Origin of the sequence: Methylobacterium sp. E-041 (assembly GCF_022829665.1) — a bacterium.
Classification (GTDB): domain Bacteria; phylum Pseudomonadota; class Alphaproteobacteria; order Rhizobiales; family Beijerinckiaceae; genus Methylobacterium.
In genome coordinates this window covers 110,424-164,951 of sequence record NZ_JAKSYQ010000076.1, presented here as the reverse complement: position 1 = coordinate 164,951, position 54,528 = coordinate 110,424, and the positions used below count along the sequence as shown (strand labels likewise).

Annotated in this window: 58 protein-coding genes (2 of these 58 running past the window's edge); 35 read left to right on the top strand and 23 right to left on the bottom strand. The window is 68.7% G+C overall.

Going from position 1 to position 54,528, the window contains the following annotated elements; all coding sequences use genetic code 11:
* The 3 genes from MKK70_RS07735 to MKK70_RS07725 form a co-directional block, all read left to right on the top strand.
* Positions 1 to 432: the 3' portion of an AmpG family muropeptide MFS transporter gene (locus MKK70_RS07735; protein WP_243946684.1), read on the top strand. It extends 1,002 nt beyond the left edge of the window; 432 of the gene's 1,434 nt are visible here — the last part of the coding sequence; its start codon lies beyond the left edge, outside the window; its stop codon occupies positions 430 to 432.
* Positions 433 to 442: 10 nt separating this feature from the next.
* Positions 443 to 1,396: an EcsC family protein gene (locus tag MKK70_RS07730; RefSeq protein ID WP_243946681.1), complete on the top strand. Its 954-nt coding sequence runs from the start codon at positions 443 to 445 to the stop codon at positions 1,394 to 1,396.
* Between the two features lie 74 nt (positions 1,397 to 1,470).
* Positions 1,471 to 2,130 (top strand): MgtC/SapB family protein, encoded by a 660-nt coding sequence (locus MKK70_RS07725; protein ID WP_243946679.1) that lies wholly within the window; start codon positions 1,471 to 1,473, stop codon positions 2,128 to 2,130.
* 130 nt (positions 2,131 to 2,260) lie between these two features.
* Here MKK70_RS07725 and ilvA read toward each other — a convergent pair whose 3' ends face one another.
* The 4 genes from ilvA to MKK70_RS07705 all read right to left on the bottom strand — a co-directional run bounded on the left by ilvA (position 2,261) and on the right by MKK70_RS07705 (position 6,631).
* Entirely contained in the window at positions 2,261 to 3,868 is a 1,608-nt protein-coding gene (gene ilvA, locus MKK70_RS07720; protein WP_243938013.1) for a threonine ammonia-lyase, biosynthetic, read from the bottom strand.
* A gap of 283 nt (positions 3,869 to 4,151) precedes the next feature.
* Positions 4,152 to 4,496 carry a diacylglycerol kinase gene (locus MKK70_RS07715; RefSeq protein WP_147727848.1) on the bottom strand — a complete coding sequence of 115 codons (345 nt, stop codon included), beginning with the start codon at positions 4,494 to 4,496 and terminating at the stop codon, positions 4,152 to 4,154.
* 18 nt (positions 4,497 to 4,514) lie between these two features.
* Positions 4,515 to 5,573 carry an AbrB family transcriptional regulator gene (locus MKK70_RS07710; protein WP_147842089.1) on the bottom strand — a complete coding sequence of 353 codons (1,059 nt, stop codon included), beginning with the start codon at positions 5,571 to 5,573 and terminating at the stop codon, positions 4,515 to 4,517.
* Positions 5,574 to 5,692: 119 nt separating this feature from the next.
* On the bottom strand, positions 5,693 to 6,631 hold the full coding sequence (locus MKK70_RS07705) for a LysR substrate-binding domain-containing protein (protein ID WP_147842090.1): 939 nt from the start codon (positions 6,629 to 6,631) through the stop codon (positions 5,693 to 5,695).
* Between the two features lie 160 nt (positions 6,632 to 6,791).
* Here MKK70_RS07705 and MKK70_RS07700 point away from each other — a divergent pair, with 160 nt between their 5' ends.
* Both MKK70_RS07700 and thrS read left to right on the top strand, forming a co-directional pair.
* Positions 6,792 to 8,381: a catalase gene (locus tag MKK70_RS07700; protein WP_147726248.1), complete on the top strand. Its 1,590-nt coding sequence runs from the start codon at positions 6,792 to 6,794 to the stop codon at positions 8,379 to 8,381.
* Positions 8,382 to 8,599: 218 nt separating this feature from the next.
* Complete coding sequence (gene thrS, locus MKK70_RS07695) at positions 8,600 to 10,627, top strand: threonine--tRNA ligase (protein WP_243946677.1); 2,028 nt, start codon at positions 8,600 to 8,602, stop codon at positions 10,625 to 10,627.
* Between the two features lie 15 nt (positions 10,628 to 10,642).
* Here thrS and MKK70_RS07690 read toward each other — a convergent pair whose 3' ends face one another.
* Positions 10,643 to 11,560: a hypothetical protein gene (locus MKK70_RS07690; protein WP_243932170.1), complete on the bottom strand. Its 918-nt coding sequence runs from the start codon at positions 11,558 to 11,560 to the stop codon at positions 10,643 to 10,645.
* A gap of 201 nt (positions 11,561 to 11,761) precedes the next feature.
* Between MKK70_RS07690 and MKK70_RS07685 the strand changes: the two genes are divergently transcribed.
* The 3 genes from MKK70_RS07685 (at position 11,762) to MKK70_RS07675 (ending at position 13,615) form a co-directional block, all read left to right on the top strand.
* Positions 11,762 to 12,325: a nitroreductase gene (locus tag MKK70_RS07685; protein ID WP_147726245.1), complete on the top strand. Its 564-nt coding sequence runs from the start codon at positions 11,762 to 11,764 to the stop codon at positions 12,323 to 12,325.
* Between the two features lie 11 nt (positions 12,326 to 12,336).
* Positions 12,337 to 12,954 (top strand): flavin reductase family protein, encoded by a 618-nt coding sequence (locus tag MKK70_RS07680; protein WP_243946675.1) that lies wholly within the window; start codon positions 12,337 to 12,339, stop codon positions 12,952 to 12,954.
* Positions 12,955 to 13,300: 346 nt separating this feature from the next.
* Positions 13,301 to 13,615: a hypothetical protein gene (locus MKK70_RS07675; protein ID WP_147726243.1), complete on the top strand. Its 315-nt coding sequence runs from the start codon at positions 13,301 to 13,303 to the stop codon at positions 13,613 to 13,615.
* Between the two features lie 73 nt (positions 13,616 to 13,688).
* Here MKK70_RS07675 and queF read toward each other — a convergent pair whose 3' ends face one another.
* The gene (queF, locus tag MKK70_RS07670; protein ID WP_147726242.1) at positions 13,689 to 14,138 is read right to left on the bottom strand and encodes a preQ(1) synthase; all 450 of its coding nucleotides are present in this window, start codon (positions 14,136 to 14,138) and stop codon (positions 13,689 to 13,691) included.
* A gap of 252 nt (positions 14,139 to 14,390) precedes the next feature.
* On the opposite strand from queF, the gene eno reads away from it, so the two are divergent.
* On the top strand, positions 14,391 to 15,680 hold the full coding sequence (gene eno / locus MKK70_RS07665; protein WP_147726241.1) for a phosphopyruvate hydratase: 1,290 nt from the start codon (positions 14,391 to 14,393) through the stop codon (positions 15,678 to 15,680).
* A gap of 66 nt (positions 15,681 to 15,746) precedes the next feature.
* On the top strand, positions 15,747 to 16,064 hold the full coding sequence (locus tag MKK70_RS07660) for a hypothetical protein (protein ID WP_243946673.1): 318 nt from the start codon (positions 15,747 to 15,749) through the stop codon (positions 16,062 to 16,064).
* Here the strand turns inward: MKK70_RS07660 and MKK70_RS07655 are convergent.
* Positions 15,990 to 16,421, bottom strand: a complete 432-nt coding sequence (locus MKK70_RS07655) for a winged helix-turn-helix domain-containing protein (RefSeq protein WP_243932173.1) — start codon at positions 16,419 to 16,421, stop codon at positions 15,990 to 15,992. The genes MKK70_RS07660 and MKK70_RS07655 overlap by 75 nt on opposite strands.
* A 150-nt stretch (positions 16,422 to 16,571) precedes the next feature.
* Here MKK70_RS07655 and modA point away from each other — a divergent pair, with 150 nt between their 5' ends.
* Together modA and MKK70_RS07645 are read left to right on the top strand one after the other, a co-directional pair.
* Positions 16,572 to 17,378: a molybdate ABC transporter substrate-binding protein gene (gene modA / locus MKK70_RS07650; protein ID WP_243946671.1), complete on the top strand. Its 807-nt coding sequence runs from the start codon at positions 16,572 to 16,574 to the stop codon at positions 17,376 to 17,378.
* Between the two features lie 28 nt (positions 17,379 to 17,406).
* The gene (locus MKK70_RS07645; protein ID WP_147726238.1) at positions 17,407 to 17,616 is read left to right on the top strand and encodes a molybdopterin-binding protein; all 210 of its coding nucleotides are present in this window, start codon (positions 17,407 to 17,409) and stop codon (positions 17,614 to 17,616) included.
* A gap of 83 nt (positions 17,617 to 17,699) precedes the next feature.
* Here the strand turns inward: MKK70_RS07645 and MKK70_RS07640 are convergent, their stop codons facing one another.
* Genes MKK70_RS07640 through MKK70_RS07625 form a run of 4 tightly spaced genes read right to left on the bottom strand, consistent with a single transcriptional unit; the run spans position 17,700 to position 21,340 of the window.
* The gene (locus MKK70_RS07640) at positions 17,700 to 18,470 is read right to left on the bottom strand and encodes an ABC transporter ATP-binding protein (RefSeq protein WP_409568253.1); all 771 of its coding nucleotides are present in this window, start codon (positions 18,468 to 18,470) and stop codon (positions 17,700 to 17,702) included.
* On the bottom strand, positions 18,470 to 19,543 hold the full coding sequence (locus MKK70_RS07635) for a FecCD family ABC transporter permease (protein WP_243946670.1): 1,074 nt from the start codon (positions 19,541 to 19,543) through the stop codon (positions 18,470 to 18,472). Before MKK70_RS07635 ends, MKK70_RS07640 begins: the two co-directional genes overlap by 1 nt.
* A 14-nt stretch (positions 19,544 to 19,557) precedes the next feature.
* Complete coding sequence (locus tag MKK70_RS07630; RefSeq protein ID WP_243946668.1) at positions 19,558 to 20,604, bottom strand: iron ABC transporter substrate-binding protein; 1,047 nt, start codon at positions 20,602 to 20,604, stop codon at positions 19,558 to 19,560.
* Positions 20,605 to 20,632: 28 nt separating this feature from the next.
* Complete coding sequence (locus MKK70_RS07625) at positions 20,633 to 21,340, bottom strand: aldolase/citrate lyase family protein (protein ID WP_243932177.1); 708 nt, start codon at positions 21,338 to 21,340, stop codon at positions 20,633 to 20,635.
* Positions 21,341 to 21,445: 105 nt separating this feature from the next.
* On the opposite strand from MKK70_RS07625, the gene MKK70_RS07620 reads away from it, so the two are divergent.
* From MKK70_RS07620 to MKK70_RS07590, 7 genes are all read left to right on the top strand, one after another.
* Complete coding sequence (locus MKK70_RS07620) at positions 21,446 to 22,510, top strand: transglycosylase SLT domain-containing protein (protein WP_243946667.1); 1,065 nt, start codon at positions 21,446 to 21,448, stop codon at positions 22,508 to 22,510.
* Entirely contained in the window at positions 22,507 to 24,006 is a 1,500-nt protein-coding gene (locus tag MKK70_RS07615; RefSeq protein ID WP_243946665.1) for a DUF2336 domain-containing protein, read from the top strand. The genes MKK70_RS07620 and MKK70_RS07615 overlap by 4 nt, the downstream gene beginning before the upstream one ends.
* A 298-nt stretch (positions 24,007 to 24,304) precedes the next feature.
* Positions 24,305 to 25,702: a serine--tRNA ligase gene (serS, locus tag MKK70_RS07610; protein WP_243946663.1), complete on the top strand. Its 1,398-nt coding sequence runs from the start codon at positions 24,305 to 24,307 to the stop codon at positions 25,700 to 25,702.
* Positions 25,702 to 26,466 (top strand): 5'/3'-nucleotidase SurE, encoded by a 765-nt coding sequence (surE, locus tag MKK70_RS07605; RefSeq protein ID WP_147728726.1) that lies wholly within the window; start codon positions 25,702 to 25,704, stop codon positions 26,464 to 26,466. The genes serS and surE overlap by 1 nt, the downstream gene beginning before the upstream one ends.
* A 120-nt stretch (positions 26,467 to 26,586) precedes the next feature.
* The gene (locus MKK70_RS07600) at positions 26,587 to 27,279 is read left to right on the top strand and encodes an alpha/beta fold hydrolase (protein WP_243946661.1); all 693 of its coding nucleotides are present in this window, start codon (positions 26,587 to 26,589) and stop codon (positions 27,277 to 27,279) included.
* Positions 27,276 to 27,956 carry a protein-L-isoaspartate O-methyltransferase family protein gene (locus MKK70_RS07595; protein WP_243946659.1) on the top strand — a complete coding sequence of 227 codons (681 nt, stop codon included), beginning with the start codon at positions 27,276 to 27,278 and terminating at the stop codon, positions 27,954 to 27,956. Before MKK70_RS07600 ends, MKK70_RS07595 begins: the two co-directional genes overlap by 4 nt.
* A 191-nt stretch (positions 27,957 to 28,147) precedes the next feature.
* Positions 28,148 to 29,572, top strand: a complete 1,425-nt coding sequence (locus MKK70_RS07590; protein WP_243946657.1) for a peptidoglycan DD-metalloendopeptidase family protein — start codon at positions 28,148 to 28,150, stop codon at positions 29,570 to 29,572.
* A gap of 67 nt (positions 29,573 to 29,639) precedes the next feature.
* Here MKK70_RS07590 and MKK70_RS07585 read toward each other — a convergent pair whose 3' ends face one another.
* The 3 genes from MKK70_RS07585 to MKK70_RS07575 form a co-directional block, all read right to left on the bottom strand.
* A complete protein-coding gene (locus MKK70_RS07585; RefSeq protein WP_147727781.1) occupies positions 29,640 to 29,993 on the bottom strand; it encodes a YidB family protein in 354 nt (117 codons plus the stop codon).
* Between the two features lie 50 nt (positions 29,994 to 30,043).
* Positions 30,044 to 30,424 carry a YidB family protein gene (locus tag MKK70_RS07580; RefSeq protein WP_147727780.1) on the bottom strand — a complete coding sequence of 127 codons (381 nt, stop codon included), beginning with the start codon at positions 30,422 to 30,424 and terminating at the stop codon, positions 30,044 to 30,046.
* A gap of 156 nt (positions 30,425 to 30,580) precedes the next feature.
* A complete protein-coding gene (locus tag MKK70_RS07575) occupies positions 30,581 to 31,456 on the bottom strand; it encodes an ATP-binding protein (protein ID WP_243946655.1) in 876 nt (291 codons plus the stop codon).
* A 142-nt stretch (positions 31,457 to 31,598) separates the two neighbouring features.
* Between MKK70_RS07575 and MKK70_RS07570 the strand changes: the two genes are divergently transcribed.
* The 10 genes from MKK70_RS07570 (at position 31,599) to MKK70_RS07520 (ending at position 40,156) form a co-directional block, all read left to right on the top strand.
* Positions 31,599 to 31,997, top strand: a complete 399-nt coding sequence (locus MKK70_RS07570; protein ID WP_147727778.1) for an MAPEG family protein — start codon at positions 31,599 to 31,601, stop codon at positions 31,995 to 31,997.
* A gap of 123 nt (positions 31,998 to 32,120) precedes the next feature.
* A complete protein-coding gene (yajC, locus tag MKK70_RS07565; RefSeq protein WP_243946653.1) occupies positions 32,121 to 32,456 on the top strand; it encodes a preprotein translocase subunit YajC in 336 nt (111 codons plus the stop codon).
* Positions 32,457 to 32,620: 164 nt separating this feature from the next.
* Positions 32,621 to 34,228 carry a protein translocase subunit SecD gene (gene secD / locus MKK70_RS07560; protein WP_147727776.1) on the top strand — a complete coding sequence of 536 codons (1,608 nt, stop codon included), beginning with the start codon at positions 32,621 to 32,623 and terminating at the stop codon, positions 34,226 to 34,228.
* 49 nt (positions 34,229 to 34,277) lie between these two features.
* Complete coding sequence (gene secF, locus MKK70_RS07555; protein ID WP_147727775.1) at positions 34,278 to 35,219, top strand: protein translocase subunit SecF; 942 nt, start codon at positions 34,278 to 34,280, stop codon at positions 35,217 to 35,219.
* 27 nt (positions 35,220 to 35,246) lie between these two features.
* Positions 35,247 to 35,624, top strand: coding sequence for an Mth938-like domain-containing protein (locus MKK70_RS07550; protein ID WP_147727774.1), 378 nt, complete (start codon positions 35,247 to 35,249; stop codon positions 35,622 to 35,624).
* Positions 35,621 to 36,514, top strand: coding sequence for a phytoene/squalene synthase family protein (locus MKK70_RS07545; RefSeq protein ID WP_243946651.1), 894 nt, complete (start codon positions 35,621 to 35,623; stop codon positions 36,512 to 36,514). The genes MKK70_RS07550 and MKK70_RS07545 overlap by 4 nt, the downstream gene beginning before the upstream one ends.
* A gap of 140 nt (positions 36,515 to 36,654) precedes the next feature.
* A complete protein-coding gene (gene lpdA / locus MKK70_RS07540) occupies positions 36,655 to 38,094 on the top strand; it encodes a dihydrolipoyl dehydrogenase (RefSeq protein ID WP_147844476.1) in 1,440 nt (479 codons plus the stop codon).
* Between the two features lie 465 nt (positions 38,095 to 38,559).
* On the top strand, positions 38,560 to 38,742 hold the full coding sequence (locus MKK70_RS07535) for a hypothetical protein (protein WP_243946649.1): 183 nt from the start codon (positions 38,560 to 38,562) through the stop codon (positions 38,740 to 38,742).
* 488 nt (positions 38,743 to 39,230) lie between these two features.
* Positions 39,231 to 39,860, top strand: coding sequence for a recombinase family protein (locus MKK70_RS07525; protein WP_243946646.1), 630 nt, complete (start codon positions 39,231 to 39,233; stop codon positions 39,858 to 39,860).
* A gap of 83 nt (positions 39,861 to 39,943) precedes the next feature.
* Positions 39,944 to 40,156, top strand: coding sequence for a hypothetical protein (locus MKK70_RS07520; RefSeq protein ID WP_243946644.1), 213 nt, complete (start codon positions 39,944 to 39,946; stop codon positions 40,154 to 40,156).
* A 285-nt stretch (positions 40,157 to 40,441) separates the two neighbouring features.
* Here MKK70_RS07520 and MKK70_RS07515 read toward each other — a convergent pair whose 3' ends face one another.
* Positions 40,442 to 40,801 carry a hypothetical protein gene (locus MKK70_RS07515; RefSeq protein WP_243937970.1) on the bottom strand — a complete coding sequence of 120 codons (360 nt, stop codon included), beginning with the start codon at positions 40,799 to 40,801 and terminating at the stop codon, positions 40,442 to 40,444.
* A gap of 231 nt (positions 40,802 to 41,032) precedes the next feature.
* Here MKK70_RS07515 and MKK70_RS07510 point away from each other — a divergent pair, with 231 nt between their 5' ends.
* Positions 41,033 to 41,275: a DUF6894 family protein gene (locus MKK70_RS07510; protein ID WP_243946643.1), complete on the top strand. Its 243-nt coding sequence runs from the start codon at positions 41,033 to 41,035 to the stop codon at positions 41,273 to 41,275.
* A 48-nt stretch (positions 41,276 to 41,323) separates the two neighbouring features.
* Here the strand turns inward: MKK70_RS07510 and MKK70_RS07505 are convergent, their stop codons facing one another.
* Positions 41,324 to 41,932 (bottom strand): plasmid pRiA4b ORF-3 family protein, encoded by a 609-nt coding sequence (locus MKK70_RS07505; RefSeq protein ID WP_243946642.1) that lies wholly within the window; start codon positions 41,930 to 41,932, stop codon positions 41,324 to 41,326.
* A 161-nt stretch (positions 41,933 to 42,093) separates the two neighbouring features.
* Here MKK70_RS07505 and MKK70_RS07500 point away from each other — a divergent pair, with 161 nt between their 5' ends.
* Positions 42,094 to 43,266, top strand: a complete 1,173-nt coding sequence (locus MKK70_RS07500; protein ID WP_147726703.1) for a helix-turn-helix domain-containing protein — start codon at positions 42,094 to 42,096, stop codon at positions 43,264 to 43,266.
* A gap of 35 nt (positions 43,267 to 43,301) precedes the next feature.
* Here MKK70_RS07500 and MKK70_RS07495 read toward each other — a convergent pair whose 3' ends face one another.
* Together MKK70_RS07495 and MKK70_RS07490 are read right to left on the bottom strand one after the other, a co-directional pair.
* Positions 43,302 to 45,248 carry an ATP-dependent nuclease gene (locus MKK70_RS07495; RefSeq protein WP_243946641.1) on the bottom strand — a complete coding sequence of 649 codons (1,947 nt, stop codon included), beginning with the start codon at positions 45,246 to 45,248 and terminating at the stop codon, positions 43,302 to 43,304.
* 70 nt (positions 45,249 to 45,318) lie between these two features.
* Positions 45,319 to 45,459, bottom strand: coding sequence for a hypothetical protein (locus MKK70_RS07490; RefSeq protein WP_187276105.1), 141 nt, complete (start codon positions 45,457 to 45,459; stop codon positions 45,319 to 45,321).
* A 250-nt stretch (positions 45,460 to 45,709) separates the two neighbouring features.
* On the opposite strand from MKK70_RS07490, the gene MKK70_RS07485 reads away from it, so the two are divergent.
* The 3 genes from MKK70_RS07485 to MKK70_RS07475 all read left to right on the top strand — a co-directional run bounded on the left by MKK70_RS07485 (position 45,710) and on the right by MKK70_RS07475 (position 48,454).
* Positions 45,710 to 46,330, top strand: a complete 621-nt coding sequence (locus MKK70_RS07485) for a hypothetical protein (protein ID WP_243946640.1) — start codon at positions 45,710 to 45,712, stop codon at positions 46,328 to 46,330.
* 149 nt (positions 46,331 to 46,479) lie between these two features.
* Positions 46,480 to 47,091: a hypothetical protein gene (locus MKK70_RS07480; RefSeq protein ID WP_243937964.1), complete on the top strand. Its 612-nt coding sequence runs from the start codon at positions 46,480 to 46,482 to the stop codon at positions 47,089 to 47,091.
* A 208-nt stretch (positions 47,092 to 47,299) separates the two neighbouring features.
* Entirely contained in the window at positions 47,300 to 48,454 is a 1,155-nt protein-coding gene (locus MKK70_RS07475) for a hypothetical protein (RefSeq protein WP_243946639.1), read from the top strand.
* An 804-nt stretch (positions 48,455 to 49,258) separates the two neighbouring features.
* Here the strand turns inward: MKK70_RS07475 and MKK70_RS07470 are convergent.
* The gene (locus MKK70_RS07470) at positions 49,259 to 50,065 is read right to left on the bottom strand and encodes a hypothetical protein (RefSeq protein WP_243937962.1); all 807 of its coding nucleotides are present in this window, start codon (positions 50,063 to 50,065) and stop codon (positions 49,259 to 49,261) included.
* A gap of 287 nt (positions 50,066 to 50,352) precedes the next feature.
* Complete coding sequence (locus tag MKK70_RS07465; RefSeq protein WP_243946638.1) at positions 50,353 to 51,285, bottom strand: STM4504/CBY_0614 family protein; 933 nt, start codon at positions 51,283 to 51,285, stop codon at positions 50,353 to 50,355.
* Positions 51,286 to 51,941: 656 nt separating this feature from the next.
* Here MKK70_RS07465 and MKK70_RS07460 point away from each other — a divergent pair.
* The gene (locus MKK70_RS07460; protein ID WP_243937958.1) at positions 51,942 to 52,592 is read left to right on the top strand and encodes a hypothetical protein; all 651 of its coding nucleotides are present in this window, start codon (positions 51,942 to 51,944) and stop codon (positions 52,590 to 52,592) included.
* Between the two features lie 22 nt (positions 52,593 to 52,614).
* Here MKK70_RS07460 and MKK70_RS07455 read toward each other — a convergent pair whose 3' ends face one another.
* The 3 genes from MKK70_RS07455 to MKK70_RS07445 form a co-directional block, all read right to left on the bottom strand.
* On the bottom strand, positions 52,615 to 53,490 hold the full coding sequence (locus MKK70_RS07455) for a DUF4336 domain-containing protein (RefSeq protein ID WP_243946636.1): 876 nt from the start codon (positions 53,488 to 53,490) through the stop codon (positions 52,615 to 52,617).
* A 34-nt stretch (positions 53,491 to 53,524) separates the two neighbouring features.
* The gene (locus MKK70_RS07450; protein ID WP_243946634.1) at positions 53,525 to 54,289 is read right to left on the bottom strand and encodes a hemerythrin domain-containing protein; all 765 of its coding nucleotides are present in this window, start codon (positions 54,287 to 54,289) and stop codon (positions 53,525 to 53,527) included.
* Positions 54,290 to 54,461: 172 nt separating this feature from the next.
* Positions 54,462 to 54,528, bottom strand: partial view of a hypothetical protein gene (locus tag MKK70_RS07445; protein ID WP_187276161.1) — the final stretch only. 98 nt of this gene lie beyond the right edge of the window; 67 of the gene's 165 nt are visible here — the last part of the coding sequence; its start codon lies off the right edge, out of view — the gene reads right to left on this strand; its stop codon occupies positions 54,462 to 54,464.

Sequence of the window (54,528 nt, the reverse complement as noted above, 5' to 3'; positions counted from 1 at the left end):
TCCTTCGCCTGGCTGTCGACCGGCGGGCCGGAGGTCTGGCGGCTGACGGTGGCGATCTCGATCGAGAACTTCTGCGGCTCCTTCGCCGGCATCGCGCTGATCGCCTACATGTCGAGCCTGACCACCCCCGGCTACGCGGCGACGCAGTACGCCCTGTTCTCCTCGCTCTACGCGCTGCCGGGCAAGCTCGTCGCGGGCACCGCCGGCTACATCGTCGCCGCCTTCGGCTACCCGACCTTCTTCGTCCTGACCTCTGCGGTCGGCATCCCGGTGGTGCTGCTCTGCCTCGCCGTCGGCAGAACGCCGAGCCGCAGGCCCGTGCCGGCCTCGGGCGACGCGGGGATGGCCGCCGCGGGCGGGCACGGGAACCCTCCCGGGCCCGTCCCGCTTCCTACCGGTTCGCCGGGCGTGCCCCTGAGAACCCAGGCTTGAGGAGGAATGCATGAGCGATATCGCGCTGACCGGTGAGGTCCTTCCGGCCGCCACCGAGTCCATCGAGCGTCCCTTGAGCGAGGCGGACCTCGCGGCATTGCGCCGGTCCGTCCGCGCCCTGGAGCAGCCGGGCCTCGCCGCCCGGCTCTCGGCCGCCGCCGGCGCTCCCCTCGACATGATCGGCCGGTCCCTGCCGGCCCCGGTGACCGAGGTCGTCGGGCGCTCGACCGAGGCGGCGATGCGCGGGGCGCTGCGCGTTGCGCTCAAGACCCTGCCGAAGGTCGCGGTCGCGCCGGCCGCCGGCACCGAGATCGAGAGCGTCGCCGTCAAGCCGGAGGGACGCCTCGGCGCGCTGCTCGGCAGCCTGACCGGATCGAGCACCTTCAACCACAAGGCCATGGCCGCGCTGTCGGGGGCGTTCGGAGGCGCCTTCGGCCTCGCGACGCTGGCCGTCGAGCTGCCGGTCTCGACCACTCTGATGCTGCGCTCGATCGCCGAGATCGCGCGGGAGGAGGGCGAGGACCTCGACGACCCGGAGGGTGCGCTCGCCTGCGTCCAGGTCTTCGCGCTGGGCGGAAAGGGCGATGCGGCGGGCGCGGCCGAGGGCACCGGCCTGACCGAGAGCGGCTACTTCGCGGTGCGCGCAGCCCTCGCCAAGACGATGGCGGAGGCCGCCCGCTACGCCGGGAGCAAGACGCTGCTCGACCAGTCGGCGCCGGCGCTGATCCGCTTCACCGCGCAGATCGCGGCGCGCTTCGGCATCGTGGTCTCGCAGAAGGTCGCCGCGCAGGCGGTGCCGGTGCTGGGCGCGTTCGGCGGCGCGGCGGTCAACACCGCCTTCATGAGCCACTTCCAGTCGATGGCCCACGCCCACTTCACCGTCCGGCGCCTGGAGCGCACCTACGGGCAGGCGACCGTGCGTGCGGCCTACGAGGTGGAGAAGGCCGCGCTCGGCGTCGCATGACGGGCTGAACCGGCCTATCGTCCCCAGAGGATCGCGGGACAGAACGGAGACCGGCCCTGCTCGGCAACGGAGAGATGATCGGCCGGCTCGCGCTGGCGGCCCTGCTCGGCAGCGTGATCGGGCTCGAGCGCGAGCGCCTGCTCTGGGCGGCCGGCCTGCGCACGCACATGCTGGTCTGCGTCGGCTCGTGCCTGATCATGCTGGTCTCGACCTACGGCTTCGCCGACGCGCTGGGCGCCCGGAACGTCGTCCTCGACCCGTCGCGCGTCGCGGCGCAGGTGGTCTCCGGGATCGGCTTCCTCGGCGCGGGCACGATCCTGCTGCGCGGCGAGGTCGTGAAGGGGCTGACCACCGCCGCGAGCCTGTGGGCGGTGGCGGCGATCGGGCTCGCCATTGGCGGCGGGCTCTACGTCCCGGCGGTGGCGACCACGACCTTCGTCGTCGCGATCCTCGCGGGCGTCAAGCCGCTGGAGGAGCGCTGGCGCGACCGGATGCAGACGCGGACCCTCCGCCTCGTCGCCAGGCGCGGGACACTGTCGATCGACACCCTGCACGCGGCGACCGGCGAACGGGCCTCGCGGGTGCGCCAGTTCGTGGCGCGCACCGCCGAGGACCCCGCCCTCGACGAGATCGAGGTCGCGTTCGTGCGCCTGTCGGCGACCAGCGTCGAGGCGATCGCCGAGACCCTGCGGGCGAACCCCGACGTCGTCAGCGTCGAGACGGCGCAGCGCTAGAGCACCGTCTTCACGCGAGCCGGGGGCCACCTCCCTCGAAGATGCTCATCTTGTGAAGTCGCATTTTCTTCACGCGAGCCGGGAGCCGCCTCGCTCGAACATGCTCGGGGCGCGCCGGACCCGAGGTCGCTCAGGCCTTCCTGAGCCCGAACCAGCCGGCGATGCCGGTCTTGGCCGCCGCGGGCTCGCCGTCTAGGAACATCCGGTAGGCAGGGTTCTCGGTCTCGTCGAAGCACGGGAAGCCGAGAGCTTCGACAGCCCGGTCGAAACGGCCTTTGGCGTCGGGGGGCACGGCGATGCCGGCGAGCACCCGGCCGTAATCGGCACCGTGGTTGCGGTAGTGGAACAGGGTGATGTTGAAGTCCTCGCCGAGCGCGTCGAGGAACTTCAGCAGCGCGCCCGGCCGCTCCGGGAACTGGAAGCGGTAGAGCCGCTCGTGCGCCAGGCCCGAGACGCGGCCGCCGACCATGTAGCGGACATGGACCTTGGCCATCTCGTTGTCGCTCATGTCGTGGACGTCGTAGCCCCCGGCGACGAGGCCCGCGACGAGGTCGCGCTTCTCGGGCCGGCCGCCGGGCAGGTTGATGCCGACGAAGATCCTGGCCTGCGCGCCCGGCGCGTAGCGGTAGTTGAACTCGGTGATCGCGCGCGGTCCCAGGGCCCTTATGAAGGCCCGGTAGGCGCCGGGCTTCTCCGGGATGGTGACGCCGAGCAGGACCTCCCGCTCCTCGCCGAGCTCGGCCCGCTCTGCGATGTGGCGCAGGCGGTCGAAGTTGAGGTTCGCCCCGGAGGAGATCGCGACGAGCGTGCCGGCGCCGCCCTCGCGCTCGGCGTAGAGCTTGGCGCCGGCGAGCGCGAGCGCGCCGGACGGCTCGGACACCGCGCGGGTGTCGTCGAAGATGTCCTTCACCGCCGCGCACATCGCGTCGGTGTCGACGGTGATGACCTCGTCGAGGTGCTGGCGGCACAGCCGGAACGTCTCGGCCCCGGCCTGGCGGACGGCGACGCCGTCGGCGAACAGCCCGACGCTCGGCAGCAGCACGAGCTCGCCGGCCTTCAGGGCCTCGGCCATGCAGGCGGCGTCGTCCGGCTCCACGCCGATCACCTTGGTCTCCGGCCGCAGGTACTTGACGTAGGTCGCGATTCCCGCCGCGAGCCCGCCGCCGCCGACGGGCACGAAGATCGCCTCGATCGGGCCGGTATGCTGCTGCAGGATCTCCATGCCGATCGTGCCCTGGCCGGCGATCACGTCGGGATCGTCGAAGGGGTGGAGGAAGGTGAGGTCCTGCTCGGCCTCCAGGCGCCGCGCCTCGCTCAGCGCCTCGTCGAAGGCGTCGCCGTGCAGGATCACCTCGGCGCCTCGGGCGCGACAGGCGTCGACCTTGATCGCGGGCGTCGTGCGCGGCATCACGATGACCGCCCGCACCTGCAGGCGCGCGGCCGCCAAGGCCACGCCCTGCGCGTGGTTGCCGGCCGAGGCGCAGATCACGCCGCGGGCGAGCTGCTCGGGCGAGAGCCCCGACATCTTGTTGTAGGCGCCGCGCAGCTTGAACGAGAAGACTGGCTGCAGGTCCTCGCGCTTCAGAAGCACCGGCCGCCCGAGCCGGACGGTCAGGCGCGGCATCGGATCGAGCGGGCTCTCGATCGCCACGTCGTAGACCCGCGCGGTGAGGATCTTGCGGATGTAGTCGGGTGCCGGTTCGGCCGGAGGACTTGCGGGTTTCACGGTGTCGGACATGCGGCCGGCAATAGCCGCTTGCCGCGCAAGATGCGAGCGCGCGCCCCCGTTCGGCCCCGCATGCCTGCCCGGCCCCGGATGCCGGAGACCGCCGGACGTGCGGCAGGGACGATGGTCCGCACCGCCGCCCGGGCGGGACGTCGGAGCGCGAAGGGCGTCGTGACGATCGGGACGCCGGCACCGGCGTTCCGCGAGCGTCCGAGCGACGGCGTCACGGTGAAGGCCCGCTCGGAAGTCCGCACGGTCCCGGCTCCGGAGCGACGATGGCGCGAACGCCGCGGCGTCAGAGCCGGTCGATCAGCGCAGCGACCCAGACCAGGGCGGCGATCGCCTGCGCCGAGAACGTCCCGGCCGAGGCGAGGTCCTTCACCGTGCCGATCCGCGGGTGGCGGCCGGGATGGAGGTGATCGCACAGCTTCTCGATCGCGGTGTTGAGAAACTCCGCGGCGAGCATCAGCAGGAGCGTCGCCATCAGCGCCACGCGGACCCAGAGGCTCGCGCCGAGCACGAGGGCCGCCGGCACGCCGACGACGAGCAGCACCAGCTCGAGCCGCACGGCGCGCTCGGTGCGGGCGCCGTGGACGAGGCCGCGCCAGGAATTCAGGAAGGCGAGCCAGAGCGCGTGCATTCACGCCGCCTCGTCCATTCACGCCGATTCCTGCGGCACCGCGCGGGCGATCCACTTGGCCAGCACCGGGCCGGTGATCAGGACCACGAACAGCCGGAGCGTCTGCACCGCGAGCACGAACGACACGTCGACCTTCGAGCCGACCGCGATGATCGCCACCGAGTCGAGGCCGCCGGGGCTGGTCGCGAGGAAGGCGGTGAGGAAGTCGATCGCGAGCAGGTGCGTCAGCCCGAGCGCCCAGCCGGCGCAGAGCAGGATCACGGCGAGCGTCGCGACGAGGATGCCGGGCAGCGCGTGCAGCGTCGCGCGCAGGGTCTCGCGGGTGAAGCGCAGGCCGACGTACCAGCCGATCGTCGCGTAGGCGAGCTCGAGGATCGGCAGCGGCAGGGTGATGCTGGCGACGCCGGTCGCGTGAAGCGCCGCGCCGAGCAGCATCGGCCCGATCAGCGCGCCGGCGGGCAGGCGGAGCCACAGCGCGATGCCGGCGCCGGCGGCCGCGACCGCGAGCGTGACCAGCACCGGCAGCACGGTCGCCGCCTCGGCGACCGCCGGCGGCGGGCCGGCCGCCACGGAATCGGTCAGCAGCCGCGCCACCAGCGAGGCCGAGAGCACCACGGCGGCGACGCGCACGTACTGCATGAAGGCGACGAGGCGGGGATCGGAGCCGTATTCCTCGGCCATCGCCACCATCGCCGCCGCCCCGCCCGGCGAGGAGCCCCAGGCGGCGGTCGTGCCGGGCAGCACCCGCAGGCGCGTGAGCACCAGCCCGACGAGGGCGCCGGCGAGCACCGTGACGCCGACCACGAGCAGGATCAGCGGGCCGTCCGCGATCAGGGTCTTGGTGATCTCCGCGGTGATGGCGTGGGCCACCATGCAGCCGATCATCGCCTGCGAGGCCTGGAAGGCCGGCCGCGGCATCCGGAGCGGCGCCCCCCGCACCCCGAACGCGATCGCCGCGATCATCGGCCCGAGCAGGAACGCGGCCGGGAACTGCCCGAGCTTCAGGCCGAAGCCGAGCAGGCCCGAGGCGGCGATCAGCGCCGCCCAGAGGGCGATGGTCCGTGCGGGAAAAGGCAAGGCGACGCGCCAGGTTCGATCGATCGCATGGCGGTCCGCGATCCTGGCGCCGCGCTACACCCTGTCGCCCGGCCTGTCACGCGCACGGGCGCACAACCCAGCCCTGTGCGACCCGTTCGTCACCCGGCGGCGATCGTCGCCTCGCGGCAGGCGGCGGTGCCGGCCGGCGCCTGGGCGCGGAAGAAGGCGGCCAACGCGGCGAGGCCCGGCGCCCGCGGGTCGCTCGCCCGCCAGGCCAGCGCGATGGTCCGGCCCGGCCCGTCGGTGTCGAAGCCGCGGATCACGGTGAGCCCGCTCGGATCGGGGCCGGACGGGACGGCGAGGGCGGGAAGCAAGGTGTAGCCGGCCCCGGCCGCCACCATCGAGCGCAGGGTCTCCAGGCTGGTGGCATGTCGCCCGGCGGCGCTGCCCGCCCCGCAGGCGGCGATCGCCTGGTCGCGCAGGCAGTTGCCCTCGTCGAGAAGCAGCAGGTCCGGCCCGGCGATGTCGGCGGCGCGCAGGGCCCCGCCCTGCGCGAGCGCATGGTCGGCCGGGCAGGCGAGGCGGAACGGCTCGACGAAGAGCGGCGAGACGGTGAGCCCCGACGCGGGCAGGGGCAGCGACACCAGGGCGGCGTCGACCCGCCCGTCGCGCAGGGAGGCGAGGATGTCGGCGGTGCGGCCCTCGCTGAGGGCCAGCGCCAGCATCGGGAATTCCTGGCGCATCGTCCGCAGCACCAGGGGGAAGAAGTACGGCCCGAGCGTCTGGATCGCCGCGAGCACGAGCCTACCGGTGAGCGGTGCGCCGCGGCCCTCGCTGGCCAGCGCGAGCAGGCGCTGCGCCTCGGCCAGCACCGCGCGAGCCTGACGCACGATGATCTGGCCCGGCGCCGTCATCAGCACGCGCCGGTTGGAGCGCTCGAACAGCACGAGCCCGAGCGCGCCCTCGAGCTTGCGCACCTGGACGCTGAGCGTCGGCTGGCTGACGTTGCAGCGTTCGGCCGCCCGGCCGAAATGCCCCTCGTCGGCGATGGCGACCACGTATTCGAGGTCGCGGAGCGACAGGCCGGCAAGGTTCATAGTTTTTGTCTATCATACCCTTTGCGACGATGCATTGGCCAATGGGTTCGGAGTGGCGCATAAGGGGAGCCCGGAACGATTCCAGGAAACGGCGTCCCCTCGTTCGCGGGCGCAGGCGCCGATCCTCGAGCCTCGTCACCACCACGGAGAGATTCTTCGCATGAGCGATCAACGCCCGATCCTGACGACCCGCCAGGGCCACCCGGTCCGCGACAACCAGAGCACGCGCACGGTGGGCGAGCGGGGTCCCGCGACGCTCGAGAACTACCAGTTCATCGAGAAGATCACGCATTTCGACCGCGAGCGCATCCCCGAGCGCGTCGTGCATGCCCGCGGCGCCGGCGCCCACGGCTACTTCGAGGCCTACGGCAAGATCGGCAACGAGCCGGCGTCCAAGTACACCCGCGCCCGCGTCCTCAACGAGACCGGCGTGAAGACGCCGATGTTCGTGCGCTTCTCCACCGTGGCCGGCGCCAAGGAGAGCCCGGAGACCGAGCGCGACCCCCGCGGCTTCGCGGTCAAGTTCAAGACCGTCGACGGCAACTGGGACCTGGTGGGCAACAACCTCAAGGTCTTCTTCATCCGCGACGCGATCAAGTTCCCCGACATGATCCACGCGTTCAAGCCGGACCCGGTGACGAACCGCCAGGAGGCGTGGCGCTTCTTCGACTTCGTGGCGCAGCACCCCGAAGCGATCCACATGGTGACGCACCTGAAGTCGCCGTGGGGCATCCCCGCCAACTATCGTGAGATGGAAGGCTCGGGCGTCAACACCTACAAGCTGGTCAACGACCAGGGCGAGGCGGTGCTCTGCAAGTTCCATTGGGAGCCCAAGCAGGGCATCCGCAACCTGACCTCGGCCCAGGCGGCCGAGATCCAGGGCAAGGACGTCGGCCACGCCACGCGTGACCTCTACGACAACATCAAGGCCGGCAACTTCCCCGAGTGGGAGTTCTGCGTGCAGATCATGCCGGACGGCCCGAACGACCACCTGTCGTTCGATCCCCTCGACGACACCAAGCTGTGGCCGGTCGAGGACTTCCCGCTGCTGCCCGTGGGCCGCATGGTGCTCGACCGCGTGCCGGACAACTTCTTCGCCGAGGTCGAGCAGTCGGCCTTCGGCACGGGCGTGCTCGTGGACGGCATCGACTTCTCGGACGACAAGATGCTCCAGGGCCGGACGCTGTCCTACTCGGACACGCAGCGCTACCGCGTCGGCGCCAACTACCTGCAGCTGCCGATCAACGCGCCGCAGCCGGGCGTGAAGGTCTACTCGAACCAGCGCGATGGGCAGATGACCTACGGCGTCGACGGGACCGGCCCGAACAAGCACATCAACTACGAGCCCTCGACGCTGGCCGAGGGCCTGCGCGAGGCGCCGAAGCCCGCGAAGGACTACCACCAGCCGGTGCAGGGCAACCTCGGCCGCTACCAGACCTCGCGCACCGAGGACGACTACACCCAGGCCGGCGTGCGCTACCGCTCGTTCCAAGATTGGGAGCGCGACGACCTGATCGCCAACCTCGTCGGCGACATGAAGCAGTGCCCCGAGGCGATCCAGCTGCGGATGGTCTGGCACTTCTCGCATGCCGACGCCGATTACGGCCGCCGGGTCGCGGAAGGGGCCGGGATCGACCTCGCCAAGGCGCTGGCGCTGCCGCCGCTGCCGGGGCGCGCCGCGCCGGGCAAGCGCCTGACGCCCGAGACCTACACGGACGGCTCCCAGGCCCACCAGATCGCCGCCGAGTAGCCCGCTTCGCGCTTCGCGCGGACGACGACATCAGCCCCGCGCGGTCGAAGGACCGCGCGGGGTTCTTTCTTTGGCGCAAGCCCCGCCGCCGCGCGGCGCGGCGTTTCCTCCCGCCCGGAAACGGTCTAAACGGCCGCTCCCGCGCCCCGCGCGGGGACCGACCCTCGTTTGCGCTTACCTGCCGCGTACGCAGGAGTGAGCCCGGAGACACCGCGACGATGCCCATCCTGACATTCCCCGACGGCAACACCCGCGCCTACGACGAGGCCGTGACCGGACGGAGCGTGGTCGAAGGCATCGCGAAATCGCTGGCCAAGCGCACCGTCGCGATGGCGCTCGACGGCGTCGTCGCCGACCTGTCCGACACGATCGAGCGCGACGCCCGCATCGAGTTCCTCGACCGCACCGACCCGCGGGCGCTGGAGCTGATCCGCCACGACTGCGCCCACGTGCTGGCTGAGGCCGTTCAGGCGCTGTGGCCGGGCACGCAGGTGACGATCGGCCCGGTGATCGAGAACGGCTTCTACTACGACTTCGCGCGCGACACCCCGTTCACGCCGGACGACTTCCCGGCGATCGAGGCGAAGATGCGCGAGATCATGGCCCGCGATGCGGCCTTCACCAAGGAGGTCTGGAAGCGCGACGACATCCGCAAGGTGTTCGCCGACCGGGGCGAGGCCTACAAGGTCGAGCTGGTCGACGCGATCCCGCCGGGCGAGGACCTGAAGGTCTACCGCCAGGGCGACTGGTTCGACCTGTGCCGCGGCCCGCACATGACCTCGACCGGCAAGGTCGGGCCGGCCTTCAAGCTGATGAAGGTCGCCGGCGCCTACTGGCGGGGCGATTCGAGCAACCCGATGCTGACCCGCATCTACGGCACCGCCTGGGCCACGAAGGAGGAGCTCGACGCCTATCTCCACCGCCTGGAGGAGGCCGAGCGCCGCGACCACCGCCGGCTCGGCCGGGAGATGGACCTGTTCCACTTCCAGGAGGAGGGGCCGGGCGTCGTGTTCTGGCACGCCAAGGGCTGGACGATCTTCCAGGAGCTGATCGCCTACATGCGCCGCCGCCTGAAGGGCGACTACGCCGAGGTCAACGCGCCGCAGATCCTCGACAAGGCCCTGTGGGAGACCTCCGGCCATTGGGGCTGGTACCGCGAGAACATGTTCGCGGCCCAAAGCGCCGGCGACGAGGCCGAGGACAAGCGCTGGTTCGCCTTGAAGCCGATGAACTGCCCGGGCCACGTTCAGATCTTCAAGCACGGTCTGAAGAGCTACCGCGACCTGCCTCTGCGCATGGCGGAATTCGGCGTCGTGCATCGCTACGAGCCGTCGGGCGCGATGCATGGGCTGATGCGCGTGCGCGGCTTCACGCAGGACGACGCGCACATCTTCTGCACCGAGGACCAGCTCGCCGACGAGTGCCTCACGATCAACGACCTGATCCTCTCGACCTACGCCGATTTCGGCTTCGACCAGATCGTGGTGAAGCTCTCGACCCGGCCCGAGAAGCGGGTCGGCTCGGACGCCCTATGGGACCATGCCGAGGAGGTGATGACCCGCGTGCTGGCGCAGATCGAGGCGCAGTCGGGCGGCCGCATCCGCACCGAGGTGAACCCGGGCGAGGGCGCCTTCTACGGGCCGAAGTTCGAGTACGTGCTGCGCGACGCGATCGGGCGTGACTGGCAGTGCGGCACCACGCAGGTGGACTTCAACCTGCCGGAGCGGTTCGGTGCGTTCTACGTCGATGCCGAGAGCCAGAAGGTGCCGCCGGTGATGGTGCACCGGGCGATCTGCGGCTCGATGGAGCGGTTCACCGGCATCCTGATCGAGCACTTCGCCGGCCACTTCCCGCTCTGGCTCGCCCCCGTCCAGGTGGTGGTCGCGACCATCACCGGGGAGGCCGACGCCTATGCGGCGGAGGTCGTCCGGGCGCTGACGCGGGCCGGCCTGCGGGTCGAGGCGGACCTGCGCAACGAGAAGATCAACTACAAGGTCCGCGAGCACTCGCTGGCCAAGGTGCCAGTGATCCTGGCGCTCGGCCGGCGCGAGGCCGAGGAGCGCACGGTCTCGATCCGGCGGCTGGGCAGCCAGCAGACCCGGACGCTGCCGCTCGCGGAGGCGGTGGCGAGCTTCGTCGCCGAGGCGACCTCGCCCGACCTGCGCCGGGCCGAGGCCGTCGCCGAGAGCGTGCCGAGCACGGGCACGGTGCTCGACGGGCAGCATGGCGAGAGCCCGACGCCCTAAGGCGCCGGCGCCCGCTCACCCCGCCTTCGCCAGGACCTCGATGTCGCGGTCGAGCCCGCTCTCGACCTTGAACTCGCGGGTGTAGACCTGCCCGTCGTGGCGGGCGATCAGCACGTAGTCGCCCTCCGCCAGGGTGACCTGCGGGAACGCGCCGATCGCCTCGCGGATGGTGTCGCCGCCGGGCGTCAGCACCGAGAAGGCCGTTCCGGCGAAGGCCTCGGCGCCGGGGCTGGTGACGAGCTTCAGCGTCACCGTGGCGGCCCGGTGGTTGAGGGTGGCGTCGGTGACCTTGCCGTTCTCGACCTTCAGGTCGGCGCGCTGGATCGCGTTCGATTCCCCGTAGGTCGAGACCACGTGGTAGGTGCCCTCGGGCAGGCGCAGCAGCTCGCCGGCCTTGACGCCGCTGCGCACCAGCCGCCCCTCCGAGTTGGTGCCGATCGGCACGAAGACCGAGAAGGAGAGCTGCGCCGGAGCGATCCGGGTGTCGCCGATCGCGCCCGACAGCTTGAGCGCGCCGGCGGCCACCCGCAGGGTGTCGGTCGCCGGCTGGCCGGACATCGCGATCTTCTTCGTCGCGCTGGCGAAGCCGTAGGTCACGGAGGCGACGTAGGCGCCCGGCGCGAGCTTGAACGTCGGCGCCGGGTCGGTGGAGCGCGCGACGATCGCGGGCCGGACGCCGTCGGTGCGATCCTCGTAGATCCGCCAGACCAGGCCGGACCGCAGCGGCTGGCCGATCCCCGACAGCAGCGCGGAGAGCGACAGGGTCGCCTCGCCCTCGGGCTGGCTCGGGGGCAGGTCCGGCGTCGTGATCGAGGGCGAGGGAAGGCCGCCGCCGAGGCGGTTGCCGAAGGGGTCCGGCGACTGCGCCGCGGCTGCGAGCGGCGCGACCGCAGCCAGCAGCGCCAATCCGGGCCCGAGCCTTCGTCCGCGCATGTCGCAAGCCTTCTCCCCAAAGGCCGAACCGGCCGAACGTCACCGTCTCGCCCGTGTGATCCCGGACCGTGGCGAGCGCAAGGCCGCCGAGGGTCCTCGCGCTTCCCGCGCCAAGCTGCCCGACTTCCCAGCCGGTCCCACCCGTGCGAAATCCCGACGCGATCGCGGGACCGCCCCGCACCGGCCAGCCGAGACGCCCCGATGAACGCCACCCTCGACATGCTGCGCACCCGCCGCTCGGTGCCGCCCGTGCGGATGACGGACCCGGGACCGAGCCCAGAGCAGATCGACACGATCCTGACGCTGGCCTCGCGGGTGCCCGACCACGGCAAGCTCGCGCCGTGGCGCTTCATCGTGATCGCGGGCGCGGCGCGCGAGCGGATCGGGGCCGTGATCGCGAAGACCTACGCCGCCGACAACCCGGAGGCCGACGCCGCGCGGCTCGACCTCGAGGCCAAGCGCCTCGCGCACGCGCCGGTCGTCGTCGCGGTCGTGTCGCGGGCCGGGCCGCACGTGAAGATCCCGGAATGGGAGCAGGTCCTGTCGGCGGGCGCCGCCTGCATGAACCTCGTGGTGGCGGCCAACGCCCAGGGCTTCGCCACCGCCTGGCTGACCGAATGGTACGCCTACGATCGCCGCGTGCTCGAAGCCCTCGGCCTCGACCCGCGCGAGAAGCTCGCGGGCTTCATCCATATCGGTGCCCCCGAGGAGATCCCGTCGGACCGGCCGCGGCCGGACCTCGCCGAGATCGTCACGCGCCTGTAAGGCTCGCACCCATGCATTACGCCCCCGACGACCGCACCCTGCCGCACAACCCGCTGAAGGCGATCGTCGCGCCGCGGCCGATCGGCTGGATCAGTGCCATGAGCCGGGAGGGGAAGCTCAACCTCGCGCCGTACTCGTTCTTCAACGCGGTCGGCGACGACATGGTCGCGTTCTCCTCCACCGGTCGCAAGGACGCGCTGACCTTCGCGGAGGAGGGCGGCGATTTCGTCTGCAACCTCGCCACCTACGATCTGCGCGAGCCGATGAACGCCTCCTCGGCCCCATTGCCGCGCGGCGAGAGCGAGTTCGACTTTGCGGGGCTGACCACGGCCCCGTCGCGCAAAGTGCGCGCGCCCCGGGTGGCGGAAGCCGCCGCCGCCCTCGAATGCCGGTGGCTGCAGACCGTGCCGCTGGTTCCGCTCGGAGGGGGCGAGGCCGCCAACTTCCTGGTGATCGGGCAGGTGGTCTCGATCTACATCGACGACCGCTTCGTGAAGGACGGCCTCGTCGACACGGCCGCGATGCAGCCGATCATGCGCGGCGGCTACTTCGACTATTTCAAGATCGGGCCGGACGCGAAGTTCGCCATGCAGCGCCCCAAGGGCGCCGGCGACTACACCGCGCGCTGACGCGACGGGAAGCGGAACAGGCGCGCGCTCGGGCTCTGCAGCCCGGCGCCCTTCGACGGATCTCCGCCCGCGCAGGGTCGTGCGCGCAAGACCCGTGCGCGGTCGAAGAAAGCTTAGACCCTCATCGCCGGCACGCGACCCTGCATCCCCGTGCGGTGGCGACGCGCCCTGAGGCGGAGCACGGGCCCGAACCCCGGTCTTGCCGGCGCTTCGTTAACCTTCGCCGAGCGCGAATGCCGGCACGGAATCTCCCCCTGGGGTCCGCTTCGCCACGGAACCTTCGGAACGATCGCCCAGCTTCAGCGTTGAGCTTGTGAATTCGATGGATCATCGAGAAAGGATCATCATGCGCAAGTTCGCTCTCGTCACCGCCGCGATCATCTCGGCTGGTGTCCTCTCCGCCACCACGGCCGATGCGCGTCCCGGCTTCCGCGGCGGCTACGGCCATGGTTACGGCGGCGGCTACGGCCGGGGTTACGGCTACCGCGGCGGTCGCGGCATCGGCACGGGCGCCGCTGTCGGCCTCGGCATCGCCGGACTCGCAGCCGGTGCGATCGCCGCCGGCGCGGCACGCGATGCCTACGGCTACAACCGCGGCTACGGTGCGTACGGCGGCTACGGCGCCCCGGCCTACGGCGGCTACTACGGCTCGCCCTACTAAGGGCTCGCCATCCAGCACGTGAATTTGGGGCGACCGGGCATTCCGGTCGCCCTTTTCGTTCGTACGGCTTCCCTCAGCGGGCGCGGTAGGGCGGGACGCCGGGATCGGGCAGCCAGACGGAGGCGGGCGGCGCACCGGTCTGCCAAAACACGTCGATCGGGATGCCGCCGCGCGGGTACCAGAAGCCGCCGATCCGCAGGTAGCGCGGCCCGAGCAGGTCGACGAGCGTCTTGGCGATGCCCACCGTGCAATCCTCGTGGAACGCGCCGTGGTTGCGGAATGCGCCGAGGTAGAGCTTGAGCGACTTCGACTCCACGAGCCAGCGATCCGGGACGTAGTCGATCACTAGGATCGCGAAGTCGGGCTGGCCGGTCACCGGGCAGAGCGAGGTGAATTCCGGGACGGTGAAGCGGGCAAGGTAGTCCGTATCCGGGTGCGGGTTCGGCACCCGGTCGAGGCGGGCCTCGTGCGGGCCGGCGGGGAGGGGCGTCGGCTGCCCCAGCTGCAAGGATTCATCGGTCATGGCCCTCCTTACCGCAGGCCTCGCCGCGGTGCATCCGACCCGCGTGCATGGTTCGGCCGCGCGTCGCTCGCGGCATCGCCGCTGGGGCTCGAAACCGGAACGGGCGGCGGCGGCTTTTGCATTCACTTTGCCGGTCGCATCGCGCGATCGCGCACCGCCTTGCCCGAGGCCGCGCCTTGACGGATAAGCCGCAGCGACGAGACCGAATCCGGGCCCGCCGCCGATCGCGTGCGCCCTTGGGGAGGAGCCTTCATGACCGCGATCACCAACATCGCCGCCCGCGAAATTCTGGACAGCCGCGGCAACCCCACCGTCGAGGTCGACGTGCTGCTGGAGGACGGTTCCTTCGGCCGCGCGGCCGTGCCGTCGGGCGCCTCCACCGGCGCGCATGAAGCGGTGGAGCTGCGCGACGGCGACAAGGGCCGCTACGCCGGCAAGGGCGTGCGCAACGCCGTGCACGCGGTCCAGACCGAGATCCTCGACGCGATCGGCGGCATGGACGCCGAGGACCAGGTCGCGGTCGACGAGGCGATGATCGAGCTCGACGGCACCCCCAACAAGGCCCGCCTCGGCGCCAACGCCATCCTCGGCGTGTCGCTCGCCGTGGCCAAGGCCGCCGCGGAAGCCTCCGGCCTGCCGCTCTACCGCTACGTCGGCGGCGTCCAGGGCCGGGTCCTGCCGGTGCCGATGATGAACATCATCAACGGCGGCGCGCATGCCGACAACCCGATCGACTTCCAGGAATTCATGATCATGCCGGTGGGGGCCACCTCCATCGCCGAGGCGGTGCGCATGGGCGCCGAGGTGTTCCACACCCTCAAGAGCGCGCTCAAGAAGGCCGGGCACAACACCAACGTCGGCGACGAGGGCGGCTTCGCCCCGAACCTGCCGACGGCGGAAGCCGGCCTCGACTTCGTCATGGAGTCGATCCAGGCGGCGGGCTTCAAGCCGGGCACCGACATGGTGCTCGCGCTCGACTGCGCGGTCACCGACTGGTTCAAGGACGGCGCCTACCACTACGAGGGCGAGGGCACCGTCCGCTCGATCGAGAGCCAAGTCGACTACCTGGCCAAGCTCGTCGACGCCTATCCGATCCTGTCGATCGAGGACGGCATGGCCGAGGACGACTGGGAGGGCTGGCGCCTGCTCAACCAGCGCATCGGCGACCGCTGCCAGCTCGTCGGTGACGACCTGTTCGTGACCAACGTCGAACGCCTCGCCCGCGGCATCGCGGAGGGCTCTGCGAACGCGATCCTGATCAAGGTCAACCAGATCGGCTCGCTCACCGAGACGCTGGCCGCCGTCGATATGGCTCATCGAGCCGGCTACACTGCGGTGATGTCGCACCGCTCCGGCGAGACCGAGGACGCGACCATCGCCGATCTCGCGGTCGCGACCAATTGCGGGCAGATCAAGACCGGCTCGCTCGCCCGCTCGGACAGACTGGCCAAGTACAACCAGCTGATCCGGATCGAGGAGGGCCTCGGCGCGCAGGGGCGCTACGCCGGGCGCGGCGCGCTGCGCCAATCCGCGCGCGCCTGAGGCGGAACCTCCGTACCCGCACCCGCGTCATCCCGGCCTGCAGCCCAGCGCAGGCCGGAGCCGACGATGACGAAGCCGGACGCGACGCCCACCGCCCAGCCCGACCCTGAACCTGCGGCCGACGCCCCGCCGCACGACCTGCCTCCGGCGCTGGCCGCCCTGTGGTGGGCGGCGAAGGGTCCGACGCATTGGGACCGCGCCCACGCGCTCGTCCAGGACGCGGCGGGTGCGGATGCCGCCTGGGTCCACGCCCATCTCCACCGTCTCGAGGGCGACCCGGCCAACGCGGCCTACTGGTACGCCCGCGCCTCACGCCCCGTCGCCACCGGCGATCTCGCCGCCGAGCGGGACGCCATCGCCGCCGCCCTCCGGTCGGTCGCCTGATCCTCCACGATCGCCGGATGGATCCGCCGCCGCGCCTTCGAGGCGCACGAGCAACGGGGCGGCGGCCTCCGCAGCCAGGCGCTCGACCGCGCGGTACTGCGCCACCACCTCCGCGCCGAAGGCGGACAGCCGCGCCCCGCCACCGCTCCGTCCGCCGATCTGCGCCTCGACCACCGGCTGCCGGAACCCGGCATTGATCGCCTCGACCAGCATCCAGGCCCGCCGGTAGGACATGCCGAGCGCCCGGCCCGCCGCCGAGATCGAACCGTGCGCGGCGATCATCTCCAGCAGTTGCACCTTACCGGGTCCGAGCCGGTTGCCCGGCCCGAGATCGATGCGGATGCTCAGCGTCGCCATCGGTTCCCCTCGTCCGGCATCCTAACCCGGACGGCGACGGCGCGGCGAGCGGCATCGACCCCGCGATCGGCCCTGGCCATCGCTATACTTGCTGGGATATAGCGGTGCGGCCGGCTCGCCCCCTGCGAGGCGACCGTTTCGGAGGTCCTCTTGATCGGTATCACGCGCGCCGTCCTCGTCGTCGCCCTGCTGCTCGGGACCGCCGCGCAGGCCGCCGAGACTGTCACGGTGTTCGGTGCCGCGAGCCTGAAGAACGCCCTGGACGACGCCCGCAAGGCCTTCACCGCGCAGACCGGGATCGCGGTCAAGGCGAGCTACGCCGCCTCCTCGGCGCTCGCCCGCCAGATCGAGGCGGGCGCGCCGGCCGACCTCTTCGCCTCGGCCGATCTCGAATGGATGGACTACCTCGACAAGAAGACGCTCATCCGGGCCGAGAGCCGGGTGAACCTGCTCAAAAACCGCCTCGTCGTCGTCGCACCGAAGGACGCCAAGGAGAGCGAGGTCCCGTTCACCGTAGAGGGCTTCGCCAAGGCGCTCGGCGTGGACGGGCGGCTCGCCACCGGCGAGGTCAGCTCGGTGCCGGTGGGCAAGTACGCCAAGGCGGCCTTCGAGACGCTCGGGCTGTGGGTGACGATCCAGCCGCGGCTGGCGCAGGCCGACAACGTGCGCGCGGCGCTCGCCCTGGTCTCGCGCGGCGAGGCGCCCCTCGGCGTGGTCTACGAGAGCGACGCGAAGTCCGATCCGGGCGTGAAGGTGGTCGGCGTGTTTCCGGCGGGCAGCCATCCGCCGGTGGTGTACCCGTTCGCCGTCACGTCCGAGGCTAAGGGCGACGGCGCGGCCCGTTTCCTCGACTTCCTGAAGAGCGCGTCGGCCAAGCGGTTCTTCGAAGCCCAAGGCTTCTCCGTGATCCCGGCCGGGCAGGGCGCCGAGATCCCGGCCGAGCCCGGCACCAAGTGACTTTTCTTTCATCCACAGAGGCTGTTCGATGAAGATCTCCGCACGCAACGTCATCAAGGGCAAGGTCGTCGCCGTCGAGAAGGGCGCGACCACCGCGCACGTGAAGATCGAGATTGCCGCCGGCCAGATCGTCACCGCGGCGATCACCAACGAGGCGGTCGACAGCCTCAAGCTCACGGTCGGCGGCGAGGCCTACGCCGTGGTCAAGGCCTCCGACGTGATGGTCGCCGTCGACTGACTGGCTGCGATCATGGGGCCGGGGGCATCCGCCGGCCTCGTGGGCGACCGACCCCTTGGGCGATGCCCCCCCGAGGCTCGGGATCACGCCAGGATCGGCGTGCAGACCGAGCGCCCGTGCCCCGGCAGGGGCACCACAGCCACCTCCACCCCGTAGACGCGGCGCAGGCTCTCGGGCGTGATCGTCGCCTCAGGGTCTCCGAGCGCGACGAGGCGGCCGCCGTGCAGCAGAGCGACGCGGTCGGCGCAGAGGAAGGCGTGGCCGGGGTCGTGCGTCGAAAGCACCACGGCGATGCCGGTGGCCGAGAGACGACGGACCTGCTCGAGCACGCGGGTCTGGTTGCCGAAATCGAGGCTCGCGGTCGGCTCGTCCATCACCAGGATGCGCGGCTCGCCGGCGAGCGCCCTCGCGATCAGCACCATCTGCCGCTCGCCGCCGCTGATCTCGGTGTAGATGCGCTCGCCGAGATGCGCGATCCCGAGCCTCTCGAGCGCCGCGTCCGCCGCCTCGCGGTCCTTGCGGCCGGGGCTGGCGAAGGGCGCGAGCCGGGCTGCGCGCCCCATCAGCACCACCGCGCGCACGGTGAACGGGAAGAACGCCGCATGCCCCTGCGGCACGTAGGCGATCGCGCGCGCGATCCTGCGCCGCGACCAGCGCGACAGGTCCTCGCCGTCGAGCCGGACGCGGCCCGCGCGGGCCGGCAGCAGGCCGAGAAGGGTCTTGAACAGGGTGGTCTTGCCGCCGCCGTTCGGCCCGAGCAGGCACAGCACCTCGCCGGCCCCGAGCGAGAAGCTGACGCCGGCGCCGACCTCGCGCGCGCCGTATCCGAAGGCCAGCGCCTCGACGGACAGCATCAGGACCAGCCCCGCTTGCCCGCCGCCAGCAGCCAGAGGAAGAACGGCGCGCCGGCGAGCGCCGTGAGGATGCCGAGCGGCACCTCGATCGGCGCCAGGGTGCGGGCGGCGAGGTCCACCGCCACGAGATAGCCGGCGCCCAGCAGCGCGGAGGCCGGCAGCAGGCGGCGGAAATCCGGGCCGACGAGGCCGCGCGCGACGTGCGGCACGACCAGGCCGATCCAGCCGATCACCCCCGTCACCGAGACCGCCGCCGCGGTGACGAGCGTCGCCGCCGCGACGAGGAGCGGGCGCAGCCAGCGGGTCTCGATGCCGAGCGCCCGCGCCTCCTCCTCGCCGAGGCTCATCAGGTTCATGCGCCAGCGCAGCAGGACGAGGGGCAGGAGCCCGAGCCCGATGGCCGGCAGGATCGCCAGGACGTCGCTGAGGGTGACGGAGGACAGGCTGCCGAGCAGCCAGTAGGTGATGGCGGGCAGCTGGTTGTAGGGGTCGGCCAGCACCTTGAGCAGCGAGATGCCTGAGCCGAGCACGGCGCCGACCGCCACGCCGGCCAGCACCAGCGTCAGCACAGGATCGTGCCGGCCGACCAGCGCGCCGACCGCGTAGACGATCGCCACGGCGCCCAAGCCCCCGGCGAAGGCCAGCCCCTGGATCGCGAGGACCGGCAGCGCGAGGGTGATGCCGAGCACCGCCCCGAGACCGGCGCCGGCCGAGACCCCGAGGATGTCGGGCGAGACCAGGGGATTGCGGAACAGGCCCTGGTAGGTCGCGCCGGCCGACGACAAAGCCGCGCCGACGACGAGCGCGGCGGCCACCCGCGGCAGGCGGACCTGAAGCACCACCACCTGCGCGGTCGCCTCGCCCGGCGCGGTCCCGAACAGCTTGGAGGCCAGGATCGCGAACACCTCGGCGACCGGCACCGGGAATTTCCCCGCGGCGAGGGCGACGAGGACGAGCGCGCCGAGGCCGCACAGCGCGAGGCAGGCTCGCACGGCCGCCGAGGCACGCCGTCCCGCGCCGGGGGCGGCCTGCGCCGCCGTGGGCGCGTCGGTCGTCGCGGCGCCCTGGGTCATCGCCCGGCGTCGCGTCATCGGCGCGCCGGCACCGCATCGGCGAGCAGCGCGTCGACCGCCTCGGGGGCCAGGGCGACGTGGTAGAACCGCTGGTAGAAGTCGGCGACGATCGCCGGCAGGGGCTCGGGGAACTGCGCCGGGTAGAGCAGGTGCGCGAGCCAGCGCACGCCGATCAGGCGGTTCACGCCCGGCGGCGCGTCGAACCAGGCGAAGGGCAGCGTCGGCGTCCGGTAGACGCGCCCCTCGCGCACCGCCTTCACCCCCAGCCAGAGCGGATCGTCGGCGGGCCGGAAGGCGGGATCGAGGGCGACGATCACGTCCGGGTTCCAGCCCAGGACCTGCTCCGGCGAGACGTTGGCGAGGCCGTTGCCGCCGACGGCCAGGTTCCGGGCGCCGACCACCTCGAGGATCTCGGTGTTGATCGAGCCGGAAAAACCCGTCTCCAGGCCGCGCGGGCCGCGGGCATAGTACACGCGCGGACGCTCCGCCTCCGGGATCTGCGCGACGCGGGCGGCGACCTCCGCCACGGTGCGGTCGGCATAGGCCGCGAGCTCGTCGGCAGCCTGATCCAGTCCGAGGACGGCGCCGAGCCGACGGTAGGTCTCGGCGGTCCTGGCGAAGGCGCCGTCGAGCAGGATGTAGGGGATGCCGGTCTGAGCCTGGACCCGGTCGGCGAGCGAGGCGTAGGTCGGCCCCGTCGAGCCGACGTCGACGATGAGGTCCGGCTTGAGGGCGAGCACCGCCTCGACGTTGGCCGTGCCGCCGCGCCCGGTCAGGCGGCCGCTGGCCGGAAGTCCCCAGGTCGCCGGGGCGAGGTAGGGCCGCTCCGCGGGGGAGGGCGACCGGACCCAGGCCGCCATCCGCTCGGGCGCGAGCGTGTAGAGCAGCACGGACGCGGGCGGGCCGGCGGCGACGATCCGGGCGGCCCGCTCCGGAACCTCGACCACGCGGCCGGCCGCATCGGTGAACGGGCGGGCCCGGGCCGGCCCCGCCGGGAGCGCCGAGAGCGCCAGCAGGGCGAAGCCGAGGGTCGTGCGGGCGAGGCGTCGCGGATGCGGCATGCTGCAGCTTCGATCGGAGGATGTCCGCTCACCCTAGGGGCAGCGCGCCGCGAGGGCCACCGGCGACGCTCGGATCCCGCCCGAACACCGCGGCGAGGATGGCCGCCGCCGCGGCGGTCTCGGCGAAGCCCCCCCGGAACCCGTCGCGGCAGGCCGCCTCCACCGTCGCGCGATCGGGCGACGGGCCGGGCATGTCGAAGGCCGGGACGCGCAAGGCGGCGGCGGCCAGCACCAGAAGCCCGCGCGCCTGCGCCAGCGGAGCAGGCTGCGGCGCCCGCGACGAGGCCGAGACCCCGAGGTCGCGCGCCAGCGCGTCGAACGCGCAGAACAGGCCGGCGAGGCGCGCGAACCTTTCCGAGCCGCCGCCGAAGCGGAGCAGGGCGCCGGCGCCGTCGAGGCCGGCGACGATTCGCGTCGCACCGTCCGGGATGCCGGTCTCGGCCTCGTGCACGGACAGGCGCACGCCGAGCCGGGCGACGTCGCCGGCATCGGCGACACCCGGCAGGACGATGCCGTCGGGCCGCAGCGCCAGCGCCGCGGCGAGGTCGGCCGCGCTCGGTGCGACCCGGACGTAGAGCGGCAATGCGCCGGGCCTCCGCCGCAGGGGCGGGAGCCAGGCGGGCTCGGCGGCCGGGGCATGGTCCAGCACCAGGGCATCGGCGTGGGCGAGGTCGGGCGGCGCGCCCGCGGGCGAGGCGATCAGCAGGACGCGCATGAGGGCCGAGTCATCGGGCATTTAGGCTTTCTTTACCATGATGGCCAAAGGTCCCCGCATCCGGGGCGCACCGTGCGGCGCCTCACGCGACGCCCGTCCGGCGCGTGCGGCTCGAAGCGGCGATCGATGTTCCTGTTCACCACGCCTTCGAACCCCCAGCCAGCCGCGGCGCCGCCGCGGGCCGCGGGTCCGCAGGGCGCGGTCGTCGACGCGATTCGCGACGGGGCCCAGAGCAGCGGCGTCGGCTTCGACTACCTGCTCGCCACGGCGCAGCGCGAATCCGCCCTCGATCCCTCGGCCAAGGCCGGCACCTCGACCGCCACCGGCCTGTTCCAGTTCATCGAGCAGACCTGGCTCGGGGTGATGAAGTCCGCCGGGCCGAAGCTCGGCCTCCAGGCCTACGCCGACGCCATCGTCGCGCGGCCGGACGGCAGCTACACCGTCGCGGATGCCGGCCAGCGCCAGGCGATCCTCGACCTCCGGCGCGACCCGAAGATCGCCGCCTCGCTCGCGGGCGCCTTCACCCAGAAGAACGGCGAGGCGCTGTCGGCGGCGCTCGGGCGCGAGCCGACCGCGGGCGACCTCTACGCCGCCCACGTGCTCGGGGCGAAGGGCGCGACGACGCTAATCGCCGCCGCGCGGGCGACCCCGGACCGGGCGGCCGCCCTCGACATGCCGGAGGCCGCCGCCGCCAACCGCGGCCTGTTCTACGATCGCACCGGCCGGCCGCGCACCACCGCCGAGCTCTATGCCAGCCTCTCCGCGGCGGGCGCCGGCCGCACCGCCGCCAGCGACGTGACCCTGCTGACGCAGGGCGCCGCCGTCGCCCCGCCGGCGGCGGCGAGCGCCTACGCCGCGGTCGGGGGCGACCTGCGCACCCTGTTCCAGACCGACCGGCGCCAGGGCGCCCTCTCGGAGGGCGTCGCCAAGCTGTTCCAGGGCCGCGCGGCGGCGGCCGCCCGGCCGGCCCCGAGCTACTTCCCGCGCTCCGACCCGAGCCTCGATTCCACCGTGCCGGTCGCGGCGGTCGCCTCGGCCGACCCCGAGACCACCGGCGCCATCGCCGCGGCGATTCCGGCGGGCCGCGCGCTCGTCGATCCGCCGCTGCCGCCGCGCCGGCCGGCCGAGTTCGCGGCGTCGCTTGCCGCCGCCCCCAACGCGTCGTTGTTCACGAACCGGAGCGGCCCATGAACATCCGCCAGTTCCTCGCCTGCACCCAGTCCACCTCGGCGGGGCGCCGGGCCGAGGCCGCCTCCGCGCTGACGCGGGCCTACCTGTACGGCAACCTCGAGGCGGATGCCGCCTGGGAGGCCAAGACCGCGATCCTGGCGCTGCTCGACGACCCGGCCCCGGTGGTGCGCCGCGCCATGGCCGAGGCCTGCGCCGCCTCGGCGCGTGCGCCGCGCCCCCTCGTCGTGGCCCTGGCCTCCGACCAGACCGAGGTCGCCTGCCTGGTGCTCGCCGCATCGCCGGTCCTGACCGATGCCGACCTCGTGGACGCCGCCGCGATGGGCTGCGAGACGATCCGCGCGACGATCGCCGCGCGCCATCACCTCTCGCACGCCGTGGCCGGGGCCCTGGCCGAGATCGGCGGCGGCGACACCCTCGCGGTGCTGGCCCGCAACCCGACGGCGCGCATCACCACGGGCCGCATGCTGCGCATGGTCGAGCGCCACGGCGGCGACGCCGACGTGCGCGAGGCGCTGCTGGCGCGGGCGGACCTGCCGATCGAGGTGCGCCACGCCGTCGGCGCCCGGCTCGCCCGGACCCTGTCGGACTTCGTGACCGCGTGCGGCTGGCTCTCGCCCGACCGCAGCGCCCGGATGAGCCGCGAGGCCGGCGAGCGCACGGTGCTCGAGCTCTGCGACGGCGCGGGCGCCGCCGCCACCGCGCGGATCGTCAAGCACCTGCGCACCACGGGCCAGCTCAATGCCGGCCTGATCCTGCGGGCGATCCTCTCGGGGCAGATGGCCTTTGCGGAGGCCGCGTTCGCCGACCTCACCGGCCTGGAGCACGCCCGCGTCGGCACGCTGCTGCGCGAGCCGCGCGGGATCGCCGACCTGCATCGCCGCGCCGGCCTCGCCGAAGCGCTGCTGCCCGCGGTGGTGGCCGCGCTCTCGGCCTGGCGCGAGGCCGCCGACGGCACCAGCACGTTGCGCGGCGTCGGCCTGTCGCGGCGGATGATCGAGCGGGCGATCACCGCCTGCGAGGACATGCCGTTCTCCGAGATGCAGGGGGTGATGGCGCTGCTGACGCGCTACGAGGCCGAGGCCGCCCGCGACGAGGCCCGCGCGGTCGCCCGCGCCATCGCCGAGGGGGCCCTGGCGCGCGAGGCCGCCCGCCGCGAGGCCGACGAGGCCGCCGCGGAATGGCGCGCGGCGCAGGAGGCGGCCACGCGCCGGCTCGCGGCCGACGACATTCCCGAGCCGACGGCTTTGGACCGCATCGCGCTCGACCCTCGCGACCGCATCGGCGACCGGCGCTTCACGGACGTGGCGTCGCCCGAGGCCGACATCGTCGCCGAGCGGGAGCCGCGCACCGACCCGGTCGGCGCCATCCTCGACGCGCTGCCCGAAGCGATCCTGGCGAGTTTTCGCGAGGAGCAGGAGCGGGTGCGCCTCGCCGCGGAGACCGAAGCCGCGTCGGATGCCCAGGACGCCCCGGAGCGCCGGCGTCTGGCGGCCTGACCGCCGGGGTTGCGAAGCGCCGGCTCCCGCCGACAGGGTCCGGGATCCAGAGCCGCCGAGGGTGCCAAGCCGAATTCCGACCTGCGGTTCTTGATTCGAGGCTCGCCTTCGGCGCCCCGGGCTGACGGGAAAGATTTCGGCGGAGGGCGTCACGAGATGCATCATCTCGATGCCCTGACCGGAAGCGGGCCGGGCGGTGTCCACGGCGGACGCGCGTGCCCGCCATCGCCCGCCGCAGCCTTGTCGCGCGCGGACCGATGCTGCAAAGCGTGCCCGTCCGCACGACCCGAGCCAGCCCATGCACGACATCCGCGCCATCCGGGACAACCCGGAAGCCTTCGACCGCGACCTTTCCCGTCGCGGCCTCAGCCCACTTTCGGCCGAGCTGATCGCGCTGGACGACGCCCGCAAGGCGGCCGTGTCAGCGGCGCAGGAGAATCAGGAGCGCCGCAACGCGCGGGCCAAGGAGATCGGCGCCGCCAAGAAGGCGAAGGACGAGGCCCGCGCGGCGGCGCTGATGGAAGAGGTCGCCGGCCTCAAGGAGGCCGCACCTGCTCTGGAGACGGCGCAGTCCGAGGCCGCCAAGGCCCTCGACGACCGGCTCGCCGCGATCCCGAACCGGCCCAAGGCCGACGTGCCCGAGGGCGCCGACGAGCACGGCAACGTCGAATACCGCCGCTTCGCGTCCGCGCGTGAAACGCTTGCAGACGGCCGCCAGCATTTCGAGCTCGGCGAGGTTTTGGGCCTGATGGATTTCGAGACCGCGACCAAGATCTCCGGCTCCCGCTTCGTCGTGCTCAAGGGCCAGATCGCCCGGCTGGAGCGGGCGCTCGGGCAGTTCATGCTCGATCTGCACACGCAGGAGCACGGCTATCTCGAGGTCGCGCCGCCGATCCTGGTGCGCGACGAGGCGATGTTCGGCACGGCGCAGCTGCCGAAGTTTCGCGATGACCAGTTCGCCGTTAACGACGGTTCGACCATTGAAGACATTCGTCGCAGCGTTGGCTCGATCATTGCCGTCGCGGGCCATCAACGCGAAGCAACCGACTTCATTTCGGGCGGAGTTCAGGATTGGCTTGACCAGAGTTCGCGCTGGCTCATCCCCACAGCCGAAGTCCCGCTCACCAACCTCGTCCGCGAATCCATCCTAGCGGAAGACGAGTTGCCGCTCCGCTTCACGGCCCTGACCCCCTGCTTCCGTGCGGAGGCCGGGGCGGCCGGGCGCGACACCCGCGGGATGCTGCGGCAGCACCAGTTCAACAAGGTCGAGCTGGTCTCGATCACCGCCCCGGAGAAGTCGGCGGACGAGCACGAGCGCATGCTGGCCTGCGCCGAGACGGTCTTGAAGAAGCTCGACCTGCCGTTCCGGACGATGACCCTGTGCACCGGCGACATGGGCTTCGCCAGCCAGAAGACCTACGACATCGAGGTCTGGATGCCGGGCCAGAAGACCTTCCGCGAGATCTCGTCCTGCTCGGTCTGCGGCGATTTTCAGGCGCGACGGATGAATGCCCGGTACCGTAAGGACGGCAAGCCCGCCTTCGTGCATACCCTGAACGGCTCGGGCGTCGCGGTCGGCCGTGCGCTGATCGCGGTGATGGAGAACTATCAGAACCCGGACGGCAGCGTCACGATCCCGTCCGTGCTCGCGCCCTACATGGGCGGCCTCAACCGGATCGAAGGACCACGCCCGTAATGCGCATTCTCGTCACCAACGACGACGGCATCCACGCGCCGGGCCTGGAAACGCTCGAGGGCATCGCCCGGACGCTCTCCGACGACGTCTGGGTGGTGGCGCCCGAGACCGACCAATCCGGCGTCTCGCACTCGCTATCGCTGAACGACCCCCTGCGCCTGCGCCACATCGCGGAGAAGCGCTTCGCGGTGAAGGGCACGCCCTCCGATTGCGTCATCCTCGGCGTGCGCCACATCTTGGCCGACCACGGCCCGGATCTCGTGCTGTCGGGCGTCAACCGCGGCCAGAACGTCGCCGAGGACGTGACCTATTCCGGCACCATCGCCGCCGCGATGGAGGGCACGATCCTCAACGTGCGCTCGATCGCGATGTCGCAGGCCTACGGGATCGGCGGCCGCGGCAACCTGAAATGGCAATGCGCCGCCCATCACGGGCCGATCGTGGTGAAGAAGATCCTCGAGACCGGGATCGAGCCGGGCATCGTGATCAACGTCAACTTCCCCGATTGCGAGCCGGAGGAGGTCGCCGGCATCGCCGTGGCGGCGCAGGGGCAGCGCAATCAAGCGCTGCTCGCCATCGACGCGCGCACCGACGGGCGCGGCAATCCGTATTTCTGGCTCGCCTTCGCCAAGGCCCGGTTCGAGCCGGGCAACGGCTCCGACCTGAAGGCGATCGCCGAGAAGCGCATCTCGGTGACGCCGCTGCGCCTCGACCTCACCGACGAGCCGACGCTGACGCGCTTCGCCCAGGCCTTCGCGGAGTAGGCGGATCCCGCAGCCTCGGCGGTTCTGAATTCCGGGCTCGCCTGCGGCGCCCCGCAACGACGGGGCCGAAAGCGGACATCCTCTCGGGGGCGACCGCATCCCGAACCGGAGACTCGCCCGATGAGCCTCGTCCTGATCCCCGGATACATGGCCGATGCCAGCCTGTGGGACGACATGGCCGAGGCGCTGGCGCCCGCAGGCCCGATCCACCATGCGAGCCTCGCCCACGACGACACGATCCCGGCGATGGCGCAGCGGCTGCTCGCCGAGGCGCCGGCGCGCTTCGTGCTCGTCGGGTTCTCAATGGGCGGCTACGTCGCCCGCGAGGCGGCGCGGCTCGCGCCGGAGCGGGTGCGGGGGCTGGTGCTGATCGCGACCTCGTCGCGATCCGACTCGCGCAAGCAGGCGGTCGCCAAGCGCCTCGCCATCGAGGGCGTCGAGGCCGGCCACTTCGGCGGCCTGAGCCGGGCGGCGGCGGCCGCCTCGGTGCATCCGGACCGGGCCGGGGACGCGGCCCTGATCGAGCGCATCCGTGCGATGGGGCAGCGCCTCGGGCGCGAGGCCTTCCTGCGCCAATCCCGGCTCGAGCGGGTCGGCGACGCGGATCGGCTCGGCGCGCTCGGCTGCCCGACGCTGGTGATCGCCGCCGGCCGGGACCGCCTGCGCAGCATCGCGGAATCGGAGGAGCTGCGCGACGGCATCCCCGGCGCGACGATGGCGGTGGTCGCGGATACCGGCCACATGGTGCCGCTCGAGGCGCCGGACGCGCTGGCGGCGCTCATCCTCGCCTGGATCGGCGACCTGCCGCCATGACCGGAAGCGACGTGGACGCGATCGACGACCAGGCCGGCGCGAGCTTGAGCGGCCATGCCGGCCTCGGCGGGGCGATCGAGAACGCCGCCTTCGTGCTGGCCCTGCGCGGGCGCGGCACCCGCGACACGGCGGTGCTGCGGGCGATGGAGCAGGTGCCGCGCGCCGCGTTCGCCCCCGCCGCGTATCGCCACCTCGCCCGGCGCGACCTTTCCCTGCCGCTGCCCTGCGGCGCGGCGATGACCGCACCGAGCACGGTAGCGACGATGCTGACGCTGCTGAAGGTCGAGCCCGGAATGCGGATCCTCGAGATCGGCACCGGGTCCGGCTACGTCACGGCGCTGCTGCTGCAACTCAGCGCCGGCGCGGTGACGAGCCTGGAGCGCTACGCGACGCTGGCCGTGCAGGCGAGCGCGAACCTCGCAGGGCGCGCCCGCGTGCTCCAGGGCGACGGCCTCGCCGACACCGCGGGGGGCGGCTACGACCGCATCCTGGTCCACGGTGCGGTCGCGGAGCAGCCCGCATCCTGGGCCGCGGCGCTGAAGCCCGGCGGCCGCCTCGTCGCCGGATCGGAGGGCGGGCTGATGGCGGCCACGCATGGCGGGCAGGGCCTCGTCGTCGAGCCGGGACCGCGCCTGCGCCTCGCGCCGCTGGTGCCCGGACGAGCCGCCGCGCTTTAACCAATCGCGCTCGCCGCTCCGCCTGCGGTAAGCATTCCTAAGCAGCGATCCCGAGAGCGAAATGGTGCTCGCGCGGCCGTGAACGTGGTGAACGGGAACGGTTGTTTAACCTGAATCCGGCTTTCATGGGCTCATCAAGTTGCGTCAGGCAAACGGGTGCGTCGATGCGGGTTCGCGGGACTGGTCGGAGGATGAAGACGCTGTCGCGCTTCGCTCTCATCGGAGTTATCGGCAGCGGTGCCGCCGCCTGCTCGTCGGACGCATCGCGTCTCGACAGCCCCTTCACCAACCCGTTCGCCTCGAACATGGCGAGCGAGCCGGCGGCGACGGGCAGCCTGCCGGACATGCCGTCGGCGCCGCCGATCCGCACCGGCCGGATCCAGTCCGAGGCGCTCGGCGCGCCGACGGCGATCTCGCCCCGGCCCGGCCCGGTGGCGGCCCGCGTGCCGACCCAGCCGATGGCGCAGACCACCCGCGTCGCCTCCACCGGCACGCCCGGCTGGAACGCGCAAGGGGGCACCACCATCACCGTCGCCCCGAACGACAGCCTCAACCAGATGTCGACCCGCTTCGGCGTGCCGGCCTCGGCGATCCTGTCGGCCAACGGCCTGACCAGCGCCGGCCAGGTGACGCCCGGCCGCCAGCTGATCATCCCGGTCTACAGTGCCTCCGGCATGAACCCGGCGGCCGCCCCGATGACGGCGCGGGCCGTTCCCGCCGCCCCCTCGGAGCGGATCAAGGCCGCCGAGGCCAAGCGCCAGGACGACACGAAGGCGGAGGCCAAGCGCAAGGAGGCGGCCAAGGAGGCGGCCAAGGAAGCCGCCAAGGAGGCCCAGAAGGAGGCCGAGGCCAGGAAGCTCGCTGACAAGCGCGCCGAGGAGAAGGCCCGCAAGGACGTCGCCGCCAAGGAGGCCGACGCCAAGAAGCATCACGTGCGCCCCGGCCAGGTCGCCAAGGCCGATACGAAGCCCGACACCAAGGCCGAGGCGACGCGCAAGGCCGAGGCGGAGGCCAAGCAGGCCAAGGTCGACGCCGCCAAGGCCGACGCCGCCAAGGACGCGGCGAAGAAGGTCGCCGAGGCGAAGGCCGCCAAGGCCGCTTCTGAGAAGGCGGCCTCGGAGAAGGTCGCGGCCGAGAAGGTCGCCGCCGCCAAGCCGGAGCCGGTCAAGACCGCCGCCGTGGCGAAGGTCGAGCCCGCCAGCACCGGCTCGGTCGCCGCCGCGGCCCCCAGCGCCCCGGCCGCGCCGGACCAGACCTTCCGCTGGCCCGCCAAGGGCCGGGTGATCTCCGGCTACGGCTCCTCGGGCAACGAAGGCATCAACATCGCGGTGCCCGAGGGCACCGCGGTGAAGGCCGCCGAGGACGGCACCGTCGCCTATGCCGGCTCGGACGTGAAGGGCTACGGCAAGCTCGTGCTGGTGCGGCACTCGAACGGGTACGTGTCGGCCTACGCCCACAACGGCGAGCTCGACGTGAAGCCCGGCGAGAAGGTGAAGCGCGGCCAGACGATCGCCAAGTCGGGCGCGTCGGGCAACGTCACCTCGCCCCAGCTGCACTTCGAGATCCGCAAGAGCGGCGCGCCGATCGACCCGATGTCGCAGCTCGCCAGCAACTGAGCGATTTCCCGAGACCCACGATCGAGGGCGGTCCGCGAGGGCCGCCCTTTCGCGTTTCGGCGCGTCGTCAGGTGCCGGGCGTGCGCAGCGTCCCGTCGGGGCTGTGCTGGTCGACCGCCGCGGGCAGCACCTTCGCCAGGACCGCGAGGACCTGGTCGGTCGGGATCCCGAGCTTGTCGGCGATCTGCCGGACCTGCTCGTTGTCCAGGACCTTGCGCAGGTCCTCGGTGGTGATCGGCGCGTTCGGGCCGCGGCCGAGCCAGGAATTCACCTGCGCGGCGTAGCCCGAATTCTGGAGCTGGTTCAGCAGCCCCTGAAGCCCGCCCGGCAGCACCCGCTCGACGATGCCGGGAAGGGCCTCGACGGCGGCCTGGCCCAGGCTGCCGCCGAGCGCCGACTTGAGGGTATCGAACAGGCTCATCGCTGGGTTCCTCGCCGTGATCCGCGCTTCACTCTAGCCGCCGGCCGGCGTCAGGCCACCTGCGTCGAGAATTGCCGCTGCGGCGCGAGCGTCCCGTCCCGGCTCTGGCGGTCGACCGCCCCGGGCAGGAACTCGGCGAGCGCCGTCGGCACGCGCGCTTCCGGGATGCCGAGGTCGGCGGCGAAGCGCGTCAGCGCCTCGGGCGAGAGCAGGGCGGCGTAGGCGCCCGCGGGGAGGGCGACGTTCGCCTCGGATCCGAGCCACGAGGCGACGGCCGAGCCGTGGCCCGCCGCGCGCAGGGCATCGAGGAAGGCCGGCAGGCCGCCGGGATAGATCTTGGCGAAGGACATCGGCAGGCCGTCGCCGCCGATCGCGTCGATGCGGGCTTCCGCGCGGGCGAGCGCGGATCGGATCGCGTCGAAGAGTCCCATGATGTCAGCCCCGTCCCGCCTGCTCGTCCGCCGGGAGGCGGATCGCTCGAGGTGCAAGCTCGGGCGTAGCGGACGCAAGGCAAGCGCCTGCGGCGTCGAGAATGCACCTGCGGCGTCGACGACGCGCCCGCAACCGATCGGCCGACGGGATTTCGATCAGTCGAGGGTCCGGCCGAGCCGCCCGGCCAGATCTTGGATGAACTGGAAGGCGGTGCGGCCGGAACGCGAGCCGCGGGTGGTCGCCCATTCCAGCGCCTCGGCCCGGAGCGCGTCGGGCTCGACCGGAAGGGTGTGGCGCTCGGCATAGGCGCGGATCATCGCCAGGTACTCGTCCTGGCTGCACTTGTGGAACCCGAGCCACAGGCCGAACCGGTCCGAGAGCGAGACTTTCTCCTCCACCGCCTCGCCGGGGTTGATCGCGGTGGAGCGCTCGTTCTCCACCATCTCGCGGGCGAGCAGGTGCCGGCGGTTCGAGGTGGCGTAGAACAGCACGTTGCCCGGCCGTCCCTCGATGCCGCCGTCGAGCGCCGTCTTCAGCGACTTGTACGAGGTGTCGTCGCCATCGAACGAGAGGTCGTCGCAGAACACCACCCAGCGATGCGGGTCGGAGCGGAGCGTCGCCATCAGGTCGGGCAGCGCCTCGATGTCCTCGCGGTGGATCTCCACGAGCTTCATCGGCAGGGCGCCGGCCGCGCGGCGCGCGTTGATCTCGGCATGCACCGCCTTCACGAGCGACGACTTGCCCATGCCGCGCGCGCCCCAGAGCAGCGCGTTGTTGGCCGGCAGCCCGCGCGCGAAGCGCTCGGTATTCTCGGCCAGGGTATCGCGCGCCCGGTCGATGCCGGTGAGCAGGCCCATCTCGACGCGGTTGACGGTGCGCACCGGGATCAGCCGGCGCTCGGGCCCCCACAGGAAGGCGTCGGCGGAGGTGATGTCCGTCACCGGTCGCGCGGGCGGGGCGGCCCGCTCCAGCGCCGTGGCGATGCGCTCCAGCAGCGGCATCAGGGTCTCGAGGGTGGTCGCTTGCGTCATGGCGGATCGGTTCGGATGGCTCTTCGAGGACCGCACGGGCCTACGCGCGCTCGGCACGACTCGCAACACGAGCTGCGACACGGCCTGCAACGTCCGGAGCCCGCTCGCGTTGGTCGGCGCATCGCAACGCCGGAGACCCGCCTTGATCTTCCCCGCCACCACCGCCCTCTTCGCCGCCCTGTTCGCCTTGATCTACATCGGCCTGTCCGGCTGGGTGGTGGGGGCCCGGGTCAGCGGCAACGTCCTCGTCGGGGATGGCGGCCGGGACGGATTGCAGCGTCGCATCCGCTCGCACGGCAACTTCTCGGAATACGTGCCGCTGACGCTCGGCCTGATCGCCCTGCTCGAAGCGGGCGGGACCCGGCATTGGATCGTGCTGACGCTGCTCTGGCTGCTCCTGATCGCGCGCCTGCTGCATCCGGTCGGCATGTTCGCGCCGGTCAACTCGCCGCGCCAGTTCGCCTGCCGCGGCGGCGGCATCCTCGTCACCCTGCTCGTCATGACGGTGGCGGCGGTGCTGCTCCTCGTCCGGGCGATGTGAGGGGCGCGCGCCGCCCGGCGTTGCTTTCGGAACGCCCCTGGCTATAGTCCGCGCGCTTTCAGACAGGCCCGGCGACGCTTCCGACAGGCGCGCACGGGCCCGACGTCACATGAGGAGACGCGCTTGATCACCCCCGCCTTCGCGCAAGGGGCCGGCACTGCTGCCGGCGGAGCCGAGATCGCCTTGCAGGTGGTTCCCTTCGTCCTCATCTTCGTGATCATGTATTTCCTGATCCTGCGGCCGCAGCAGAAGCGGGTCAAGGAGCATCAGGCCCTGGTCAAGAACGTCCGCCGCGACGACACGATCGTCACCAACGGCGGCCTCGTCGGCCGGGTGGTGAAGGTGCTGGACGACGCCACCGAGATCGAGGTGGAGATCGCGCCGAACGTCCGGGTCAAGGTGGTGCGCACCATGATCTCCGAGGTCCGCGTCAAGGGTGGGCCGGTCAAGGCCGTCTAGGGCGCTCTCCGCCGAAGTCGGGGCCGGTTCGGCTCGAGAGCGCATGGGACGGCAAGAGCCCGGAACCGGTTCCCAACGCGACGCGATCGGGAACGGCTCCGGACCCGCCGGATCAGGATGCTGGGGCAAGCCCTCGGCAGGACTGCAGAAAACAGAGTCGGCGGATGCTGCGCTTTTCCCGTACCAAAATCGTCGTGACGCTCGTCGCGATCCTGATCGGCCTCAGCCTTGCGGTGCCGAGCTTCTTCTCGCCCGAGCAGCGCAAGGGCTTCATGGCCGCGCTGCCGGGCTGGTTCCCCGCCTGGATCGTGCCGACCCGCGCGATCGTGCTCGGACTCGACCTGCAGGGCGGCTCGCAGCTCCTACTGGAGGTCGACCAGGCCGAGCTCGTCGCCTCCCAGGCCAAGGCCCTGCGCGACGAGGTCCGCGGCGTGCTCCAGCGCGAGAGCGTGCGGGCCGACGGCGGCATCGGCATCCTCCAGCGCGGCGTCCAGGTCCGCGTCGCGGACGCGGCCGCCCGCGCCAAGGTGATGCCCAAGCTGCAGGAGCTGGCGCAGCCGATCTCGAACCCGCTCGTCGGCCAGACCGGCGGGCGGACGCTCGACATCACCGAGCAGCCCGACGGCCTGATCCGCCTCGCGCTCACCGATGCCGGCATCAACGAGCGCACGCGGCGCGCCGTGACGCAGGGTATCGAGGTCATCCGCCGCCGCCTCGACTCGACCGGGACGCTGGAGCCGTCGATCCAGCAGCAGGGCGCCGACCGCATCCTGATCCAGGTCCCCGGCCTGCAGGACCCGGAGCGCCTCGAGGCGCTCCTGGGCAAGACCGCCAAGCTCGAGTTCCGGATGATCTCCGACAACCCGGCCGGCGACGTCGACATGCTGCCCTCGCGCGACGAGCGCGGCGCCAAGGTGGCGGTGGAGCGCCGGGTGATGGCCGACGGCGGCGACCTGACCGACGCGCAGCCGGCCTTCGACCAGCAGACCCACGAGCCGATGGTGAGCTTCAAGTTCAACCTGAAGGGCGCCCAGCGCTTCGGCCAGGCGACCTCGGAGAACGTCGGCCGCCGCATGGCGATCGTGCTCGACAACGAGGTGGTCTCTGCCCCGGTGATCCGCACCGCGATCACCGGCGGCTCCGGTCAGATCACCGGGAACTTCTCGGTGCAGCAGGCCAACGACCTGTCGATCCTGCTGCGGGCCGGCGCGCTGCCGGCGAAGTTCACCGTGGTCGAGCGCCGCGTCGTCGGGCCGGGGCTGGGCAGCGACTCGATCCGCGCCGGCAAGATCGCCACCGGCGTCGCCGGGCTCCTCGTTGTCGGCTTCATGTTCCTGACCTACGGCACCTTCGGCTTCATCGCGAACATCGCCCTCATCGTCCACGTCGGGCTCATCCTCGGCCTGATGTCGGTGCTGGAAGCCACCATGACGCTGCCCGGCATCGCCGGCATCGTGCTCACCATCGGCACGGCGGTGGATTCCAACGTGCTGATCTACGAGCGCATGCGCGAGGAGCACCGCGCCGGGCGCTCCCTGGTCTCGGCGCTGCAGGCGGGCTTCGACCGGGCCTTCGCCACCATCATCGACTCGAACTCGACCATGGCGATCGCCGCGCTGATCCTGTTCTTCCTCGGCTCCGGCCCGGTGAAGGGTTTCGCGGTCGTGTTCATCCTCGGCATCCTCACCACCGTCATCACCGCGGTGACGCTGACGCGGATGATGATCGCCGTGTGGTACAAGTCCTTCCGGCCCAAAGCCCTTCCGTTCTGAACGTCGCCCGTTTCGGGAGGCCGCTTCCCGATCGCAAGGTCCCAAAAGAATGCGCCTGCTTCGCCTCTGGCCCGACGAGTCGCACTTCGACTTCATGCGCTTCCGCCGCCTGAGCTTCCCGCTCTCGGCGATCCTGTCGGTCGTGACCGTGGTGCTGTTCCTCACCGTTGGTCTGAACTACGGCATCGACTTCAAGGGCGGCACGCTGGTCGAGCTGCAGGCGAAGTCGGGCACCGCCGACGTCGGCGAGATCCGCCACACGGCCGCCGGCTTCGGCTTCGGCGAGCCCGAGGTTCAGGAGCTCGGCAACCAGGGCACCGTGCTGGTGCGCCTGCCGCTTCAGCCCGGCGAGCAGGGCCAGACGGCGGTGATGAACAAGGCGCACGGCGCCTTCGACAAGGATTACGAGTTCCGCCGCACCGAGACCGTCGGCCCCCGCGTCTCGGGCGAGCTGGTGCAGTCGGGCACGCTCGGCGTCGTGCTCTCGGTCGTCGCGGTGCTGCTCTACCTGTGGTTCCGCTTCGAGCGCGAGCTGGCGCTCGGCGCCATCGTCGGCACGCTCCACGACATCGTGCTGACCATGGGCGTGTTCATCGTCACCCGGATCGAGTTCAACATGACCTCGATCGCGGCGATCCTCACCATCGTCGGCTACTCGCTGAACGAGACCGTGGTGGTGTTCGACCGGACCCGCGAGCTGATGCGCCGGTACAAGACGATTCCCACCGACGAGCTGCTCAACCTGTCGATCAACTCGACGATGTCGCGCACCGTGATGACCTCGATCTCGGCCTTCCTGTCGCTGCTGGCGCTGGTGCTGTTCGGCGGCGAGGCGATCCGCGGGTTCGCGGTGGTGATGCTCTGCGGCGTGGTGATCTGCACCTACTCGGCGATCTTCGTCTCGACGCCGGCGCTGATCTATCTCGGGCTGATGCTCTCGGGCACCAAGGCCCAGGCCGCCCGCGGGCGGCTGCCGCAGGCCGCGGAGTAGGGCCGAGAGACGGGGGACGCACAGCGCATGGCCGAGCTCGACGGCTTCCTGCCCGGGCGCCACCTGATCGACGCCTACGGCAACGGCGGCTTCCGCTTCGGCGAGATGTCGCACCGCGGCTCGATCCTGGCGCTGCCGTCGGGCATCCGCGCCTGGGCCACGACCGAGGGGAGGGCGATCGACCGCACCGCGTTGCGCCCGGTCCAGGCGGAATCGGCGGAGATCGAGCTGCTGCTCGTCGGCACGGGCCTCGACATCGTGCCGCTGCCACCCGATCTTCGGGCATGGCTCAAGGACAACCGGATCGGTCTCGACGTGATGCAGACGGGCGCGGCGGCGCGCACGTACAACATCCTGGTGGCGGAGAACCGCAAGGTGGCGGCGGCCCTGATCGCGGTCGCGTGAGCGCAGAGCCGGGGCAGGGGGACAGCCAAGCAGAGGGTAAAGGCGGCCTCGCCTTCGCCTTCCGCCACTGCGAGGACCTCGTCCGCGCGGGCGACCCCGACCGCTACTTCGCCACGCTGTTCGCGCCGCAGGCCTTCCGCCCGCACCTGTTCGCGCTCTACGCCTTCAGCCTGACGGTCGCGCGGGTGCGCGAGGCCGCCTCGAACCCGATGGCCGGCGAGATCCGCCTGCAATGGTGGCGCGACGCGCTGCAGGGCGAGGCCCGCGGCGACGTGAAGGCCAACCCCGTCGCCGCCGCGCTCCTCGATGTGATCGTCGCGCGCCGCCTCGGGCGCCAACCCTTCGTCGACCTGATCGACGCCCGCGTCTTCGACCTCTACGACGACCCGATGCCCCGGCTGAACGACCTGGAAGGCTATTGCGGCGAGACCGCCTCGGCCCTGTTCCGGCTGGCGAGCCTGATCCTGTGCGACGGCACCGAGCCGGGCGGGGCGGCCGCCGCCGGTCATGCCGGCGTCGCCTACGGCATCACCGGCCTGCTGCGGGCGATGCCGTGGCACGCGCGGGCGGGCCAGGTCTACCTGCCGGCCGACGTGTTCCGCAGCCACGGCGTCACCCGCGAGGACATCGTCACCGGCCGCGGCGGCCCGGGCCTGCGCGGCGCCTGCGCGGACCTGCGCGCCGACGCCCGCCGGCACCTGGCCGCCTACGCCGCGGCGAAGGACACGATCGCGCCGGCCGCGCGCGCCGCCTTCCTGCCGCTCGTCCTGGTCGACGGCTACCTCGCCGCGATGGAGCGCCCGGGCTACGACCCGCTCAACACCCCGATCGAGACCGCCCGCTGGCGCCGCCTGTGGCGGCTGTGGCGCGGGTCGCGGGCGGCGGGGTAGGGGGCCAGTCTTCCTTCCCCCTTGAGCGGGGGAGGGACGCGCGAGCGATGTAACCCGCCCGCACGCGACGCGCGTTGGCGCCCGCGCCGTCCTCGTCTACGCTCGCCTCCGAGACGCTCCAGGGAAGAGACCAGACCCTCATGGCCGACAGCTACGACGTGCTCATCATCGGCGCCGGCCCCGGCGGCTACGTCACCGCCATCCGTGCGGCGCAGCTCGGGTTCAAGACCGCGGTGGTGGACCGGGAGCACCTCGGCGGCATCTGCCTGAACTGGGGCTGCATCCCGACCAAGGCGCTGCTGCGCTCGGCCGAGATCTACCACTACATGCAGCACGCCTCCGATTACGGGCTCTCCGCCAAGGAGGTCTCGTTCGACACGGGCGCGATCGTGAAGCGCTCGCGCGGCGTCTCGTCGAAGCTGAACGGCGGCGTCGGGCACCTCCTGAAAAAGAACAAGGTCGACGTGATCTGGGGCGAGGCCACGGTCGACAGCGTCGCCAAGGGCAACGGCACGGGGCAGGTGACGGTCAAGGAGACCGCCCGCGCGCCGGCGCCGAAGGGCGCGCTCGCGGCCGGGACGTATTCGGCCAAGCACATCATCGTCGCCACCGGCGCGCGCCCGCGCGCGATCCCCGGCATCGAGCCCGACAAGAAGCTGATCTGGACCTACTACGAGGCGATGGTGCCGGAGACGATGCCGAAGTCGCTCCTGGTGATGGGCTCGGGCGCGATCGGCATCGAGTTCGCCTCGTTCTACCGCACCATGGGCGCCGAGGTGACGGTGGTGGAGCTGCTGCCGCAGATCCTGCCGGTGGAGGATCCGGAGATCGCCGCCATCGCCCGCAAGCGCTTCGAGAAGCAGGGCATCAAGATCCTGACCGGCGCCAAGGTGACCAAGGTCGAGAAGGGCGCGGATTCGATCACCGCCACCATCGAGGCCGCCGACGGCAAGGTGCAGACGCTGACGGCGGAGAAGCTGATCTCGGCGGTGGGCGTCGTCGGCAACATCGAGGGGATCGGGCTGGAGAAGCTCGGGGTGAAGATCGAGCGCGGCATCGTCGTCACCGACGGGCTCGGCCGCACCAACGTGCCCGGCCTCTACGCCATCGGCGACGTCGCCGGGCCGCCGATGCTCGCCCACAAGGCCGAGCACGAGGGCGTGATCTGCATCGAGACGATCAAGGGCCTGCCCACCCATCCGATGGACAAGGCAAAAATCCCCGGCTGCACCTACTGCCAGCCGCAGATCGCCTCCGTCGGCCTCACCGAGGCGAAGGCCAAGGAGCAGGGCTTTGCGATCAAGGTCGGCCGCTTCCCCTTCGCCGGCAACGGCAAGGCGATCGCGCTCGGTGAGCCGGACGGGCTGATCAAGACGGTGTTCGACGCCAACACCGGCCAGCTGCTCGGCGCCCACATGGTCGGCGCCGAGGTGACCGAGCTGATCCAGGGCTACGTCGTCGCCATGAACCTCGAGACCACCGAGGAAGACCTGATGCACACGGTCTTCCCGCACCCGACGCTATCCGAGATGATGCACGAGAGCGTGCTGGATGCTTATGGGAAGGTGATTCATACTTAGGGGGGAGAGGGGGCGAAAAGCTCCTTCGGAACAGGCTGTTAGGACCCTGAGGCTAGTCCGGGGGTAGGCTCGGGGTCAAGCCTCGGGTAGGGGGTCGAAGTGGCCTCGGGCACATCTCAGTGTGCCCAGATTGTGCCAGAGATGGCGGCAGCGAGGGGTGCGCGAGGTACGGGCCTGAGGCCTGAGACCACCCGGCATCGTGGACCTGTGCGCAGCCTGTTCGGGTAGGGGGAGGGACCCGGGCCGAAACCGAGGGGTCACTCGCGCGACACCTCATGCCTGACACGGAGCGGCAGAGTTTCCCCCCGTACCCCCTCCGCCGGCCTCCCTCGTGCGCGAGCGCGATGGCCCCTCCCGCCGGCCTCGTGCCACCCTCGCGCACCCGGCGCCCGGCCCTCCGCCACTTCAAAGGCTCCGGCGCGTTACCCGGTTAGGAAGGCCACTGCGGCCCTCACGAGGTTAGCCATGAAGAACCCAGCATTGAGCCTCTGGCTGATTGGCGCCAATCGCGCGGCCGGCTGGTGGATGGGAACGGCTACGTCCATCGTTCGGAACCAGCAGCAGTTGGCCCTTGCCGAGATGATGAAGGCCGCCACCGGGAAGAAGCCAGCGCGGAAGCGCAAGGCCAAGCCGAAGGCCCGAGTGTGATCCGGTGCCGGCAGCGACTGCGGTTAGCTTAGGCTGCCCGCCTTAGGCTGCTTTTGCGGGCTCAGCATCACAAAGCAGCGGGACGTAGGCACACCACTGGCAGTAGCCTTTTGCCTCTGTCTGGCGAGCATTGCGCTGGGAGCAGTGCGGGCACACCCTCAATGTCAGCCGGAAACCCGTGAGCGAGCCATCGCCTCTCCCGCGAAATGTCACCGCGCCTTGTGGAACATGCACCACCAAATGATCTTTTAGCATTGAGCAACCCCGCATTAGACTTTTCTAGCGCAGGTTGTATGAGATAATCAAATGATAAATCTCATTACAGCCGTTCAAAGCTGATTGTCGGCCCAAGCGATTTCAGTTTGTCCGCAAGGGTATACCGCAGCGTACGGCACCGAGGCTGTACGAAAGGCCGTCCGTAAGGGTTGACATCACCCAACGGACAGCCATTCTTGCGGACACCTCCCTTTCGGACGGACGCCGCTCCCATGCAGACCATCCTCTACGCCCGCGTCTCGACCACCGACCAGACCATCGCTCACCAGCGTATCCAGGCCGAGGCGGCCGGCTTCGAGGTAGACGAGGTGGTTGCGGACGAGGGGGTGTCGGGCCTCACCACCAGCCTCAATGACCGCCCGCAGGGCCGCAGGCTCTTCGACATGCTCCGCCGCGGGGATACCCTCGTGGTCCGCTGGGTGGACCGCCTGGGCCGCAACTACGCGGACGTGTGTGACACCATCCGGGAGCTGATGCGCCGGGGCGTCATCGTCCGCACCGTCATCAATGGCCTCACCTTCGACGGGGCCACCAAGGACCCGATGCAGCAAGCCGTGCGGGATGCGCTCATCGGCTTCATGGCCGCCACGGCGCAGGCCCAGGCGGAGGCTAGCAAGGAAGCGCAGAGGGCCGGCATCGACCACGCCAAGGGCCGCGAGGACGCCTACCGGGGCCGTAAGCCCAGCTTCACGCGGGCGCAGTTCGATGCCGTTAGGGAGGCTCTGAGCATGGGTGAAGGCGTGAGCGATATCGCGACTGTTACCGGCCTTACCCGGCAGACAATCTACCGCATCCGCGACAACCCTGTAGACTCGGAAGCTGCAATAGCACGATGGTCGTAGGGATGGACGCACCAGAAAGACCATGGTCCGCCGCGAGACTGGCGGTTTCAGGGCTCCGCATGGCGGCAGCGAGCGACGAGCTGATGGCCAGCCACTATGCCAACCTCGCGGCTTATATGGACCGGCAGGGCCCGTGCGGGGCTGGCGAGCTGTTCCGCACCCTGAGCCGGTATCATGCCATCCAGGCGCTCGCTAAACGAGGCGAGGCGGCAGCCCTTGCTCAGGAGAATGGGCTGCTCTGGGAAGACCAACGGTCAAAGCCACTTGCGGCAGCGACTGAGGGCAAGCTGTGCTGACGCCGCCCCCCTCACCGAAACGAAATGTTAACCATGCTTGGCCACGCATGTTCTGGGAGCTTGTAAAAGGGCAACGACCATGCTCGACGTGGTGTTCTGGTGCTGTGAGTTTGTCGCGGCCGCTGGAAGCGCGGGCCTTGTTGTCATCCATTTGCCCCGCCCGCGAGTCAGACACCCACGCATTGAGTGGGATCATTCTTCGGATGCGGTAGCGGTGGACTAGGGGCGTCGGGTTGAATGAGCCTGTTCTCATCGAGGGATGAGATGCGACGCAGTGGCACGAGCTTAAAGGCGTCCCTCGGCCTTCGCCATGCTCGCCGGGATGAAGGCGAGGACGACGGCAACCATCACCCCGAACCAGCACCCAGTGGCCTTCACGGCGAAGTCCCCGAAGCGACCATGCCGAGTTAGCTCAAGGTTCTGCATCGCTTCCATCGCACCAGCAAGCGCGATCAGCCCTCCCACGATCTGCCAACGGCGGTTCGGGTATCCGAGGGCGAACAAGAAGCTCACCACCGCGTAGGCGCCAAACCGCTCGACGGAGACCGGGGCATCGCTGATGGGTCGGAGGCCAATGGGCGCGAGCGTCGCGAAGACAACTCCCGCCAGGAGCAGCCAGCCGAGAATGCGGGAGGTCTTTATCATGAGGGGAGGGTGCCCGGTTGCCTTGGCGAGACTGAGGCGGAGGCAACGGTCGGGCCATCAGGTACCGCCTTGATCAAGAGCGCAGCGCCGGGACATCCTGAGAAAGGTGGGCGGGACCGGCTGACGGGATGAAGGGTAGGCGGCATGCAACATGCAAGCGTGGCGCTATCGCAAAACGAGCCCGCAGGCAGTACTTAGCCTTATTACCATCCTCAGGCTTAGGCGCTTAAGATGCCGCTGTTCTATATCGACCTTCATGACGGCACTAATTTCGTGCGTGACAAGAAAGGCTTTGAATTGCCAGACGCAGGAGCAGCGCGAGAGAAGTTGGGTCATGTTTTAAAGCGGTTCTCTGAGCTACTAGACACCACCTCAGACGGTCAAATATTCTTGGCGAGCGTTCGAGATCAGGCCGGAGCGATAATCATGCGGGCACGGCTTACGCTTGCTATCGAAGAGCTTGAAACGGCTTAGTGGCTTCACCGCCCGCTTTCCCTCTTCGCCCTCATCCGCTGAGGGGCTTCACGGCCGACCTCGGCCCTTCACGAACGCTGCCTGCCCGATGGCACGTCGCCGGGCCAACTTTGACACTCCGGCCTCAATGGTCTCTCGGTCCAGCCCATCAGGATCGAACGGGCCGCCGTACCACTCCAGCATCCCCTTGCGCTCACGGTGCCGAGGCTTGGTGACTGCCTCAAGGAACTCCTCGAAGCCCATCGTGCCGCCCACGTCCTCGGGTGGTGCCCGTCTCGCCCCGTCGAGAAAGCGCGGGTAGGCGATTGCGGGGTGAGCAGGGCCGACCTCTTCGACCGTGATGGTGTGCTGCCAGTTGTCCCCGAAGTCGTAGGTATAGGCGAAGGCGGTGGTGCCCCGATCCACAAGCGCCCCGAGCTTGGTGGACTTCGCGCTGCGGGTGTTTCCGTCATGCCACTCAGGGTCGGGGATGACGTACCGAACAGCCCCCTCCTGAAACTCGAAGAGGTGGTAGTTCTGGAAAGGCATCGCCGCCTGGATCACCTCATGAAGGAGCTTGAGACTAGCTGCGAGCGGCACCTCGACGGTCCGCCAGATGGTTGGCTCGGTGTCGTCCAGGGTGATGCGGAGGCGGGCGATGCGACTCGGCTCAGGCATACCGCAAGGTTACTGCTCGGCGGGCAAGGCGCAACACTCGGAGGGGGCGTTAACCGAGCTAGCTTCGCGAGCGCTTTGCGGTGGCCTGAGTAGGCGGTTACTTTAGCAGGAGAGGAGGGCGTGTCCCGTCTCTCCCTCGCCCAATTCGCACAGGTGCCACGATGCTCCCGCAGGCAATCGACGCGCTGACGTTCAGCGATGTAGAGGCGATGGTGGAAGCGGGCCTCCGGGAAGGGCGTACGCTGGACTTTAAGCAAGCCCTAGTGGGCGGCAAGGACGACGACAAGCGCGAGTTCCTGGCGGACGTTTCCGCCCTCGCCAACACGGCCGGCGGCGACATCGTGTTCGGCATCACGGAGGCGCAGGGCGAGGCTACGGGCGCTCCTGGCATCGAGTTGGCGGACCCGGATGCGGAGGTGTTGCGCCTGGAGGGCAGCCTACGGTCCGGCCTTGAGCCTCGCTTGCCGAGGGTGGAGGTACGGTGGCTAGCGGGGCCGAGCGGCAAGGGTCTTCTTTTAGTGAGAATCCCGCGCAGCTACCTCGGGCCGCATCGGGTGACGTTCCGCAACCACGGGCACTTCTACGGCCGGACCAACGCCGGGAAGACCGCCTTGGACGTGACAGAGTTGCGGGCTGCCTTCCTGTCCGCCGAGGGTGTACATGATCGCATTCGCCGGTTCAGGAACGAAAGGCTGAGCATCATTGAAGCGGGTGAAGGACCCGTAGGTTTGCGAAGCGGTGCCAAGGCCGTCCTTCATGTGGTCCCCTTAGAGACGTTCGCGGCGAAGCGGGATGTCGGGATAGACCGTAACCACGACCTCATTTTTCCCTTCGGCCTCGCGGGCGGCAGTTTCAATGCCCGCCATACCCTGGAAGGTTTCGCGACGTTCTCCGGCCAGGAGCAGGACCCTGACGGCACCTACGGCTACGCGATGCTTTTCCGCTCCGGCATCATCGAGGGGGCTGCCACCGTAGGCCACAAGGGTGAAGACGGATGGTTCATCCCCGCCTCGACAGTTGAATGGTCTGCTCTACAGGCCTTGCAGAGCTATCGCGAGAAGCTGACAAAGAAGGGTGTCGAGCTGCCGCTCTACGTCTTCCTCTCACTCATCGGAGTTCGCGGCCACAATCTCTCCAGCTCTGGACGGGCCTTCGACCTAAAACGGCCGACGCGGACCGATGTGCTGCTTTTGCCCGAGGCCGTCATCACAGACCCGCAACAAACTGATGAGGAGGTCTTACGGCCAGTCTTCGATAGGCTATGGAACGCCTTCGGCTTTGATCGATCCTTCAGCTTCAACGCCGCCGGCAAGTACACCGGCGAGCGGTACTAAAGTGTGACTGCCCGGACCCCCGTGGCGGCAGCTATCTAGTGAGCCGTGCAGAACTCCAAGATCGAGTCGCACAGCCGCTCCAAACATGCCGGTCGGCATTCGCCCTTGTGGAGCGCATCGAGCCGCGCCGCTACATGGAGGGAGTTCTTCTTAAGGCCGCCAGCGTTGCCATACAGGCGGCTGGCAGCCTCTGCGGACTGAGACCAGCGCTCCGCACCAACCTCGGTCTCCGCGACCTTCGCCAAGTCCGTGTGCCACATCACAAACCGATTGTGCCAATAGGTCTCAGTCGGGAATGGCGCCCACCCTGTAGCGCCTAACAGAGCTAAGAGCGCTTGGTTGTCTCGCTCATGTACAATACGCCTAGACCTAGCAGTATCTGGATTGACATGGGCAATTTTGTCTCCGTCACCATCAAAGACGACGAACGCAGAGATGCCTAGCGCATCAGCCACGATAAGCGGCTGAATGATCTCGCTCTTCCCGTTAACAGGGACTAGATGGCAGCTATGCTTCCGCATAGTATCCCACCGTTCCGTGAGCACCATCCAGGCGTTGATGTAGGCAACGTCCTCTAAGCCCTCGACGAGAACGATGCGGGGAGCGAAAAACATTTCATTGAGCATTGGCTGCATGACCTGATGCAGCTTCGCCAGGATTCCATCTCTCGCCAGCAATGGCTCCCCGGTTACCTCTGCCAAGCGCCGGCTTACATCTTCAAGTCTTGCACTGGTCACGCGCGACATGCGTTGAGCCCGATCTTTGCGGACAAGGCGCACACTGTCGAACCCACGGCCCTCAATGAAGAACGGGCTGTGCGTGGTGATGATGACCTGTGAGTTGCTGTCGCTCAGCTTTTGCAGAACCGACGCTAGGTGCCGAGCCTGTGGCGGGTGCTGATATAGCTCCGGCTCCTCGCACCCGAGGATCAGTTTCGGGCCTTGTTCATCGTCGTTAGACGCCAAGCCTTGCAGAAGCGCCATAATGTAGGAGCGCTGCAAGCCGTGCCCAAAGCGCGATATCTGGCCCTCGAACTCGCCATCACCTGCAAGCAGTCTCGCGGACGGCTCCTCAAGCCGAATGGAGGTCTTGGTGTCTTGGTGCCAAAGCAGTTTCGCTGTTGCCTCCGGGTGCGACCACTCCGCCAAACGCCCTTGGAGAGCCGCTGATATTTCATCGAGAGCGCCTTGCTCGGCAGCGACCATCTCGCGGTACTGAGCTTCGGCGGCGTCCCGAAGGCCCTTCATCTTCTCCGAGAAGTTGACGCGAGCCCGGACTGTCCGGCTCAAGAGCCGACTGAATGCCGTGTTCTTCGCTTCGGCTTGCTCATCGGCGGCATCTTTCACCGCCGGGATGTAGACCCACTGCACATAGGCTCTGAGCCGGCCCACCGCTTGGCTCACCCCGTAGAACTGATCCTCGCTCGGAAGAAGGACGCAAAGGTCAGGATGGTCGGTCTCGAACTCGCGGAGAGCTGCGGCCATGTCAGCCATCGAGGTGGCGGCCTTCACACCATCGTGGGCGCCCCGGAGGCGCAGGAAAATCTCTTTCAGTTCTGACGCCTTAGCGCCGTCCGATGCTCGCTCGAAGTACGGAGCAAAGGCTTCCATGCCCAGCCGATTGCCATACTGGACTACGACCGCGTGACCCGCCGTAGCATCGTAGTTGGCGCGGGCCGTAATGACCAACTGTCCTTGCCTAAAGTAATCCTTGAAGTCAGCCTGGGCCGCCTCGTTGAGCGCTTCAAAGGTTACAGTGATCTCGATGGGCTGGGAGGTATCTTTTTGATAAAAGTCCTCTGCATCGAGGTGGCTCAGGCTTGTTGCGCTATTTTCCGTCTCTCGGAAAAATATATTAAGAGCGCAGAGGATAGTCGATTTACCCGCTCCATTGGCACCGACCAAGCAGGTATAATCGCTTAGCCCGATGGTCTGATCCCTTGGCGACCGCAAATTCTGAATGCGAACGGACTTTATCTTCATGGGCCTGCGGCGGGCTTCGAGTGGCGCCGGCAGCATATCTGAACCTAAACGAGCGCCTAGAGCATCAACCCTAGGTAGCCAACACTTTTGAGCTGCCGATGCGCACACGCCACAGGTGTAGCGCGAGGCTGATGCCGGTTGCGAGGGTGAAGGCGGCGGTGGCGTCCATGTGCGCGGCATCGGTGGCCGCGATGTCGGCTTCACGCTGCATAGGCTCGGCTGCGGTTCGGGCAAAGCTCCGCCGTGGCGTGCCCAGTGCGGGCAGCAGGCTGGTCTTCGGCGCAGAGGTGTCTGCCCCGGTTGAGGGATTACCGGCAGGACCACTCCGGTGAGTTGGACAGGGATCGCACGAAAGGCCGACTCAGCAGCAATTATCGCCCATCAATTTCCGCTTGAAATGCCAAATTTCAGCACTATGTATCGGCTTGTAACTGGAGCTTCCCCCCGCTGTCAGGATCGCCATGAACTCTCATTCGACCGACCAACTCGCTGTCGCTCTCGCTGGCTTGCGGCAGTTCCTCACTCAACCGTGCTCCGCTCAGACACTGCGGCTTCTGCTTCTGGCGGAGGTCGGCGGGATCACTCGTATTGCCGTCGAAGGTGAGGCAGGCGGCCTCCCAGTCATCGAGTTCAACCTAGAGGATAAGGACGGTAAAGCTCTCCGGTGCCGCTGCAACCCAGGCGCCTATGCCATGCTGTTGCTCATCGTGGTGTGCGGGCAGAGTGTTTTCGTGGACGCCACCAACGGCCGGCGTTACGTGAAGGTCTTCGGGAGGAAGGCCCGGAGCGCGGGAACGGTCTTCTCCAGGCTGATCGCCGGAGCGGAGTCCGAAGAAGACTTTGGTTATGCAGACGGCGACACGCTCAATCTGACGTGTGCGAACATTGTGTTCTCACGGAACAACCGGCGCACCGCCAACGACACGGTCGATAACTATGGCGAAATCATCATCTCCGTGGTGGACGCACCCGATGCACTTTTCCCCGGCACTCCAGGAGACAAGACGGAAGCCGCCAAGCAACTCCTCCGCATGGCGATGGACGGACTGGAGGAGGATCGGCAGGCGGTGGTTCGCGCGTGAACCGTCGCGCTGCAATAGCGAACGCTCGGGGGCTCCGACCGGGCACGGTCGCACTCCGCGAGCGGACGGCCTATCGGGCGGATGGCGCTCTCCAGGTCTGCGTTGCGGCGGGGTGCGGACGGCCACCAGCTGCCTTAGCGGGGAAGGGCTTGTCCCTTCTCTACTGCCGTCGATGCTGCCAACGAGCCAACCGACACGGCTGCCACTGGAAGCAGACATATCCCGCCGCCGTCCTCGACCCGTACCGCAAGGCCGCCGAGCGTTTCCTCAAGACTCACCCGAACGACATTTGGGTGGTGGCGGCCATGCACGCCCTGGACTGCCTCATGGCGGACTCTGGGCCCGTGGAGCGGATCGTGGACGTGAACGAACTGCTAGATCCACCGGCAAAGGCGCGTGCCTCCCTCGCTCGCCTGCGCCGGGCCGGGATCGCACCACGGCGGCTCCTAGTGAACTACCTCGCGGTCTGCGCCGCCATCGCGGAAGACTCCGTTTCCCCCGGCAGCGAGACAACAGAGTACCGGCGGGTCCAGGCGGCCAAGGCAGTCTTTCGACTCGCGAGCGGCTCCCACGTGGTCTATGGGCCGGGGTCCCGATACGACCGCTATCCTCGTTCCGCCGGGTTGGCGCTTCGGCACCTCGGGCTGATGCTGGAGGAGGCGTGCGAGCATGTCCGCGAGGCACACCTGCCCGCCGTCCTCAGCCTTAGATCTACGCTCGCCCTCTCGACACAGGGAGGGAGCGATGCTGCTACGGCCTGACTGGCGGAAGGATGCTGCCAATGTGGAGACGGTAGGCGCGGTGGTCTCGCAAGCGAGTGATATGGCAGAGGGGTCAAGGGACTCACATAATGCTCGCCATGAGCATATGTTCAATCCGTGGTTGACCTGTAGTCTTCTCACGGTCCGGGCCGTTGGTGACAACATCATAGGCCATTGGACCTACGTCGGAACGCCTCGTGTCCGCCGCATGCGCGAGAAGGACAGACAAAGCCGCGACGCTATCGCCAGGACCGTTTTCGCCAACTTGGCATACGCCGTCGCGCTTGGTTTGGAGCCCCCTACCGTTGGCGTAAGTCTGAGGGCGGCCAAGCAGAAGCACACGCGTTACGACCGCAAAGGCTTCGGCAATATGCCGAGCGTAGTTGAACTCTTAGCTAGCTACGGCGACTCGGTGCTCTCACTCCATCGCTCCAGCCGTAAGGGGACATCGAGTTCGATAACGATCAGCGAAAACTGGGCTTCCACTCTGCGCAAAACTAAGATCGGGCTTCATCATTTCAGCCAGGAGCCCGGCCGCGAGACCATCTATCTCGGCAAAGTGGAGCGCGACTTTGCCGGCCGAGAGGAAAGCCGCGAGCTGATAGACTACGCGGACACCGACGAGACCCACCGGTACCGGGCGGAGATGAAGGCGATCAACGCCTTCCTCGCTTCGTCCGACATCAGCTTGGAGGATCACGAGGGCAAACCTTGCCCGACCAGCTTCCCGTTCCTTCGTCGGCATTTCAACGTCCAGCCTGATGATCCCGAGGGAACCGAGCGCTTCGACCTCGGGGGGCGCCTATTCGGGGGCTGGTGGCAGACACTCGCTAAGGACCAACGCCACCGAATTCGCATCAAGGGAGAACCGGTTGCGGACCTGGACTTCGACGCAATGTTCGTGCGGCTCGCGTACCTCCGCGCTAATCTCACGCCGCCGCCCGGCGACCTCTACGCAGGCCTTCCCGGACTCCCAGGGGCGCCGTGGCGGGCGGGGGTGAAGAAGGCGGTACTGGCGATGCTGTTCCGGCGGACCCCGCTCACGCGTGTCCCACGGGGCACCAGTGGCGAGCTTCCTCCAGGCACCTCGGGGCCGCAGCTTCGGGCCGCGATCCTCGCTGCGCATCCAGCTTTGGCGCCGATCTTCGAGACGGGCATCGGGCTTAGCTTGATGTTCACCGAGTCCCAGGTGATCGTGAAGGCGCTACTGGACCTCGCGGACCAGAAGATAACGGCTCTACCGATGCACGATGGCCTGATGGTCGCCCGCTCGAAGGCGGACAAGGTTGCTCGCATCATGAGCGACGCGGCGGAGACGGTCGCCGGCCATCGCCTGCCTATCTCATTGAAATCGCTTTACTAGTTACCTCCCATCTAAAGGGTACCAGGGGGTCATTAAGTAGAGCCATTCGATCCTCCCAAGCAGCTGGTGATGGTATTGTCCCCTCACTCGCCCCCCCTCCGGCCGCCGACCTCATGTCACCGTCATTGCAACCATTCGGTCCTATCGCACAGCCATGTCGGCAGTGGGTCTACGGCTCTGCACCACCGGACCCATTTGGGTGCTCCAGGGGAGATCTCATGCCACCCACGGTACCCAGTGGCACCCCCGAGCAAGGGCATCAGGTACCCCTCAGAAGGAAGGGGGGGCAGGACTGCACCTATCATGGGTGCATCAAGACCTGGCAGTGAGGGAGGCCCGATGCCAACTCGGTGACGGGCTAGATGCCGGCTCAGAGTTGCCCGGTGAGAGGTAGACTACAGGGGGTAGTCGACTTGAGGCGTCCTGCTTCTTGGTCACCTTGAGTACAGCAGCACCGAGAAGCTTGAAGAGTGCAGAAGAGGCATTGAAGAAGAGGGGGTCTAGGCCGCAGGCGTCGCTTACGGGCACTGTGTCTGCGTGCCGAGAAGCAGCCGGCAGGTTGCTGATAGCTCTCCCGAAGGTGCGCGTGGCTGTTTTCGAGCAAGCTGTAAGCACCGTGCGGCTTCCGCCGCGCTGAAGGGCCCTAAGACGGACCAACAGGCGGGCGCGGGGACCATCGCGCATGTGGGTCAAGCGTTCGGAGTGGACCTGAACGGGATGGTACCGGAGCAGTAGGCAAGCGAGATGGTAGCCGAGGGTTAGGCATTTCGTATGTCTGGCTTTGGCCATTGCTCCCGCCAAGGCTCATGAGATTTGCGCTATGAAAGCATCAATCGGATTTTGCAGAAAATTGTATTTCAAATGCTTTGCTTCGCGGAAATCCTCCGTGATCTCGGGTTTTTGGCTGCGGTAGTAAAGAGCGGTTTTCGCGTATGTTTGAACTGAATCATTTAGGCAGGTGGTTTCGCAAGGATGCAAAGATAAGGTCCTCAGTTTCGGATTAACGCTATACTGCGTAGGACGCGCATATAAAACGCTTATATTCGGGGTTAATGCAACAAGTATCTTTGGACTTGAAGGCGCGGCTGCCGGTGTGACGATATTGTGATAAAAGCCATCTCCAAATATAAACTCTCGACTGACAGAGTACATAATTACAAACTTACCGCTTGTGCCGATAGATTTGACTGCCCTGTCAAAAGAGTCGCGCATATTCATCCCTATCAGGGTGCTTCTCTCTGGTTCATTAATTGGACCTCGCAGACTCTCGGCTACGCTTACAGCGGCTTCTCGATTCATAGGGCTACGCACCGCGAGTGACACTATCCCCTGAACGAGCTTCTCTATCATTTTGTCAGGCGATTCTTGAACGATCAACCGCTCTGTAACAGCCGAGGTCGCAGGCTTCAGCTCCCGCTCAAGGCTGTCTAGCCAGGCAATCACAGAAGGGAAATTACTGTCGGCGTTTTGGAATACCGGCTCGAAGGACTGATCCCAAGCCGTTGACTCGTTCGGATTTCGCCCAAGCTTGATGTGATGCCCGTTACCAATCACTCCAAAATTTTTCGGTGGCGCTCGGCGCACAAGCCCGGTCGGGTCGAGCCAGTTCACGCAACCGTCAGCGTCTTTCCAGAAGCTTGATACGCATTCCGGCCACCAATGGTGGCGTTCTGATTTGAGCCGACTCACCGCTAGCTACCCCGCCAATTCATCCAATGAGCCACCGCGAAGACCGCAACGGCCACCACGGGGAACAGCGCGAGGAAGGCCGCCGCACACCGGAGGTCCCGCCCCGCTTTACCGTCGTCAACGATCACCTGCCGGGCGAGAGCAAGGGTGGGCGTCAAAGCGACCAGGAGTGAGGCCGTTGCGACCGCTGCTTTGGGCACGCCGATGCGTCATTCGCCCGCACTTCGAAGTGAAGCGTCACGCTGTGTCAGATAAAGGATCATGGCAGCGGTCTGATGCAATTGAAGTGCTGCCAGTTCCGGCGCAATAACCCGAGGAGTAGTGCCGGCGCCGTGCCCACCTTCCTTGTTTCGGATGGTCGGCGTCGAACTTTCCAGCAAGCCCTTAAGATGATTCAGGCTGGTAGAAGCGTATGGCGCAATGAATCCTGCCGTAGCCGCAGCTTGGATCAATTTGCTGGCCGTATCGTTGCCCCCTATCGGCCAACTACGGGCAGCTCCTATTACTTTAAGTACACTTTCAAAGGCTTTTCCGCAGTCGATAATACAATCTTCTAGTTCTCCATTGCGAAATGCCTGATGTGCCGATCTGTATTCCTGTTCTGCCGCAGCAAATCTCTCTTGGTTCAACAAGCCTAATGCGGGCAGTACAACCTCTTTGTGCATGTGCATGGAGTCAATTCGCACTATGTCACCTGAGACATATTGATAACCAATAGCCGCCTCTTGCATGCGCGCATTGAACTCGGCGATTGCTTCGTCGGGGCTTGAATGCCTGCCGAAATAGTACTCTTCCTTACCTCTAACCAGCCTATCTATTCCGCGCATTGAATACTCTACGCCGTCCAGCCACGCTTCTACGTCATTTGTATATTCTAGCCATCTCAGAAACTCATCATCTGCATTCCGCGCATGTTCAGTAAGCTTATGAACTCCTACCTCTTTTCGCATCTCACGCGCAATATATTCGTACAGCTTACCGGCGGCGCTATTGTTTCCGTTGTGATAGTATGTCCCTATGGCGCCACGAATGATTTGTACGGTTTGAACTTTTACCTTTTTCGGTACTGATTCGTACTTATATACCTCCACGTCGCTTGCTTCGCTCAATCTGCGGCGGCGAGAATAGGTCGGCGGAAGCATTCTACGCTCCTGTGAATTAGCGTCGCGAGATGGTAATATCACATGAGGCAAACTATTCTTCGCCTCGCACCGCCTTCGGGGCTTCGATCCGACTTAACTCCTCCGCGAGAACGTTCAAGCTAAACTTCTGCCCTTGGTCCCGACCGACGCCCCCCCCCCCCCCGGCGCGTGTGACCAGTGAGAGCATCGTGGCCTCTACTCTTACCCCCGCCATCCAACCCACCGAGCCATCGCGAACACCGCCACGGCCACCACGGGGAACAGCGCAAGGAAGGCCGCCGCACCCTGCAAGCTCGCATCCGCGGTCCCGTCCTTAACGATCACCCGCCGGGCCAGCGCGAGGGTCGGCGCGAGGGCGACAATAAGGAACACCGTAGAGCCCGTTGCCTCCCGCATCCCAGTGGGTCTCCTCACGCCAGGACCGGGCAAAACTCGCAAGCGACCAGCGAGCCCTACAATGGGCGAAGCCCGCCATAGGCCGCCCATACGGCCCAGCCCAAGGCGGACCCACCCGCCCTATCCTCGCGTTGACGGTTCGCCTACCCGCCAGCCTGTGAGGTCGCCCTGTGGCACTTGGAACCGTCTCGGAGCTACGTCGGCCCGTCCCGCTCGGATTGGCCATTGCTGTCGTCGCCTTGCTCGCTGTCGGGATCATCATGGCCGTCCAGCAGGGCAATGAGCGTCGGGCGCATGCTCGGCACATCACCATGCTCGTGACAGCCCAAGAAGACTTCCGGCGGCAGCTTGCCCAGCAACAGGCGACGGCAGGCACTCTCACCGAGTTGCAGGCCAGAACCGCAGCAAGCGAGCAGGAGGGCAAGCTGGCCACTCAGAAGCTCGTGACGGCCAGGGAGGAGCTTGCCGCCTTGGAGCTTCGCCGCAGCGAGTTGCAGCAAAGAGCGGAAGAGGCCGACAAGATGGTTAGTGCCCAAGAGCAGCAGCTTGTTGCTATCCAGGCCCGGGCTCAGCAGTCGCGCGATGCCTTGGCGGTAGCTGCGCGAGACATAGCCCTCGCACACGCCGAGCGAGGCCAGATGCAAGATGCCGTTACGAAGTTGAGCGCGGAGAAGCTGATTAGCGCCTCTGAGCTGGAGGCGACCCGTAGCAAGCTCGCGGAGACGCAAGGCCAGCTTTCCTCGGTTGCAGAGGACCTCACGGCGAAGACCGGGGAGCTGGCAAAGCTCGACAAGCTGCTTAGCGTGACGCGCCAGCAGGTCGCCGCTCAAAAGGAGCCTACCGAGGGCGCAGTTAATCAGAACCGGGAGATTGATCCTGAGGCAAACCCAGGAGCCCCGGCGGCGAAGTAGACCTTAGCACTGGGCTCCCACCTCAGACATCGGGCCGCCTCTGCCTACGGTAAGCCACCACCGCAACGAGACCCAGCAGCGCCGCGGCAGCAAGGACTGTAGAGGTTCGTGGCAGGGCGACCGGGAGCATGCTCGACTGTGGAAGCCGCCGCTCGCCTTCGACGGGGCCGAGAAGCCACAAGAGCGAGCGCCGCAGTTGGCTCGTAGCGTCGCGGTTGAACCAATGGCCATGCGTGAAGATGACCCGATCCGGGTTGAACGCCACGAGCCTCCAAGCTGCGAGTGCGACCTCTCGATGGTTCATGCGGAGGAGGAGGCGGAGGTAGAGCGGTGCCTTGCCGTTCGGCGCGACGATCCCGAGCACGCGGGCGAGGGTCCGAGGACCAACCGGTAGGAGGTCGCCTTCCAGGTTGATGATGAGGTCCGTGAGGAGGAGCGTCCTGCTTGGTCGGTGGAAGAGGCAAACCTCCTTGAACACAGGGCCTTTCACCAGCACTTGGTCAATCTCGCCCGCCCATATGCGAGGTGGCTTGTTCGATAGCTCTGCGTCGATCCGAACCCCGGAGCGGCGAACCTGCCCACGGTCCTTAAGCCCAGGGACCGCCCAGGTGATCGCGTTCTGGCAAGCGGCCTGCCAGTCTTGAAGGAACATCCAATGGCCCACGCTCGGGGCCACAAAGTGCTCGACGCGGCCCAGCGCCTCCAGAGCGCGGTGCAGGCTCGGGCGGTACGGAACAGGCGAATGCAGCAGTAGCCCGCCTCCAGCCAGCCGCAGCACCGTCATGCGAATGGGTAAGGGAATGCGGCCCGGGTGAACCGGCTCCGCATCCACGATCCAGACACCTTCGGCAACCTGCTTCGGCGTATTCAGCGGCGGGTAGCTAATGTGATCGGTCACGCCGCCAATCTCCTGTCCGCTCTCCGTCTTCACCTCAGGTGAACCGCTGGGCCGAGATCGGATCGCTTGCGGGGAAAGTCTCCTCAAGCCCATCATCGAGCAACCGCTCCTGGCGATCCCTCCCGATGCTGCTCGTGTCGCGGCCGGCCGGCACGGATGCCGTTGCCGGGTTGATGCCCCTCTGCCCAGCGTACGATACTGAGCGACTGTTCGACCTTGAGCGGCTGTTAGACCGGCCGAGATAGCCACCCTGCCAGAGCAGGTACCCAAGGCCGGCTACGGCAGTGCCGACGATAACGCCGAGTCCCATCTCACTTGACACAAGCTCGCTAAATCGAGTGGGACGGCGCCCCTGTATGACCCGCGTCTTAGCCCTGATGAATACGCGGGTCGCATCCCGGACCTCGTCCGCCGAGAGGACCTTTTGAGCCGCGGGCAGCAGTTCGCGCTTGAGCCGGTGAAGGTGCTGGTCAACGAGGAAGGTCACATCCTCAAAGGTGTCGAGCCAGCCTTCGGAGCCGTTCCGGCGATACCGGGTCAGCCCGTTAAGCTGCCGCATGAACTCCCTGTGCCCGGCATACAGCTCGGCGGCGAGTTGGCTCGTCTCAGGCCGCTGCGCGAGGGCGCCATACAGGCTGTATTCGATGGCCGAGGCGTGTGACTCCAGCTCGTCAATCAGTTCACCGAGGAGCGTCTCGCGGCTTCGCACGACACCGGGTCCGTTCAAGGCCCTCGGCGCCTCATGGATGAGATGCTCGATGTTCGCGTGGTCGCGTCCGATGAGCTGCCAGACATCCATAAGCGGTACTCCCTAAGTTGTACCTCCTAACCGTCTCGCTCTCTGGCTGTTCCTCGGCGTGGTTCTTCGCGGCTGGACTTTCCCAAAATTGCGCTGGCGTTTGCGGATGGCAGGCACTTCCGGGGAGGGCTCGGCGGAATAAAGCGCATTACCGTGAGGGCCATTCGGAACTTCAAGCCGAATGCAGCATGCCCCTGAGATGGGCCGGCGACAGGATGAGGCCGTCGCTCGTGGTGACC

Coding starts and splice junctions, on each gene's coding strand:
- MKK70_RS07730 (WP_243946681.1), top strand. CDS start 443: ATGAGCGATATCGCGCTGACCGGTGAGGTCCTTCCGGCCGCCACCGAG.
- MKK70_RS07725 (WP_243946679.1), top strand. CDS start 1,471: ATGATCGGCCGGCTCGCGCTGGCGGCCCTGCTCGGCAGCGTGATCGGG.
- ilvA (WP_243938013.1), bottom strand. CDS start 3,868: ATGTCCGACACCGTGAAACCCGCAAGTCCTCCGGCCGAACCGGCACCC.
- MKK70_RS07715 (WP_147727848.1), bottom strand. CDS start 4,496: ATGCACGCGCTCTGGCTCGCCTTCCTGAATTCCTGGCGCGGCCTCGTC.
- MKK70_RS07705 (WP_147842090.1), bottom strand. CDS start 6,631: ATGAACCTTGCCGGCCTGTCGCTCCGCGACCTCGAATACGTGGTCGCC.
- MKK70_RS07700 (WP_147726248.1), top strand. CDS start 6,792: ATGAGCGATCAACGCCCGATCCTGACGACCCGCCAGGGCCACCCGGTC.
- thrS (WP_243946677.1), top strand. CDS start 8,600: ATGCCCATCCTGACATTCCCCGACGGCAACACCCGCGCCTACGACGAG.
- MKK70_RS07690 (WP_243932170.1), bottom strand. CDS start 11,560: ATGCGCGGACGAAGGCTCGGGCCCGGATTGGCGCTGCTGGCTGCGGTC.
- MKK70_RS07685 (WP_147726245.1), top strand. CDS start 11,762: ATGAACGCCACCCTCGACATGCTGCGCACCCGCCGCTCGGTGCCGCCC.
- MKK70_RS07680 (WP_243946675.1), top strand. CDS start 12,337: ATGCATTACGCCCCCGACGACCGCACCCTGCCGCACAACCCGCTGAAG.
- MKK70_RS07675 (WP_147726243.1), top strand. CDS start 13,301: ATGCGCAAGTTCGCTCTCGTCACCGCCGCGATCATCTCGGCTGGTGTC.
- queF (WP_147726242.1), bottom strand. CDS start 14,138: ATGACCGATGAATCCTTGCAGCTGGGGCAGCCGACGCCCCTCCCCGCC.
- eno (WP_147726241.1), top strand. CDS start 14,391: ATGACCGCGATCACCAACATCGCCGCCCGCGAAATTCTGGACAGCCGC.
- MKK70_RS07660 (WP_243946673.1), top strand. CDS start 15,747: ATGACGAAGCCGGACGCGACGCCCACCGCCCAGCCCGACCCTGAACCT.
- MKK70_RS07655 (WP_243932173.1), bottom strand. CDS start 16,421: ATGGCGACGCTGAGCATCCGCATCGATCTCGGGCCGGGCAACCGGCTC.
- MKK70_RS07645 (WP_147726238.1), top strand. CDS start 17,407: ATGAAGATCTCCGCACGCAACGTCATCAAGGGCAAGGTCGTCGCCGTC.
- MKK70_RS07640 (WP_409568253.1), bottom strand. CDS start 18,470: ATGCTGTCCGTCGAGGCGCTGGCCTTCGGATACGGCGCGCGCGAGGTC.
- MKK70_RS07635 (WP_243946670.1), bottom strand. CDS start 19,543: ATGACCCAGGGCGCCGCGACGACCGACGCGCCCACGGCGGCGCAGGCC.
- MKK70_RS07630 (WP_243946668.1), bottom strand. CDS start 20,604: ATGCCGCATCCGCGACGCCTCGCCCGCACGACCCTCGGCTTCGCCCTG.
- MKK70_RS07625 (WP_243932177.1), bottom strand. CDS start 21,340: ATGCCCGATGACTCGGCCCTCATGCGCGTCCTGCTGATCGCCTCGCCC.
- MKK70_RS07620 (WP_243946667.1), top strand. CDS start 21,446: ATGTTCCTGTTCACCACGCCTTCGAACCCCCAGCCAGCCGCGGCGCCG.
- MKK70_RS07615 (WP_243946665.1), top strand. CDS start 22,507: ATGAACATCCGCCAGTTCCTCGCCTGCACCCAGTCCACCTCGGCGGGG.
- serS (WP_243946663.1), top strand. CDS start 24,305: ATGCACGACATCCGCGCCATCCGGGACAACCCGGAAGCCTTCGACCGC.
- surE (WP_147728726.1), top strand. CDS start 25,702: ATGCGCATTCTCGTCACCAACGACGACGGCATCCACGCGCCGGGCCTG.
- MKK70_RS07600 (WP_243946661.1), top strand. CDS start 26,587: ATGAGCCTCGTCCTGATCCCCGGATACATGGCCGATGCCAGCCTGTGG.
- MKK70_RS07595 (WP_243946659.1), top strand. CDS start 27,276: ATGACCGGAAGCGACGTGGACGCGATCGACGACCAGGCCGGCGCGAGC.
- MKK70_RS07590 (WP_243946657.1), top strand. CDS start 28,148: ATGAAGACGCTGTCGCGCTTCGCTCTCATCGGAGTTATCGGCAGCGGT.
- MKK70_RS07585 (WP_147727781.1), bottom strand. CDS start 29,993: ATGAGCCTGTTCGATACCCTCAAGTCGGCGCTCGGCGGCAGCCTGGGC.
- MKK70_RS07580 (WP_147727780.1), bottom strand. CDS start 30,424: ATGGGACTCTTCGACGCGATCCGATCCGCGCTCGCCCGCGCGGAAGCC.
- MKK70_RS07575 (WP_243946655.1), bottom strand. CDS start 31,456: ATGACGCAAGCGACCACCCTCGAGACCCTGATGCCGCTGCTGGAGCGC.
- secD (WP_147727776.1), top strand. CDS start 32,621: ATGCTGCGCTTTTCCCGTACCAAAATCGTCGTGACGCTCGTCGCGATC.
- secF (WP_147727775.1), top strand. CDS start 34,278: ATGCGCCTGCTTCGCCTCTGGCCCGACGAGTCGCACTTCGACTTCATG.
- MKK70_RS07550 (WP_147727774.1), top strand. CDS start 35,247: ATGGCCGAGCTCGACGGCTTCCTGCCCGGGCGCCACCTGATCGACGCC.
- lpdA (WP_147844476.1), top strand. CDS start 36,655: ATGGCCGACAGCTACGACGTGCTCATCATCGGCGCCGGCCCCGGCGGC.
- MKK70_RS07535 (WP_243946649.1), top strand. CDS start 38,560: ATGAAGAACCCAGCATTGAGCCTCTGGCTGATTGGCGCCAATCGCGCG.
- MKK70_RS07525 (WP_243946646.1), top strand. CDS start 39,231: ATGCAGACCATCCTCTACGCCCGCGTCTCGACCACCGACCAGACCATC.
- MKK70_RS07520 (WP_243946644.1), top strand. CDS start 39,944: ATGGCCAGCCACTATGCCAACCTCGCGGCTTATATGGACCGGCAGGGC.
- MKK70_RS07515 (WP_243937970.1), bottom strand. CDS start 40,801: ATGATAAAGACCTCCCGCATTCTCGGCTGGCTGCTCCTGGCGGGAGTT.
- MKK70_RS07510 (WP_243946643.1), top strand. CDS start 41,033: ATGCCGCTGTTCTATATCGACCTTCATGACGGCACTAATTTCGTGCGT.
- MKK70_RS07505 (WP_243946642.1), bottom strand. CDS start 41,932: ATGCCTGAGCCGAGTCGCATCGCCCGCCTCCGCATCACCCTGGACGAC.
- MKK70_RS07500 (WP_147726703.1), top strand. CDS start 42,094: ATGCTCCCGCAGGCAATCGACGCGCTGACGTTCAGCGATGTAGAGGCG.
- MKK70_RS07495 (WP_243946641.1), bottom strand. CDS start 45,248: ATGAAGATAAAGTCCGTTCGCATTCAGAATTTGCGGTCGCCAAGGGAT.
- MKK70_RS07490 (WP_187276105.1), bottom strand. CDS start 45,459: ATGCAGCGTGAAGCCGACATCGCGGCCACCGATGCCGCGCACATGGAC.
- MKK70_RS07485 (WP_243946640.1), top strand. CDS start 45,710: ATGAACTCTCATTCGACCGACCAACTCGCTGTCGCTCTCGCTGGCTTG.
- MKK70_RS07475 (WP_243946639.1), top strand. CDS start 47,300: ATGCGCGAGAAGGACAGACAAAGCCGCGACGCTATCGCCAGGACCGTT.
- MKK70_RS07465 (WP_243946638.1), bottom strand. CDS start 51,285: ATGCTTCCGCCGACCTATTCTCGCCGCCGCAGATTGAGCGAAGCAAGC.
- MKK70_RS07460 (WP_243937958.1), top strand. CDS start 51,942: ATGGCCGTCCAGCAGGGCAATGAGCGTCGGGCGCATGCTCGGCACATC.
- MKK70_RS07450 (WP_243946634.1), bottom strand. CDS start 54,289: ATGGATGTCTGGCAGCTCATCGGACGCGACCACGCGAACATCGAGCAT.